A 57671-nucleotide genomic window follows, 5' to 3' on the forward strand; every position below is an offset into this window, starting at 1 on the left:
AACATCGACCCGAACGGATGACCCATGTCAAGGGTGAGGTCTGCACCGTACAGCGTCCAACCGGTGGCTGCGTAGGCAGGGTCCCACCGCTGCACGATGAGCGCCCCGACCCCCATCTTCAGACCGGGGATGAGCGCTTGACCATCCTGGACGTCAGCGTAGAGGGCCGTCAGGTCCGGGGAACTCTGGTCGCGCAGGTCCGACAACGGGATGCGCGCCATGCCGCGCATTGCGGCGAGCTGCCGATGCTGCGTGAAGTTCAGCCCCAACTGGTCGGAGGCCTCGCTCATCTGTTGGCCTTCTTTCGGGCGGCCCCTGTGTTGCAGGAGCGTCGAGCCGAAACGGTGGCAGCACCGTCGGGGTGAAGCGCGGTATGGAGCATGCTTTGCACGCTAGGAGAGCGCTTCACATGAGGGAACCGTTTCACCGGTGCCCGGGTCCAAAAACAGGAAAGTTGGCAAGGACGCGGTTCGGTCGTGTGACTGGCCTCCCTTGCCTTCACGGCGTCCGTACAATTGGTTCGTGAAAGCCGAGGTATTAGTCAAACAGACAAAAACCGGCGCGTTAGGCGCAGTCGCGACGAGACGCGGTGCGTGCCCAGGCTTTGAACTTGTAAGCCCGACCGCGCACGGTCAGCGGGCCCTTGGGATCAACGGCTGGCGGACCGCATGACCCGTAGCGATGACGCAGCGGTGAAGCGAATTGAGAAGTGGCTGGAGCGTCTCGATCGGTTTGTGGACCAGCATGGGCATGCTGCGGTACCGCAGCTCTTCGAAGATGAGTCTGGTCAGCGGCTCGGCCGGTGGGTGAAGCACATGCGGTGGCGGTACCGGTCCGGGCGCCTGGAAGCCTCGTCGATCGCAGCGCTGGAGGCGCGCCCTGGGTGGCTCTGGCACGCGTCAAAGCAGAACCGCGGGACACGCGCGGACGGCAGCATCGCGCCGTCCGAGAATCCGCTTGCGCACATGGCGTCGCTGATCGCGTTCGCTAACTTTCACGGTCACACTGCCGTGCCGTATCACAGCCGAGAGCCAGATGATTCGGGTCTGGGTGACTGGGTTCGAAGGCAACGCGCTCACTATCGCGCGGGGGATCTTTCGTCTCGGCGAATCGCGCTACTCGAAGCGGTGCCGCACTGGTCCTGGGAGCAGACGCCCAGGCCGAGTCCGTGGCACGAGACGTACGAAGTCCTCCTGCAGTGGGTGTCCGATCACGGCACCGCCGACCTCTCCCGCCGAGTTGTCGCCCCCTGCGGCCAGCGCATTGGGGAGTGGGTGCAAGCCCAGCGACAGCGCCAGCGACGTGGCCGACTAGCACCCGAACGTATTCAGCTGCTCGAACAACTGCCGGGCTGGTGCTGGGACGCATCCTGGAAGAACGACACCTTCTCAGCGCGACTGGCAGAGCTCGAAGCGCACGCTCGGGAGCATGGCTTAGACGAGCCCCTCCCACCGCAGCTCCGCAGATGGATCGATCGGCGTGTGCTGGACTACAAGCGCGGGCTGCTGAGCGACGAGCGGTTGGCAGCACTCGAAGCGCAGGAATGGTGGAGATGGGCACGACCCTCTCGAAGGAACAGCGCCTTCCGAGAACAGCAAACCGCGCTCGAGCATTGGCTCGAGTCAGAGCGGTGAGCCGACCGGCTCAGCATGGCGCTAGCGCCACCTCGCTCAGGTATGGACCCTGATCCCAGTGAGGATCTTTGGGTTGGTACTAACGAGCGGGGTCTGGACCGAAATGAGGTACGGCGCGGGGGCGTGATCGCGCTGTCTGCGGACCCGATTCACGTAGAGACGCTCACCTGCCGACTGTTCAGGCCTGCCCGATCCCCCACCATCACCCGGTCGACTTGAGATTCCGGGACGCAGACTTCATGGGCCGAAGCGCAACTCATGCGCCGCTTATCAACCAAATGAAGGAGACACGATGACGAACACCACCAGGACCGCGGCGGCTGACAGCCCACTGGCTGTCACCCTGACGCAACATCTCGCCGACATGCTCTGGCACACCGGGACCACGAGCGCCGAGGCCCTGACGGAGAACCGCGACCGTTTCGAAAGCGACCCCGTCCTGCCCGACCCCGACGACGCCATCTTCGCTGCTGCCTACATGCGGTGGTGCCGCACTGCCGCCGACGCGGTCCTCCTGTTCGCCTACGAGCAGGCCGCCGGACATTCCGCCACCATGCTTTGGGACGTCGACGAGGACGAGCATGTTGTTCTCAGCACTCGGCTCCCGGCGCGCTGATCTCCCCGGTCGCTTTCTTCGCTTCACGTCGTGGAGCGCCGTCCTCGTGTCGCCTTCCACGCTCACCCCGCACGCTCTTCAAAATTGTGCTTGGCGTCCTGGTGGCAGCTTGTCGAACTTGCCTCCTCCTCATCGTCAGCTCCGCAACCCTTGAGCGCCGACGCCCGCTCGATTCGGGGATCACCCTCTCCGACTCGACTCGAGAGACGGCGCTCACCCAAACACACCACGAAGCAATAGGGTCGATGCGCGTTGCGGAGCATCGCTGTCGGTCGTGTGCAGACCGTCGGCCACGGCGCCGACCATGATGGTGAGCGACAGGACGTCGCGGCGGTCGAAGTCGTCCGACACGAGCCCGGCGGCCCTCGCTCGATCGATGACCAGATGGACGTCGGCATCGAAGCGATCGAGCTCGACATCGGAACAGGTCGGGCTGCACCGTGTCATCGCGTCCGTGATCGTCCTGTCGGATTCCCGGAGCTCGAAGAGTCCGAGGAGCAGCGCGCAGAGCGCGGTGCCCGGGTCGGCTTCCCGCGCGGCGCGCGTACTGACGGTGGTGAGATCCCGGGCCTGAGCGGTCGCCACCTCGTTGAGGATCCCGGGCCTCCCACCGAAATGGCGGTGCACCGTTGCTACACCGACGCCTGCTGCACGTGCGATGTCCGCGAGCGGCACCGTCGTACCTCGCTCTGCGAAGCACCTACGCGCCGCCTGGAGTATCAACTGTCGGTTTCGCCGCGCGTCCGCGCGGAGCTCGCCGCCGGGGCCGGTCACCACTGGAAGGTGAGCGGGCTCCACGACTGCACCGGCGAGGGCGTCGCGAGTCCTGCGGTGAACAACGGGTCCTCGTCCCGGAACGCACGCGCGGCCGGTTCGCTCCGGAACACGGCCATCGCGCACGACCACCCCTCCACCGCCGGCAACGTGCCGATCATCCAGAGGCCCCCGTCCCTGCCGAGGCGATCGACGTCGGCTCGGTGGGTCGCGTAGGCGGCCCGGACGTCGGCGTCCCGGCTGAGCGGCCACCGGTACTGCACCACGAAGAGCGCCGGACGGTCAGGAGGCGAAGCGGGCACCGAGCCCTCCGTCCACGTCCCATGTGGCACCGGTGACGAACCCCGCCTCCGACGAAGCGAGGAACGCCACCACGGCGGCGACCTCCTCCGGTTCGCCGATGCGTCCCAGCGGATGGATGCGCTGGAGGTGGTTCCACGCTTCCTCCGGGTCCTCCATCGCCTGGTACTGGGCGATCATCGGCGGTGTGCGCACGTAGCCCGGGCAGACCGCGTTCACGCGGATCCCGTCATCCGCGAGGTCGAGGGCCATCGACCGGGTGAGTCCGAGCATCCCGGCCTTCGCGGCGGCGTACGGGAAGAGCCCCTTCCTCGTCAGGTGAGCGTGGATCGAGGCGATGTTGACGACGGCTCCGCCCCCGCGGGAGCGCATCCCGGGGAGGGCCGCCTGGACGCACAGCCACGCGGCCTTGAGGTCGACGGCCATCAACGCATCCCAGTCGGCGCTGCGGAGGTGCTCGACGGTGGCTGCGCGACCGACGCCGGCGTTGTTCACGAGGACGTCGACGGGTCCCATCTCGCGCTCCACCTCGGCGAAGGCGTCCGGGATGCGTCGCTCGTCGGCGACGTCGCACTGCACGAAGCGGTGCTCCGGGCCGAGCTGCTCGGCAGCGGCCCGGCCCGTGGACTCCGTCCGGCCGAGGATCGCGACGCGCCACCCTTGATCGCGCAGCGTCGTCGCGATCGCGAGACCGATGCCCTGCGAGCCGCCGGTGACGACGGCCGTCCCACGGGGAGCCGCGTCGCGCATGCTCACGCCTCCTTTGGCAGGTCGGTCGACGCGGCGGTCTCCTTCTGCGCCTCGATGTCCGCGAGGCGCTCCCGGAGTGCATCCGCGATGACCTTCTGCGAGTCGCTGCCGGTGACCAGGCGGAGGGGTGCCGGCTCCTGGTCCACGGAGCCGATGATCGCCGCGGCCACCTTCGCGGGGTCGCTGACGGACGGCAGTGCGGGGTTCTGGATGCCGCGGCTCATCGCAGCGGGCGTGCCGTCGTAGGCGGCCATGGGCTCGGGCAGTCGGGAACTCCCGACGCGGAAACCGGTCGCTGCACTGCCCGGCTCGACGATGGTCACCCCGATGCCGAAGGGCGCGAGGTCCTTCGCATTGGCCTCCATGAACCCCTCGACCCCCCACTTGCTGGCGTGGTAGAGCGACGCGCCGGGGTTCGTGGCCTGGCCGCCGTAGGTCGAGATCTGGATGATGCGGCCGCCGCCCTGTGCGCGCAGGTGCGGTACCGCGGCGCGGAGGATCTGGATCGGGCCGACGAGGTTCGTGCCGAGCTGGTGCTCGATGAGTTCGTCCGTGAGTTCCTCGGCAGCACCGAAGAGTCCGTACCCGGCGTTGTTGACGATGACGTCGACGGTGCCGAGGTCCTGGAAGGCCCGCTCGACGACGTCGCGGATCTGGGCAGTGTCGGTGACGTCGAGCTGCGCGAGCCAGATGCGGTCGCCGTACCGCTCCGCGAGGTCGCCGAGCGATGCCGTGTCGCGGGCGGTGGCAGCCACGCGGTCGCCGCGCTCGAGGAGCTGCTCGGTCATGAGTCGTCCGAAACCGCTGGTGGAACCGGTGATGAACCAGGTGCGCTGAGGCATGGAGGTCGTCCTTTCGGGATGGGCACCGACCGGTGTGGCCGGTGCTGAGAGCCATGCTCGATCCGTGGACCGTCGTCAGGAAGGCCGTGCTCACACCAGTAGCGAGAGGGACAGGATGAGCATCCTGCGGCGTCGCCGCGCTGCGTACGCTCGTGGTCGTGGACACGCACAAGCCCCTCGCCGACTTCCTCCGGGCACGTCGAGAGCTGCTCCGTCCCGAGGACGTCGGACTCCAGCGGGGGGAGCGCCGGCGCGTGCCGGGGCTGCGCCGTGAGGAGGTCGCGATGCTCGCGGGCATCAGCAGTGAGTACTACCTCCGTCTCGAACAGGGACGCGACCAGCACCCGTCTGACCAGGTGGTAGACGCGATCGCGTCCGCGTTGCAGCTGGACGAGGAGAGCCGTGCCCACGTCGCAGAACTCGCTCGCTCCCGGCCGGAACGCCGGCCGCTGCGACGTCGCCGGCCGGAGCGGGTGCCGGATGGTGTCCGCATGCTCGTCGACACGGTGAACGTGCCGGCGTTCGTGATGAACCGCTACCGCGACGTCCTCGCGGTGAACCGTCTGGCGAACGTGCTCGAACCGACCCTGATCGTGGGCGCCAACCGGTTGGTGTCGCTCTTCACCGACGAGGAGGCCCGGACGTCGCACCCGGACTGGAACCAGAACACGGCCAGTGTCGTCGCGCAGTTGCGCGCCGACACTGGCGCTGAGGAGGACGATCCGCAGTTCCAGGCGTTGATCGGCGAGCTGTCGATGAAGAGCGAACGCTTCCGGCAGCTTTGGGCCAGACACGACGTCAGCGTCACCGGTAGCCCGAGCGGGGTCGTCCACAATCGCCAGGTCGGTGACCTGACCCTCCACCGTGAGAAGCTCGCGGTCGTCGGCAGCGCCGGGCTGGTCGTCGTGATGTACCACGCTGCACCGGGAACACCCGACGCGGACAAGCTCGCACTGTTGTCGTCACTCACGTGAGCGACGGCTGATCCCGCCCGTCATCGTCCGTCGTCGATGGCAGCCCGGAGTGCTGTGACGACGGCTGGCAGGAAGTCGGGCGACATGTCGTAGCCCGTGGCGACCAGCGCGAGGCGTCCTGCGGTGGTCGCAGCTCCGAGCATCTGTTCTCCGTCGACCTGCGTGAGCACCAGGGGCCCCCAGAAGGCGTCGACCTGCACCTCCCCGCCGACCGGGAAGCGGAGCACGCCGAGGTTGCTCACGACCACGTCGAGACCGAGCGCCCCACGTGCCATGAAGGCCTCGGCTCGGGCAGCGGTCACACCGGCGTCCATGGCAGCGCCGATGGCGGCCACTGATCGTCCGACCCCGGCAGCACTGCGCGCCGGGGCGAGCGCGGCGACGTGATCGCGGGCCTCGGCCCAGAAGGAGTCTCGGGAACCGGTTCGGCCTCCCGTACGGGCGACGGCGATGAACACGCCTGGACCGTCTGCGGTCCCGACGAACGGCAGCAAGCTGATCGGGCTCATCGTCCGCACGAAGTCGATGCCTCGGGTGCGGGTCGCCGCGCGACCAGCTGCGGCGATGAGTGCGCCGTGCAGCGTCGTCCCGTGCCTGTGGGCCGCACCCAGCAGTCCGGCAGTCGTCGTCTCGTCGAGGGTCTGCGCGTACACAGCAGGTCGACGGCCGTCGAACGGTCGGAACACCGGGAGGGCCCGCAGTTCCTCGTGGGCGAGCGGAGGTGGACCGTCGGGGGGACCGAGCCGGACGACGGCGTCGACGGCGGGCACCCGCGTCAGCGCGGTCTCGCGGGACTCCGATGTCGTCCCCGGCCCGAGTTGCTCGCCGCTGAGCGCGCGAGCCAGGTCGCCGAGGAGCAGTGCACCGGAGAGCCCGTCCGCGAGGGAGTGGACGAACGTCAGCAGCACCGTGGCGCCACGATCCGACCCGTCGTCGTCGCTGATCAGCACGGCGCGGACGGTCGGCGCACCTGGTCGCAGGGTGAACGCGTCAGCCAGTTCCCGTGCTGCTTCCGCTTCCCAGGCGGCGCCGGGCGCTGCACTCCGGACCGGGATCGGCTCGTCGGTCGTGGCGATCGCGGGTCCCGACTCTGACTCCACGACTCGAGCGGCGAACGACGGGTGGTGTTGCTGCAGGGTCGCCAGAGCGTCGTGGAGTCCGGTCGCGTCGATGGTGCCGCGGAAGTGCGCCGCGACCACGAACTGCATCGGGTGTAGTTCGGAGAACCGGTGGTACATCCGCTCGAGCGCTCCGAGCGGACGGAGCAGCGCGTCGGGCGGCACCGGTACCTGCTCGTGGCGGCCCTGTCACCGAGGTGTGTGTTGTCGTCCACGTACGCTCCCGTGCGTTCGGTGCGGGGACTCGTTCCCAGCACCAGCACGGTACGAAGCGGCGGACCGAGCGCACGTGTCCCAGCCGGGGACACGATCGAGTGAGTCGTCAGCCGCTCCACGCCGCGACCGCTGCGAGGGACGCGCTCGTTCACCCGTTGATGAAGGTGCGCACCTCGACGACGGCCACGTCGAATTCTTCGCCGACTCCGCTGAAGTCCTTCCGCTCGTAGCAGGTGACAAGCGCACGCTCCCACGCGAGCATCATCACCCCGCACTGCAAGCGGCTAGGGGTCGCACCTCCGCCGTCAACGGCTCGTTGTTCCGCGGCGGCAACCAGTGCGTCGACCCACAGGTCTTGCTGCTGGAGATGTCGTCGGCGGAGAGCGGGTTCCGTCTGCCCCAAGCCGATGATGAGCGCCCATCGATCGGGCTCTGCCCGCACGGAGTCGACAGCCACGTCGAACGCAGCGCGGACCGCTGGCAGGCCGGCCTCGTCCGCTGGCCTACTCGCGAGTGCGTCCGCAACGGCGGACCCAAGGGATTCGGTCGCCTGCAGCACGGCGTCCTCCTTCGACGGGAAGTAGCGGAAGAACGTCCGCTCCGACACCCCGACGGCGGCGGCGATCGCGCTGACCGTGGTCGCGGCGTAGCCGACCTCACGAACGAGGCGTACGGCAGCGTCGGTCAGCTCCGCGCGGATCGTCTCGCGCATCCGCTCTCGGACTCCCTTGGGTCGCGCTTCGTCCTTCTGCATCCGGCCATCGTAGAGTACGGTCACTGACTGCCATATTGGCAGTCACTGCCACCTAGTCATCCGATGCAAGGAGATCCCCATGACCGACACAATCACGATCGGTGAGTACACCGTCTCGGCTCTCGTTGACGGTGAGTCGCATCTACCGCCCTCTGCCTATCCCGGCGCGGACTTCTCGCGGTACCCGGAACTGCTCGACGCTTCGGGGACGCATCGGATCCGCATCGGTGCACACCTCGTGCAAGGACCTACGGGCACATTCCTCATCGACGCCGGCGCCGGTGTGATGTCGATGCCGTTCCCACCCGAACTCGCAATCCTCAACGGGTTGGACGCGCCTCCCACCCACCTGGCTGCAGCCGGGTCGCTCCCCGACTCCCTCGCGGCCGTCGGCGTGACACCGGACGAGATCACGAAGGTGTTCGTCACGCACCTCCACCTCGACCACGTCGGATGGGTCATGCACGACGGTGCGCCCTTCTTCCCCAACGCGGAGATCCACTACGGCGCCGAGGACTGGCCCACACTCGTGGACGGAGCTCCTGAGAACGACCCGATCCGGCCCCTCATGGGCGCGGCGGCTGCAGCCGGGATACTCCGGCCCTTCTCGCCCGCCTCGGAGGAACTCCTGACCGGCGTCACCGCAACCCACACTCCCGGTCACACGCCGGGACACCGGGCGATCGAGATCGAATCCCAGGGGCAGCGGATCGTCTTCACGGGCGACCTCATCGAACTCCCGGTGCAGCTCGCGGACCGTGACGTCCACTTCATGACAGATGTGGACCGGACCGGGGCCAGCGCCGCCCGTGCCGCCCTCTTCGCGCGCGCGAAGGCGGAGGACATCGTGATCGCTCCCGCTCACCTCACCGCCCCCACCTTCGGCATGATCGCCGCCGACGACACGTGGGTCGACGCCGTGTCCCGTTGACCGTGTGGTCAAGGCGGCTTCCACCGGTTCGACCAGATCGTCCCGGCGGCGGCCGTCTCGCTTGCGGCCACGGCCGCACGGACCAGCCGGATGCAGCGGACCCTCGGAGAGGACTGAGCGACTGACGGGAGGCGCGTCGCGGCGCCGCCACGCACCTCCCGTCCGACGACCGGCCGATCAGGCGTACGCGGTCTCGCTCGCGATGCGACGACCGAGGTGCGCGAGCGCCTCGGCGCTCACCGATCCCGGGACCGCGTGGTACGCGCAGAGCAGGTAACCGGGGGTGTTCGGCACGACGAAGGTCTGGTGGCGCAGCGGGACCTGCCCGTACCCGTCGACGAACGGACGGACGTCCCCGTCGTAGTAGGGGTCGACCTCGTGGCGCTCCCACAGGTCGCGGAACACCGGGTCCAGTGCGCAGAGCCGGGCCGCCGTCGTGTGGAGACGCTCGTCGTACGGGTCGCCGTAGAAGCGCATCCGGCGCGCTGTGCGGTCGGCGAGGTCCTGCCACGTCGGCAGTGCCCGCACCTCCGGGTAGGTGAAGACCACCTCCGGGATGCTCCGGCCGACCTCGAGACCGAGGGGCACCACCCACCTGGCGAGGGCGTTCGACAGCACGACCTCGTGCCGGGAGTTGATGATGTAGGCGGGGGTGTTCGCCCACGAATCGAGGATCGCGGCCATCGCTTCGGTGGACACCGCTGCCTCGGCCGCGGCGATGCCGGAGGGCTGCGCCGAGCTCAGCCGCGTCATGTGCTGCGCCGCCGCATCGTCGAGGCGGAACGCGCGCGCGAGGGCCTGCAACACCTGGTCCGACGGGGCGCGGTCGCGTCCCTGTTCGAGGCGGAGGTAGTACTCCTGGCTGATGCCGGCGAGCCGGGCGACTTCGTCGCGGCGGAGGCCGGGGACACGGCGCCGCGTCAGCGACCGGACGCCGACGTCCTCGGGGCTGGTGGCAGCGCGGCGTGCACGGAGGTACTCGCCGAGTGGTGACGCTGGTGTACCCACGCCTGGTCCTCTCCTCGTCCGCACCGGTGTGGTGGTGCCCATGACGATCCTCGCGCACGTGCAGGACCGGAACGTGCCGACTGTCCCGAGCAGGGACACCCTCGCGATCACGCGGCCCCGTACCGTCTGGCTAGTCCGGAGGGAGAGCCGTGGACAGTCCACCGGTACGACGCGCGCACGTCACCGTCACCGCTCGCTTCGAGCAGACGCCGAGCGAGGTGTGGTCGCGGTTCGTCGACTTCTCCGACGCACATGTCGGCCCCGGCGGGTGGTCGGAGGTCCTCGTGCCCGACGAGAGCCGTTGGGTCCGCCGTGCGTCGGCGGACCTCGGCGTGGTCGAAGAACGGCGCGGCGACAGCATCGACGGCATCCTGGCGTACCGTGCGCGGGTTCCTGGCGGGTCGGCCCAGGACGACCTCGACGCCGTCGTCCGGGTGTCGCAGGACGGGCACGGCAGCCTCGTCACATGGAGCACCGAGGGCCTCGCGCGCCGATCGGCGGCGGACCGGGAGCAGGTCGGGCGATGGCTCGCGGAACGCCTGCAGTCAGCTGGCGGCCAGGTGCTGCCGCCGCTCACGATGGACGTCTGGCTCGGGAGCTCCCGTCCGATCGCGCGGACCGGTCTCGACGGGACCGGACCTGCCACGTGGTCGCCGACGACCGCGACGCTCATCGCCGGCGAACGCGACGCGGTTCTGGTCGACGCGCTCATGACGGTCGACGAGGCCGACGACCTCGTCGCGTGGATCCGGAGGACCGGCAAGCGCCTCCGCGCGGTCCTCGTGACGCAGGGCCAGGCGGACCACTTCTTCGGGCTCGGGCAGGTGCTCCGGGCGTTCCCGGGAGCCGTCGCGACCGCGGTCGCCGACGTGGCCGAGCAGGCACAGGCGCACACCCGCCCGGCGTTGCGATCGCGCTGGGAGACGTTGTTCCCCGGACGTCTGCCGCCGACGGTCACGGCCCCGACCCCCGCCCCCGCCGGTGTCATCGACCTGGAGGGGCACGCGCTGCAGCTGTTCGACCTCGGCGAGGTCGGCGGACGTCCCGCGAGCGTCGTATCCGTCCGGGACCTCGACACCCTGGTCGGCGGTGACCTGGTGTACAACCGTGTGCACCCGTGGCTCGTCGGTACCGACCGGGCGTCACGTCGTCGGTGGTGGCGGTCGCTCGACGTCGTCGAGGCGTTGCGCCCCTCCTGGGTCGTCGCGGGCCACCGCCACCCCGAGGCGGTGTCGGACGCCGCCGGCCCCCAGGTCGCGGACCTCCGTCGCTACCTCGAGGACGTCGAGATGGCGCTCGGCACGTGCGCGGACCCACAGTCCTTCGTCGCGACCATGACGGACCGGTGGCCGGGCCACGGGAACCGCTCGACGCTGGAGGCGTCGGCGGTCGCGTTGTTCGCGCCCGCTCGGACGATCGTCCCCGCCCAGTTCCCCGACCTGCTCCCCGGTGGGCCGATCCAGGCGGGCGGCGACGAAGACTCCCTCGACTGACTTCGCTCGCCCGCTAGGCTGTCGCCGATCGGGAGGGACGTCGTGGGCGGATCGGAACTCGCAACGCGGCTCCGGACGCTACGGCTCGCGGCCGGCATGACGCTCGAGGCGCTGTCCGAACGGTCCGGCGTGAGCGTCAGGGGCATCAGCGACATCGAGCGCGGCAGGAGCCTCCACCCCCAGCCCCGCACGATCGAGGCGTTGGTGTCGGGCCTCGCCCTCGACGACGCGGCGCGGCGCTGGCTCCGAGCACCACTGATCGCGAGCGGGCCGGACGGCGGGCGGACCGACTTCCGTCCGGCCCGCGTGACGGACTTCACCGGCCGCGGCGCCGAGCTGCACCGACTCGTCGACGCTGCCTCGGCATCCGGCACCGCAGCTCCCGTCCGGGTCGTCGTCGTGTCCGGTCCTCCCGGCATCGGGAAGACCGCGCTCGTGACCGAGGCGCTGGCCCACGTCGCCGGGGAGGGGCGTCGTGTCTTCGTCGACCTCGCGGGGCACGGTCGCCCCGCCTCGACCGCGCTGGAGGTGCTGCAGCGGGTGCTCCGCCAGTGCGAGCCCGGCGACCCGCCAGGGACGCTCGTGGCCGCTCGTGCACGGTGGGCCGAGATCGCCACTGACGAACGCGTGCTCGTCCATCTCGACAACGTGTCGGGGGAGGAGCAGGTGCGACCTGTCCTCGTCGAGGGGCGAGCGACCGTCGTCGCCACCTCCCGCCGATCGCTCGCCGGACTCGACGCCGAACGCGTGGTCCTCGACGTCCTCGACGCCGAGGACGCTCGCGTGCTCCTCGAACGTGTGATCCCGGCGGAACAGCGCGACGATCGTTCGGTGGCGGAACTCCTCGCCCTGTGCGACGGGTTCCCCCTCGCGCTCCGGGTCGCGGCGAACCGCATCGCGAGTCGTCCGGCGACCACTGCTGCGGACCTGGTCGTCCGGCTGCGCTCGGCCGATCGTCGGTTGGCGCTGCTCGTCGCGGGGGACGTGTCGGTGGCAGCCGCGATCGCGGTCTCCCATGACGACCTCGATCCGCAGACGTCCGCGGTGTTCCGCACGACCGCCGCACTCGACGGGGTCACCTTCGACGCGCAGGTGGTCGCGGCAGCGCTCGGGGACGACCCGCTCGAGACCGAGGAACGGCTGGAACAGCTCGTCGACCTCGGTCTCGTCGAACAACGCGGTGCCGACCGGTACCGCGTGCACGACTTGATCCGGCTGTTCGCGTCCGACCGCCTGCGAGATGACGCGGTCGCCGAGGCCTCCGTCCGCGCTCGCCTGGACCGCTGGCTGCTCGACCAGTTGCTCACCGCCGGGTCGGTGTTCGTCGTCCCCGGGCGAGCCCCGGTCTCACTGTCGGGTGCCGACCAGCAGGCGGCGCGGGACTGGATCGTCGCAGAGGTCGACCACTGGTGGCCGGCGTTCCAGCGCGCGGCGGCCGACGGACGACACGAGACCGTGCTCACCCTGACGAGCGTGCTGCAGTGGGTCGCGAACCTCTGGCCCGACTGGGGCAGGTGGTACGAGCTGGACCTCCTCGCGCAGGACGCAGCGAGTGCGACCGGGGACGACGGTGCTGCTTCCGAGATCAGCGGGCACCTCGCGTGGGCGGCTCACATCGAGCGGGCCGATCACCGTCTCGCTGCGCGGCACGCGGTGGATGCCCTGGGTGCGGCCGAGCGTTCCGGCGCAGCGCACCTGGTTGCCTGGGGGCATTACCACGTTGCGTGGGCTGCGCTGGAGCTCGGGGAGGTCGAACGTGCCGAGGCCCACGTGCGGGCTGCAGTCGCGGGCTTCGAGGCCGACCCGGACCCGGTCTTCCTCCACCAGGCGCGCGGCCTCCTCGGCCTTGTGCTCCGGGCGCAGGGGCGGCACGCCGAGTCGGTCGTCGCGCTCCGTGCAACGGTGCAGGGCATCGTCGCCGGTGTCGACCCCGTGGACGAGCGCGTCCGCTACGCCCAGGCCCTCGCACGTGCCGAACTCGCCACGTCGCTCCTCGCGGCGGGAGCCGCCGATGGAGCGCTCGCCGTCCTCGATGCGGGGCTCGGCGCGGTCCCGCTCGACACCGGGACGTCGCTCGGGCTGCTGCTGCGCACACGGGCGGCGGCCCTGACAGAACTCGGGCGACGGCACGAGGCGCTCCGCGACGTCGAACGCGCCCTGGAGGCGATGCCGGCGCGGGTCCGTCCCGCACGCCTGGACGCCCTGCAGCGCGAGCTCGCCATGCTGCGCGACGACCTCACGGGTCCGCCCGGGTGACGGGTGAACGCGAGCGACGAAGCGACGGCGGGGAGTGAGGTCACACCGTCACCGTCCGCCGCACGGTCACGTCGTCCCGTAGCGCCGCGAGCACCTCTGCCGCGGGCGAGCCGACGGGAGCGTGGAAGGCCGTCAGCACCTGCCGCCGAGGACCGGGCACCTCGAGCGTCTGACAACGCAGGGTGACGAGCCCGTGCCCGTGCACCTCCTGGTCGATCGCACCGTTCAGGTAGGGGCGGGCGTCGTGCCGGGCCCAGAGACGTCGGAATTCCGCGTCACGGACCGACAGGGTGCCCACGATCTCCTGCAGGCGGCGGTCCCGCGGGTCGCTCCCGTACCGCAGCGTGGCGGCCGTACGTTCAGCTGCCTGCGGCCAGTCCTGCATCGTGACCCGGGCGGACGGCGAGAACACGGCGAGGGGCAGGTTCACCCCGGGACGCAGGCCGCCACCCGTCATCGCCCGTGCGAGCGGGTTCACGACGAGCACGTCCTGGTTGCCGTCCATGACGTAGGCCGGGGTGCCGGTCCACTGGTCGAGCAGGCCGGCCAACGCTGCGAGGACCGACCCGGGAGGCGCGGGGGCGTCGGTAAGGAGTCCACCGGTCTGGATGCGCACCAGGCGGCGCATGTGGTCGATCGCGGCCGGGTCCAACCGCAGTGCGCGGCCGAGTGCGTGCAGCACCTGGTCCGAGGGCTGGCGGTCCCGCCCCTGCTCGAGGCGCAGGTAGTACTCCTGGCTGATCCCGGCGCGCTGCGCCACCTCGTCGCGACGGAGGCCCAGGACACGACGCGACGTCAGCGAGACGATCCCGACGTCGGTCGGCTGCACGAGGGCTCGGCGAGCACGGAGGTACTCGCCCAGCGGTGTCGCGGTGGTCGGCATGGCGGTGGTCCCTCTCGTCGGCGGTGCGGCACCGGGCCGTGGTGCTGCATGATGACGAGCACCAGCCCACCAGTCAGCCGGCGTCCGCACCATGCAGAACGCAGGCAGGAATCGAGGAGACCGTGTCCGGACGAACCGACGGAGCGGTCCTCCGGCGCCTGCGCGCTGAGGTCGGCCTGACCCTCGCCGACCTCGCGAGCCGGGCCGGGGTCGGCGTCCGGACGATCGGTGACATCGAGCGCGGCGTGGCACGTCGCCCGCAGCGCGCCACGCTCGAGGCGATCGCGACGGCACTGGGAGCCGGTCCCACCGACCGGAACGCACTCCTCGCCATCGGTCGGCGGCAGTCGTCGCCGACGTCCGCCGCGCCGGACGTCGTCGACGACTTCACCGGCCGTGAGCACGAGCTGCGCCGGATCCTCGACCGACTCGGCGACGACCACGCCACGGTCGTCGTCGTGTCGGGCGGCCCCGGCGTGGGGAAGAGCACCCTGGCGGCGGAAGCGCTCCGCGTGCGCGGCAGCAGGTGGCTGCACGTGGACCTCGGCGGGCAGTCCGCGTCGCCCCTGTCCCCGCTCGACGTGGTCCGACGACTCGTCTCGATCGCCACGGACGGAACGGAGGACGCAACGACCGAGTTCGACGCGGCAGCGTCTCGGTGGCGCGCGCTCCGTGACGAGCACGGTCACGCGGTGCTGCTCGACGACGCAGCGGACGAGGCGCAGGTCCGGCCGGTACTGGAGGCGAGCGGCCCAGCGGCCCCGGTCATCATCACCGCACGGAGGTTGCTGGCCGGCCTCGACGCCGGGCTCCGCGTGACGGTGACGCCCTTCGAGCAACAGGACGGCCTCGCCCTGCTCGAGCGCATCGTCCCCGATGCCGCGGGACACCCTTCGCTGTCCGCCCTCGCCGAGCGATGCGCGGGAGTCCCGCTGGCGTTGCGGATCGCCGGCAGTCGAGTGGCCGCCCCGGGAGCGGACCTCGACGATTTCCTCCATGCGATCGTCACCGAGGAGCAGCGGCTCGCGGCGCTCCACCACGGCGACCGCTCGGTCGAGGCGGCCTTCGCCGTCTCCTACCGGGCACTGCCCGCGTCGACCGCGCGCGTGTTCCGGTCCCTCGCGGTGATCGACGGTACGACCTTCGACGCGTGGACCGGCGGTGCAGCGCTCGGACTCGGAGCGGAAACGGCGGAGGACGCACTCGAGGACCTCGTCGACCTCGGTCTCGTCGAGCCCCGCGGCGGGAACCGGTACCGCGTGCACGACCTGCTGCGTGCGTTCGCCGGCGTGCAGCTCGTGACGGAGGACGGAGCGACGGCACGAGACGCCCGTCGCTCCCGGCTGCACAGTGCGGTGCTCGGCAGGTTGGCCGACGCCGCCGGTCGTTTCGCTCCGGGCGCGCCATCGACGAACGGAGCAGACGCGCCGGACGCGGCGCGGAGGTGGATCGTCGGGCAGGTCGACCACTGGTGGCCGGCGTTCCGGGCGCTCGTCGATGCGGGGGACCACACCGCCGTCACTCGCACGGCCAGCGAGCTGCAGTGGTTCTCGAACCTGTGGCCGGCATGGGGTCACTGGTACGAGCTCTTCGGTGACGCGGTGGAGGCCGCCCGACGCCTCGACGACAGGGCAGCCGAGTCCCGCCTCCTCGGCCTCCAGACCTGGGCGGCGCTCATGGAGCGGGGCGATCGGGACGGAGCGCTGGAACTCGCCACCGCCGGGCTCGCCGCAGCGGACACCGTCGATGACGACCTGCTGCGGGCGAACGCCGAGTACCACGTCGCGTGGGCGTACCTCGCACTCCGGCAACCGCTGCTCGCCCTGCCGCACATCGAGTCAGCCATCGACGGGAACACCCGGGCCGGCGACGACGCCGCGCTCGTCCAGTGCCGGTCGATGGCCGGCGCGGCGCTGCACCTGCTCGGCCGCCACGACGAGGCGATCGTCGCGTTCCGTGGGGTCCTCGACGACCTGGACCGGGCGCCGCAGGGCGACCCCGGGATGGCCTTCACCCGCGTGGTGGCGCTCGAGGAGATCGCGAAGTCGGCGAACGCTCTCGGGAGGTGGGCCGAAGCGCGCGACGCCGCGGACACCGGGCTCGCCGTCGCGGCGGGGATGGGTTGGGACACCGGTGCCGCCCGCGCCCTGCGGCAGCGTGCCGAGGCGCTGCTCGGGTCCGGTTCCGTCGCGGAGGCCCTGGCCGACGCCGAGCGGGCGGTCGCGCTGGTCGACGCGGACCGTGCCGACGCGCAGGCGCTCGCCGTCCTCGGTGAGCTCCGTGAGCTGGTCGCGCGAGCACGCAGGACGACGGCCGCCGCACCGGACCCGTCGACGCGTGCAGTCGACGTCGCAGCGCAGGATGTCCCCGGCGGGGGCAGGCAGGGCACGCCCGACGCTGATTAACCTGCCTCGGTGCAGCCAGACCCCGACCAGCAGCCGATCGTGCGAGCTCGCGACATCGAGCACGCCTACCCGACACACGCGGGAGTGGGACGTGCGGTCCTGCGCGGGGTGTCCCTGCAGGTACGGCGTGGGGAGATGCTCGCCATCGTGGGGCCGAGCGGCTCCGGGAAGAGCACGCTCCTCGCCTGCCTGTCCGGGCTCGAGACGCCGGTGCGCGGCGTGGTCGAACTCGACGGCGTCGACCTGCGCGGGCTCTCGCGGCAACGGTCCGCCCGGTACCGCCGTGGACGGGTCGGGTTCGTCTTCCAGACGTACAACCTGTTGCCCGCCTTGACCGCTCGGGAGAACGTCGCGTTGCCGGCACGCCTGGCGAAGCGCCCGGCGGACCGGCGGACGGTCGACGCCGCACTCGATGCCGTGGGACTGCTCGACGTGGCGGACCAGCGGCCGGACGCGATGTCCGGAGGGCAACAGCAGCGGGTCGCCATCGCCCGCACGCTCGTCGCCCGTCCTGAGGTCGTCTTCGCCGACGAACCCACGGGCGCACTCGACACCGTCGCGGGTGCACGGGTGCTCGACCTGCTCCGCCGGACCGCAGCGGGCGAGCGGTCGGTCGTGATGGTGACGCACGACCTCGCCGCAGCGGCCCGCGCGGACCGTGCCCTGGTCCTGCGCGACGGCCTCGTGCACGCAGAGCTGATCCGTCCGGACTTGGACGGCCTGTTCGCCGCCGTCGAGCACGCGGCCCTGACGTGATCGTCGCGCAGCTGGCTGCGGCCGACCTCCGGTCCTCGTGGCGGGTGTGGTGTGGGTTGTTCGCGGTCTGTGCGGTCGCCGCCGTGGCCGGATCCGTCCCGGGCACGCTCGTCGTGGGCGGGCTGCAGACACCGGACGTGCGGGGCCTCGCGATGCTGTCCATCGCGGGCACGACGGCGGCGTTCGCACTCATCGCCGTCCTGGTGGTCGTCTCGGCAGTCGTCCGGCTCACAGCGGCGCTCCTCGTCCGGACGTACGGGCTCTGGCAACTCGCTGGCGTCACGCCTCGCGGCGTCCGGTGGACGATGCTCCTGCAGACGGCCCTGGTGTCGACGACCGGCGCGGTGGCAGGCGCAGCCGCCGCAGCGGTCGTCGTGCCGCCGGCGGTGTCCGCGGCACTCCTCGACTCGAACGGGCTCGCGGACGTCCGAGTGGCGGCGTCCTGGGTCGAAGCAATCGTCGTCGTCGTGGTCACGGCTGGAGCAGCGGTCGTCGCCGGTGCACCAGGGAGCAGGCGTGCAGCAGCCACCTCGCCGTCGGCGGTGCTCCGGAACGCGCCGGTGGGCCGCCGGTCGGTCGCCGTGCGAGCGACGGTCGTCGTCCTGCTCGTGGCGCTCGCCGGGAGCATGCTCGCCGGGCTGCCTGCGTCGGTGCCGGACGGAGCCGCGCCCGCGCTCCTGATCGGCCCGGTGCTGGTCGCGGCGGTCGCCGTGCTGGGCCGGACCGTCGGCGCACCCGCCGTGCGGCTCTGGACCGCGCTCGTGCCTGCCAGCACTTCTGTGGCCTTCGGGCTGGCGCGCGCGGCGGTGCGGTGGTCGGCGTCACGGAGCGACACGACGCTCGCGGCTCTGCTGGTGGCGGTCGGACTGCCCACGGGACTGGTCGGCGGGCAGCGGACCGCGGCGAGTGCCGTGGGTGCGGACGTGCCCGGCGGAGCCGGGGCGACGGTGCTCGTCCTCAGCGGCCCGGTGCTCCTAGCGGCGATCGGAGCGGCGGCCACCGCGGCGATGGCCGCTCGGGACCGTGCCCGGGAACGCGATCAGCTCAAGGCCGTCGGCGCGTCGCCGGGCCTGCCGGTCGGGGTCGCGGCGCTCGAGGGGCTCGTCCTCGGGATCACGGGGACGCTGGTCGCCGCGGCGGTGGTCGGCGTCGCAGTCACCGCAGAGTGGGCGGTGCTCGTCGGCGGGCACCCCGGTGCGCGGCCGGTCTTCCCCGTCGTGCTGCTCGGTGCCGTGGGCGTGTTCTCGACGGCGCTCGTGGTCGTCTCCTCGGTGCTGCCGGCGCTCCCCGCCCGTCGTCGTCGCGTTCCTGTCCGGGCGTGAGCCATCCCGCCCGTCCGGCCGGACCCGACGTAAACTCAGCAGGTGTCGGAACACATCCATCGACTGGTCGGCCGCGACGCCGAGGCCCGGCTGATCGCGAACGCGTTCGACGAGGCGCGTGCCGGTCTGGGCAGCGCGGTCCTCATCGAGGGGGAGCCCGGCATCGGGAAGACCGCCCTCCTGGCGGACACGGCCGCGGTCGTTGGAGACCATGCACGCTTCGTCCTGCGGGCGCGAGGTGTCCGGAGCGCGACCGACGTGGCGTTCGGGGCGCTGCACGAGCTGCTCAACCCCCTCACGGCGTACATCGACGCGCTCCCGGAACGACAGGCGTCCGCCCTCGACGTCGCCTTCGGTCGGCGGACCGGTCCGACGCCGGACCGCCTCGTGCTCGGCGTCGCCGTCCTCGGGCTCCTGGAGGAAGCGTGCACGCACGGCACGGTGGTGCTCCTCCTCGACGACCTGCACTGGATGGACCGGACGTCGGTCCACGCGCTGCTGTTCGCAGCCCCACGGCTGACGGCTCTCCGCGTCCTGCTCGTCGCCACCTCCAGGACAGGTGGGCAGGTGTCCGATCCGGCAGACGCGTTCCCGACCGTGATCCGTCTGGGACCGCTCGACGACGTCGCCGCTGCGCAGCTGCTCTCGGACGTGGCCGGGCACCTGCCGGACCGGGAACGTTTGCGCGTCCGACGCGAGGCGTACGGCAACCCCCTGGCCCTGCTCGAGTTCTCCGCCGCCGACGCAGGTGCGACTCGATCACGGACCACCGACCGGATGTCCGCACGTCTCGAGAGGAGCTTCCTCGACGGCGTCCGCCTCCTCCCGCAGGACGCTCAGGAGGCACTGCTCCTCGTCGCAGCAGGAGAAGGCGCCACGGTCCGGGAACTCGAGGAAGCCGTGGCGGCGGCAGGCCTCGGTGCCGCGGACCTGGCGACCCTGGAACGGGAGGGCTTCGTCCGGCGTGACGGTGACCGCATCGTCCCGCGACACCCCTTGGTCGCCTCGGCACACTACGACGCGGCGGATCCCCTCCGACGCCGCGCTGCCCACGACGTCCTCGCCACCGCGGTCCGTGCCCCGGACCGTCGCGCTCTCCACCGCGCCGCAGCGACCGTCGGCCTCGACGAATCCGTCGCCGCGGACCTCGACCGCGTCGCGGAGACTGCCCTCCGGCACGGCGCGCCGGCAGAAGCCGCGACCGCGTGGCAACGCGCCGCGGACCTCTCGCCCGACCCCACGCACCAGGCGAACCGACTCGTGGAGGCCGCGGAGGCGGCCCGGCGTGCGGGCGCCTCCGATGACGCGTCCGTGCTCCTGCGCCGCGCGGAGCCGCTCGCGGAGCTCTCGGATGCCCGGACGCAACACCGCTTCGCGCGGGCGGAGTGGATGCTGAGCATGACCGCGGACCACCGAGGTCGGGGGGCCGCCGAGCTGGTGGCCTTCGCCGGCACCCGGTCCGAGGCCAGCGAGCGTGCCGAGGTCCTGTTGTGGGCAGCCGCCAAGTGCTACATCCACCAGGAACCGGACGGTGTCCGGGAGCTGGTCGCCTCGACCGTCGAACGCGCTGCTCAGGAGCACGAGGACCGGGACACGGCGGTCCTCGCAGACGTCACCCTGGCGCTCGTGCGGACCGGGCGGCCGCTGGACGACGCGACCGTCGACCGCTTCCTGGACCGCGCCCAGGCGACCGACGGCGTCATCATCAACTGTCTTGCTTTCGCTGCCGAGGAAGCCGGCGACATGGCGCTCTCGGACCGGTGCTGGACAGCAGGCGCCCGCCTGTTCCACAACGCCGCGCGGACGAGCGACGAGGCTACCGCGCTCTGCGGCCGGGCGAGCCCGCGGATCACAGCGGGACACCTGACGGACGGATTGGCCGATGCCGACCGATCGGCACGGCTGAGCGAGGAGTTGGAGCTTCCCGTGGTCACCGGGATGGCGCTCGCCGAGGCGGCTCGAGCGCTCGCACGAGCAGGCGACCGTGAGGGAGCCCGCGCGCGTCTGGACGCGCTGACGCGCATCCCCGTCGCGCAGGGGTTCGCTCGCATCGTCGCCACTGCGGCGTGGGCAGCGGCGCTGATCGCGGCGGACGAGGGGCGCCACGACGACGCACTCGCGCACCTCGCCCGGACCTCCGTCAACCGGCCGGTCGCGATGTGGTCCGGAGCGGACCTCGTCGAGGCAGCGATCCGCACCGGGGACGCATCACCTGTGCTCGAGTGGCTCGACGAGGCGGAACAGGTCGCGGAGGTCACCGGTTCCTCGCACCTGCGGCTGCTCGTGGCGCGATCCAGGGGATTGCTGGCGGTCGACGACGCCGAGGCGCTCGAGCACCTCTCGTCAGCGGTCGAGCTCGGATCACCGAGCACGATGCCGTTCGACCTGGCCGTGGCACGGCTCCACCTAGGCGAACGGCTCCGACGCGTCCGGCGGATCGTCGACGCCCGTGAGCAGCTCGCGCAGGCAGTCCGGCTGTTCGACGGTGTCGGCGCCCGCTCGTGGGCGGCACGCGCGCGCACCGAGCTCCGCGCGGCCGGTGGTGTCGCGGAACGCGATGTGGCGCGCGAGACGGCGGACGACCTGCTCACGCCACAGGAACTCCTCGTCTCCCGCATGGCCTCGACCGGCCGGACCAACAAGCAGATCGCCGACGAGGTGTACCTGTCCCACCGGACGGTCGCCGCCCATCTGTCTCGCGCGTTCACGAAACTCGGGATCAGCCGCCGCTCCCAGCTCGTCGGCGTCCTCGCACCCGCGGACGCACCGGACTGAGTCCCGTCCCCGGTCACCGCCGGGTCACGCGACGGCGGCGGCAGGGCCCGGCGCCGCCGCCGAGCGCCTCCGGGCGTGCTGCAGGAGTCGGGCGCCCGCGCTGCCGGCCTTCGCGGTCAGCGTGACGAGCGACTGCCCGCTGGGACCCGGCACGGCGAGTGAGTGGCACACGAAGTCGACGGCACCGAGTGTGCCGACCCGGATCTGCGCGGGCCAGACGACCTGTCGCTCGACGTCGTGGCGGGCCCACAGGGTGCGGAACGTGTCGTCGCGGATCGCGAGCGTGCCGACGACCTCCTGGTAGCGCGTGCTCCTCGGGTCGCCGTGGAAGCGCAGGTTGGCGACCGCGCGGCGGGCGTCGTCTGCCCAGGCGACGGCGTCCGCGCGCCCGTGCGACGAGAAGAGCTCGAACAGGACGTTGCTCCCGGGCTGGAGCCGGGGGCGGACCAGCCGTGCGAGCGGGTTCGCTGCGAGGACGTCCTGGTCGGCGCTGATGACGAGCGCCGGCAGGTCGGTCAGCCCGTCGACCAGATCGGTCAGCCCGTCGACCACCGCGGCCTTCGCGGGCACGGCGTACGGGGCGTCCTGCTCGTCAAGCTCCGCGAGTCGGTGCATGTGCTCGACCGCCACGGGGTCGAGGAGGAGGGCCCGTCCGATCGCGGCGAGCACCTGGTGGGACGGTCGGCGGTCGCGCCCCTGTTCGAGGCGGAGGTAGTACTCCTGGCTGATGCCCGCGAGCTGCGCGACCTCGCTGCGACGGAGACCCGGTACCCGTCGGGTCCGGGAGGAGATGATGGCGACGTCGGCGGGCCGGACGAGCGCGCGCCGGGCCCGGAGGTAGTCGCCGAGGTGTGCAGACGGAGCGGTCACGGTACCTCCCGGGTCGGAGCAGGCCGTCCCGGGAATGTGCCGGGATCGTGTCTCCACGATGGCGTCCCCACGACGTCCGCAGCATCCGTCGAATGACCACATCCCTACCCATCGGATGGTGTCCCCGCCGGGGACACGTTCGCCGTGCGGGCTCGCCCGTACGCTCCGGAAGGTGAGCACGGACGACGAGGTCGACTTCCGGCGGGCACTGCTCGGCAGACTGGTCTTGCCCTGGCGGACCGTCCCGGCAGCCGTCTACGACCGGCACCTGACCGTCCGTGTCGCCAACTCTCTGGTGCACGCCGTCCACCCGTCGTTCCGGCCCGGCGCCAACCTGGCACGTGCGGCCTTCCTGCAACCCGACGGTGCTCCGCTGTTCCGGGCCACGCCGGGTCCAGCCGACGCGACACCGGTCGGGACCAGGCTCGCAACGGAGCTCCGACGGCTGCTCGACGAGCACGAGGAGGACCAGGGCTTCGTCGAGCTGGTCGGTGAGCTCGCCGCACGCAGCGCCAACTTCGCCCGGCTCTGGGCCGAGCCGGGCGACGCCGGACCGAACGGCGTCGTCGGCTTCGACAACCCCCTGGTCGGTCACCTCGTGCTCGCGTACCACCGCTTCGCCGTCCCCGGTCCGGACGGTGACACCCTGCTGCTGTGGCGCGGTGCGGACGAGGAGTCGGCGGGGCGTCTCGGGCGCCTCGCCGACTCGCTGCCCGGCTGAGGCGACCGTCGTCAGCGCGCGACCACGACCTTGCCGATGGCCGTCCCGTCGGCGACCTGGCGGTGCGCCTCGCGCAGGCCTGCGGCGTCGAACCCCTGCACGAGCGAGGTCACGGTGGATCGCACGCGGCCGGCGTCGACGAGGTCCGCGAGCGCATCGAGCAGGCGCCCTTGCTCGGCCATGTCCGGTGTGCTGAACGACGACCGGGTGAACATGAGCTCCCAGTGCCAGGCGATGGACTTCCGCTTGAGCGGGTACAGGTCGAGGCCGCGCGGGTCGTCGATCGCGGTGATCTCGCCGAACGGCTGCACCAGGTCCGCGAAGGCCTGCACGTTCCCGGCCGAGTGCGCGGTGAAGACGTACTGCACACCCTCGGGCGCCACCGCCCGGACGTTCCGCACCAGGTCCCGGTGGTCGACCACGTGGTCCGCGCCCATGGCGGTCACCCACTCGCGGCTTTCAGGACGTCCGGCCGTGCCGACCACCGTCAGTCCGGTGCGCGCCTTCGCCAGCTGCACGAGCACCGAGCCGACTCCTCCGGGGGCTCCGACGACGAGCAGCGTGCCGGTGCTGTGCTCCGTCAGACGGAACCGCTCGAACAGCGTCTCCCATGCCGTGATGCCGGTGAGCGGGAGTGCCGCGGCCTCGGCGTGGTCGAGCGACGCGGGTCGGCGCCCGACGATCCGCGCGTCGACGACGTGGAGTTCGGCGTTGGTCCCGGGGCGGTCGAGTGCTCCGGCGTACCAGACGGCATCGCCGACGGCGAAGCGGGTCACCGCGGGGCCGACCGCCTCGACGACACCGGAGGCGTCCCAGCCGAGCTGCTTCGTGCCCGAGCGGAGGCCGTGGCGGCTCTTCGTGTCGACCGGGTTGACGGACACGGCCTCGACGCGGACGAGGAGGTCGTGCGGACGCAGCGGGGCGAGCGGCACCTCGCGGGTGACGAACGCATCGTCGTCGCGGACGGACCTGCCCGCCTGCGCGAGGAACGCGCGGGTCGTGGTCAGTGCGGTCCGGTGACTCCGGTTGCTCGGGTCGGTGACGGTCATGGGTTCCTCCGTTGGTACGCGGTCGACAGGTGCTCTCCGTGGAGGCGCGGATCGCCTCCACGACGCACGGTAGGACCTCGCACCGCCGGGCAGCGTGGCTCCGTCGGGGACATCCTCGGTTGTGCATGACCCTGGAGGGGATGCTCCTCGCGGGGACACGTGCCGGGGTGGGAACGGCCCGTAGCGTCAGGATCGTCGCCGTCCGGCGGCCACGACCGAGGAGAACCGATGAGGATCCTGCACCCGCCCGTCCCCGCCACGTCGCACGTCGGTGTCGACGTCGCCCCGCCAGTGCTCCAGACGCTCCTGCTGCCCGTCGTCGCCGCGGCTTCGAGCCACTTCGGTGGCCACTCGTGACACCGATGCGCACGGTGCTCGAGGTACTCCGGGCGGACCCGGACCAGTGGCGACGGCGCGGTCTCCGATCGCCTCGGGAGATCGCGGTCATGGCGATGGAGCGCTCGCTGCCCGAAGATCCGGCATACGGTGACTTCTTCGTGCCGTCGCGGTGAGACGCCGACGACGAACGGCCCGGTTCCCTCAGGGGATCGGGCCGTTCGTCTCGTCGGTCGGGTCAGGCTGCGCGGTCGAGCGCCGCCACGTCCACCGGGGAGAGCCGGACCGCGGCGGCGGCGACGTTCTCCTCGAGGTGTGCCGGGCTCGACGTTCCCGGGATGGGCAGCAGGTTCGACGAATGCTGCAGCAGCCACCCGAGCGCGATCTGTGACGGTGAGACACCAGCGCGCGATGCCATCGCCCCGAGTGCACCGGCTCCCCGTGTCAGCCCTCCGGTGGCGAGCGGGAACCACGGGATGAAGCCGATCCCGAGCTCCGCCGTCACGCGCACGAGATCCTCGGACGAACGCTCGACCAGGTTGTAGAGGTTCTGGACTGTCGCGATCGGCACGATCCGCTGCGCCGCGAGGAGCTCCGCGACGCTCACCTCGCTGAGCCCGACGTGCCGGATGAGCCCTTCGTCGCGGAGGGCAGCGAGCGCGCCGAGCTGGTCGTCGAGCGGGACCCGCTGGTCGATCCGGTGCAGCTGGTACAGGTCGATGCGCTCGAGTCGGAGCCGTCGCAGGCTGCCCTGCACGGCAGCGCGCAGGTGCTCGGGCCGTCCGTCGACGATCCACTCGCCCCGCCGCCCGCGGACGAAGCCGCCCTTCGTGGCGATCACGACGTCGTCACGGTACGGAGCCAGGGCCTGCCCGATCAGCTCCTCGGCGACCTCAGGTCCATAGGCGTCCGCCGTGTCGATGAGGGTCACGCCGAGGTCGACGGCGCGACGGAGGACGGCTCTGGCGCCCTCCGGGTCGCGTGCGGGTCCGAAGGCGTTCCGTCCGGGCAACTGCATGGAGCCGAAGCCGAGACGTGCGACGGGGAGGTCCCCGCCGATCCGGAAGGTACCCGCATCCGCGGCGGTGACGGGTCGTGCATCGATGTCGGTCATGGTGGTCCTGTTCATCAGCTGATGTGGTGGAGAAGGGATGAGGAAACGGGCGCTGCTCACACGGCGGGCCGTGCGTTCTCGACGAGCGCGAGCGGTCAGGCCCACTGCGGCGACGGCGGCAGCGACGGCGACGAGCGCTGCGTACGACGCACCGACCGTCACGAGCCCGAGGCCGGCCGTGCAGAAACCCGCGACGAGCACCGGGACGCCGTAGGCCGCGTACGCGATCAGGTACACGGCTGCGAAGAGGCCGCCGCGGGTCGCGTTGTCCGCGAGCGGGCCGAGGATCCGCAACGAGGACGCGAACGCGGCGCCCTGTCCGGCACCGCCGACGAGCGCCGCCCCGACCAGCAGGGGCAGGTCGGCAGTGAGGACGGCGACGCCGGCGCCGACGGCTCCGACGAACAGCAGGCCCGCACCGATCGCCGTTCCGCGCCGGTCTGCGACGCGGGCGAAGAGCATGCCGGCGACCGCCGCGGCGGCGGGTTGCACGGCGATGACGGTAGCGCTCGCCGCTCCGCTGCCGAGTGCGAAGACGCCGTCGTCGAGTCGCGGCCCGAGTCCGAGGAACAGCCCCGAGAACATCCAGCCGGCCACCGTCAGCGGAGCCAACACGATGAACCACGCTCGGGCACGAGTGGGGACCGCGAGCACCGGTCGGAGCGACGCGAGTGCCCCGGTGTGCCTGTCCGCCGTCTCGTCCGCCGCGAGCACCGCGGCGATGCCGACGAGCAACACCACTCCGAGCGTCAGGAACACGGCGGCGGTCGGGTCGGGCGCGAACTGCGCCGCCACGCCTCCACCGAACGCGCCGAGGGCGAGACCCCCGACCGGCGCAGCGCTGGTGAGCACCGTCATCGTGCGCCGGTGCCGTTCGCTCGACAGCTCGATGATCGCCGCCGTGAACGTGCTCGTCGCCGCTCCGGTCGCGACACCCTGCACGGCTCGGGCGGCGATCACCCACCCGATGCCGTCGGCGAAGAGGAACAGGGCGCTGGCGACGAGCATGAGGACGAGGGCCGCCACGAGGACGGGCCGCCGACCGACGTGGTCGGACAGCCGCCCGGCGATCAGGAGCGTCCCGAGGAGCGTCACCGCATAGACCGTGAAGGCCGATGTGAGCTGCCAGTCGGGGAAGCCCCAGGCCGCCTGGTAGACGACGAAGAGCGGACTCCCGGCTCCAGCGCCGAACGCGACGGCGACGGAGGCGACGACGACGCCGATCAGCGCGGTCCTCCGGTACCCGGCGGAGGACCGGCGCGGTCCGTCCTGCTCCGACCGACGCAGCAGACCGAGGGACCTGGTCGCGATGCTGCCGACGACGAGGGTGGCCACCCCGACGACGACCCAGGAGAGGACCGTGCCGGTCGTGCCGAGGTGCGCGAGCGAGAGCAGGCGGATCCCGTACGTCGCGCTCGCCGCGGTGGTGAACGTCATCGCCCAGAACCCGATCGCGAACCCGCTCGTGACGTAGCGGCGCAGGAGGAAGACGTGGGGCAGGAGGAAGGCGACCATCGTCCCGGCGAGCGCGGTGTGCACGACGGATGCCGAACCTCCCGTCATCGTCCACCAGGCGTTCCCGGCCACGGCGGGAGGCGCGGAAAGGATGGCGAGGGTCGGGAGCAGGCCGGCCGGCACGGCCGGACCGGTGGCGAAGCGCGCGACGAGGACGGCGCCGATCAGGAGCCAGAACAGCACGCCGGCGGCGAAGTACCCGATGGCCAGCTCCGGGTGTCCGATCGTGGCGAGTGCCTGCGAGCTGAGCAACGACGCCGCCACGGTCGGGAGGAGATACCCGCCGTGCAGGGCGGCGGGATCACGAGGGAGGGTGAGCAGCGTCGTCACGAACCAGGCACCGAACGCCGTCGTCACCACGAGCATCGTCCACACACCGACCGCGCCCGTGACCGGGAACCGGATCGCGAGGTGGGCGGCGAGCAACGAACCGACGGCCGGGACGAGCGCGGCGAACGGACCGAGGACGGGGTGTCGGAGGTCGGCGGCGATCGCCCGCACACCGCCGGGTCGGTGCAGGTACCGCACGATGGTGACCACCCAGGCGACCGCTGCGGCCGCCCACAGCACCTCACCGATGGCCGGCGGTGCGCCGAGTTCGATGCCGGCAGCCGTCCACGTGCCGGCGATGCCGGCCGTCCCGAACGCGATGCCGAACGTGTTGAGGGGGAGCCGCGGTCGCGGCTGCTCCGACGTGGTGCTCATGGCTGATCTCCTCAGAGGGGTTCGGACGTAACCCTCATAGAGGGTGCGACATTCCGGAGTGCTGACGGACGGGAGGCGCGGTGCGGACCCGCACCGCGCCTCCCGTCCGACTGACGATGCGTCAGCCCCTGATCCAGGCGAGGACGTCCTGCTGAAGCACCTTGCGGTAGTCGCCGTGGATGCCGTGCGGGGCCCCCGGGTAGGTCTTGAGCGTGCCGTCGGCGACGAGGTCGATCGACTTGCGGGCGGCGTCGTCGATCGGGACGATCTGGTCGTCCTCACCGTGAGCGATGAGGATCGGGACCGTCAGTGCCTTGAGGTCCTCGGTCTGGTCCGTCTCGGAGAACGCCTTCACACAGTCGTACGCGGCCGAGAGGTTCACCGACTGGCCCTGCCGCCAGAAGTCGAGCTTCGCGCCGTAGGAGACGTCGCGGCCGTGGTTCGCCCCGAAGAACGACTCGGACAGGTCGAGCCAGAACTGCGATGCGTCCTCGAGGACGCCGGAGCGGATGCCGTCGAAGACGTCGATCGGGGTGCCGTCCGGGTTGCTGTCCGACTTCACCATGATCGGCGGGATCGCACCGGCCGTAATGACCTTCGCGACCCGGCCGTTCGCATACTGCGCGGCGTAACGGACGACCTCGCCGCCGCCGGTGGAGTGGCCCATGACGATCACGTCGTGGAGGTCCAGGTGCTCGATGAGGGCAGCGAGGTCCTTGGCGTACTGGTCGATGGTGTGGCCGACGGCCGTCTTCTCCGAACGGCCGTGTCCGCGGCGGTCATGCGCGATCGTGCGGTAGCCGTTCTCGCTGAAGAACTTCAGCTCCGGCTGCCACGCGTCCGAGCTGAGCGGCCAGCCGTGCGCGAAGACGATGGGCTGCCCCTCGCCCTGCTCGGTGTAGTACATCTCGAGGCCGTCGGGCGTGGTGAACGTGGGCATGGTTGTCTCCTTGCGTCGTGGTCTGAAGCCGAACGATCGTCGTCGGCGATGGCGACGCTACGAGCGCCGCGTCGCGGGGGCGTGTCCCCGTGGGGACCACCCACACCGCGCTCCGTCACCACGCGGGTGACCCGGGCAGGGGCACGCAACCCGTCGAGGACGATCCCTAGCGTCGGTGCCGTCCACCGAACGGAAGGAACCGGACATGACCGACATCACGATCACCCAGGCGCACGCCGCCGTCACCGCAGCCGAGGAGAAGGCCGAGGAACTCGGCGTCCCCTCGACCATCACCGTGCTCGACCGGGGCGCGCGGCTCGTCGCCGTCGCCCGACAGGACGGTGCGCCGCTGGTGTCCGTCGACGCCAGTGCCGCGAAGGCCCGGACCGCGGTGTCGTTCGGGGCCGCATCCGGCGACCTGTCCGGTGCCGTCCAGCCGGGAGCGCCGTTGTACTCGCTCGGGGCAGCGAGCCAGGAGCCACTCACGTTCGTTGCCGGCGGTGTACCTGTGCGGGACGCCGACGGGCGCGTCATCGGGGGGATCGGATCGAGTGGTGGATCGCCCGACCAGGACCTCGAAATCGCGAATGCGGCGGTTGCAGCGCTCTGACCCCCTCCGTTCCCGCCCGTGCTGCCTGGCCCGGGCGGGGACACGCGCGTCGGTTGCGGACCGCCCTAGCGTCACCGCATGTCCTCGCAGAAATCGACGTGCACCGTCGAACACCGAGCTGACCCGCGGCGTACCGACCGTCCGGGATCAGCGCACGAACGACGCGTCGCCGTCCGGCTGGCGTTCCTCGGTCGGCGACGGGGCGACGTCCACCGGGTCGGTGAGGATCCGCGTGAGTGCGATCGAGGCCAGGGTCGGCGTGGACGACCTGACCGCGACGGTGGATCCGGAGCGGTGGATACGCATGCGAGCAGGCTACGAAGCCGTCGGCGCCCGATGCGTGCCTGCGGCACGGACACCCACGGACGGACCCGATGAGCGTCGAGGTGACCCTGGGGTGGGTCGTCGTGTTCCTCGTGGTCACCGTCGCGGTGAGCGCGGCGGCACGACGCGTCGGGTGGTCGGCACCCCTCGCGCTCGTCCTCATCGGGGTGGCCGTCTCGTACGTGCCCGGCGTTCCCCGCGTGGACGTCGAACCGGACTTCGTGCTGTCGGTCCTCCTCCCACCGCTGCTGTTCGCCGCGGCGCTGCAGACATCCCTGGCCGACGTCCGCGCACGGCGTGAACCGCTCCTGCTGCTGTCGGTCGGCCTGGTGGCCTTCACGACGGTGGTCGTCGGCCTCGCCACCTGGGCAGTCGTGCCGACCCTCACCCTCGCCGCCGCGTTCGCCTTCGGTGCGGTCGTCGCTCCGACGGACGCCGTGGCGGTGACCGCGGTGACCCGCCGGGCGCCGCTCCCACGACTGCTGGCATCGATCCTGGACGGGGAGAGCCTGCTCAACGACGCCACCGCGCTCGTCGCGCTCAACACCGCGGTCGTCGCGATCGTCGCGGTCTTCGACCCCGTCCGTGCTGCGGGCGAGTTCGTGCTGGCGGTGGTCGGCGGCGTGGGCGTCGGACTCCTGGTCGCGTTCGTCATGGGAGCCGTGCGGCGACGGATCTCGGTCGCCGTCCTCGACACGAGCCTGTCGCTCGTCACGCCCTACGTCGCCTTCCTGCTCGCGCACGGCATCGGTGCATCGGGCCCGCTCGCGGTGGTGGTCGCCGGGCTGTTCCTCGGCTTCCGCGCTCCGGTGCTGCAGTCGGCGGAGGCCCGCCTCGCTGAGTCGCTGAACTGGCGCACCATCCAGTTCCTGCTCGAGAACGCGGTCTTCCTCCTCATCGGGCTCAGCCTCCCGGCGATCCTCCGCGGCGCGTTGTCGTCCGGCATCGGGGTCGCCCGCGCGGCCGTGGTCATCGGGGTGGTGGTCGTGGTCCTCGTGGCCGCGCGTCTCGGGTGGAGCCTCGCCGTGACGGCCGTCTACCGGTGGGGACCGAGGCGACTCCGGAGACGGAGCTGGCAGTGGCGTCTCGACCTGCCGGTGACCGTCGCCGGCGTCCGCGGGGTCGTCACGCTGGCCGCCGTGTTCCTGCTGCCCGAGCAGACCCCGCACAGGGCGTTCCTGCAGTTCCTCGCCTTCGTCGTGGTCCTGGCGACACTCCTCATCGGGCTGACGCTGCCCTGGGTCATCCGGGAGGTGGCGCTGCCGCCGCCCGACCTCGAGCAGGAGCGGATGGAGACGCAGCTCCTGCTCGCCGAGGCACGGGCCGAGAGCCTCCGACTGGTCGAGGAGCTCGAGGACGGTGCGTACGACGACCGCGTCGTGGAGCGCGTCCGCATCGACGCCGCACTGCTCGGCGAGACGCTCGTGGGCGACGACGGGGTACGGGCCGACCGGTCGGCCGCGTACGGAGAGCTCCGGATGCTCGCCATCGCCGAGGAACGCCGAGCCGTCCTCCGGGCCCGGCGCGAGGGGCGCTACCCCGAGGCCGCGGTACGTGCCGTGCTGACCGTCCTCGACATCGAGGAAGCCGCCGTCCGCGCCACCGTCACCGGGCGGACCGACTGAGGACGCAGGGAGGGTGTCCCGCTCGGGAGCATGTCCCCGACGGGAGCACGCTGCGAAGCCCGCCCCGCTCCTAGCGTCGACACCGCCGCCGACCGACGGGGTCGGCTGACCCGAGGGAGCACCGCAATGACCAGCACGGCCCCGACCACCGGCACCACGACCACCACCACCGCCCGGACGAGCCACGTGACGGCTGCGAACGGCACCAGCTACGCCTACCGCCGCTTCGGCTCGAGCGCGGACGGCGTCCCGCTCGTGTTCCTGATGCACTTCCGCGGCAACCTCGACAACTGGGATCCGGCCCTCGTCGACCCGATCGCCGCCGACCGCGAGGTGATCCTCGTCGACAATGCCGGCGTCGGTGGATCCACCGGCACCGTGCCGTCGACGGTCGCGCAGATGGCCGTCGACCTGCTGGCGTTCACCGACGCGCTCGGGATCCGCCGGTTCGACGTGTTCGGGTTCTCGCTCGGCGGGTTCGTCGCACAGGACCTCGCCCTGCTCCGGCCCTGGGCGGTGCGCAACCTGGTGCTCGCCGGCACCGGCCCCGCGGGCGCACCGACCATGCACGGTTGGCGTGAGGACATCGAGCGCGAGTCGCGCCAGGACGTGCCGTCGGCGGAGAACCTCCTCTACATCTTCTTCGCGCACACGGAGACGAGCCGGACGCTCGGCATCGAGTTCCTCCGCCGGCTCGGTGGTCGTACCGAGGACCGGGACGAGCCGACGACCGCGGCCGTCCGCGACGCGCAGTACGACGCCGTGCTGGCCTGGGGTGTGCCGGACATGTCGAAGCTCGAACGTCTGACCGCGATCCGCCAGCCGACGCTGGTCCTGCAGGGCGACGACGACCTGATGATCCGCACGCCCGGTAGTCACACGCTCGCCGGGCTGATCCCGGATGCGCGCCTGCACGTGTTCCCGGACGCGGCGCACGCGTCGATCTTCCAGTACCCCGCCGAGGCTGCAGCTCTCGTCACCGACTTCCTGACCGCGGCGACCGCCGCCTGAACCCCGGAGCCATCATGACCACCACCACGACCCTGCTCGACCGCATCATCGACGCCCACGGTGGCGCACGATGGGCGGACGTCTCGACCATCTCCGCGAACCGGCACTTCGGTGGCGCCTTCTGGGGCCTCAAGCAGGTGCCCGGCATCGCCGAGGAAGGCCGCTTCACGGTCGACCTCCGCGAGCAGCGCGCCTCGCTCGACCACTTCGGCGCCGCCGACCTCCGGACCGAGTTCACGGGCGACCGCGTCGCCGTCGTCCGCGCGACCGACCACGGCGACGAGCTCGTCGAAGAACTCGTCGAGCCGCGGGCGTCCTTCGCCGGCCACGTGCTGGAGACCCCGTGGACGCCCCTGCAGCTGGCCTACTTCACGGGCTACGCCATGTGGACCTACAACACCGAACCCTGGTCGTTCACGTTCCCCGGCGTGCAGGTCGAGGAAGCCGGCCCGTGGACGGAGCCGGACGGTCAGACCTGGGACCGCCTCCGTGTGACCTACCCCGACTCCATCGCGACCCACACCCCGACGCAGACGCTCTACGCCGACGCCGACGGTGTGCTCCGGCGGCGGGACTACGAGGTCGACATCGCCGGTGCGTCCCCGAGCGTGGAGTACATGACCGGGCAGACCTGGGTGGACGGTCTGCTGCTCGCCACCGAGCGCAACATCTTCGTCCGCGACGGCGAGGGACATGCGCTGCCGGAGCCGCTCATCGTCTCCATCCGCATCGACGACATCGTCGTCTCCTGAAGAAGCACATCGTCACGGAACCCGGACGACACGAACAGGACGAACAGGGAGGACGGACATGACGGACATCGACGGGGCGGTGGTCCTGGTGACCGGAGCGAACGGCGGACTCGGACAGGAGTTCGTGCGCCAGCTGCGCGAGCGTGGCGCTGCACGTGTGTACGCGGCGGCGAGGAGCCCACGGACGTGGGACGACGGGGGCGTCGTGCCGATCCGGCTCGACGTGACCGACGCCGCATCCGTACGGGAGGCCGCCGCCAGCGCCGACGACGTGACGGTCGTGATCAACAACGCGGGTGTGCTGCGCAGCGGCTCCCTCGTGGACGGTGACCTCGACGACGTTCGCGAGCAGATGGAGACGAACTTCTTCGGCCCCCTGCAGGTCACGCGGGCGTTCGCACCGGCGCTCCGCCGCTCGCACGGTGCGATGGTCAATGTCGCATCGGCGCTCAGCTGGTTCGCGATCGGCAACGGGTACAGCGCGTCGAAGGCCGCCCTGTGGTCGGCGACCGACTCCCTCCGGCTGGAGTTCGCGGCGGACGGCGTACAGGTGCTCGGCGCCTACCTGGCGTTCACCGACACCCCAATGACGCCCGGGGACATGCCGAAGAACGACCCGGCGGACGTGGTCGCTGCCGTCCTGGACGGGCTGGAGGCCGGAGCACACGAGGTCCTCGCCGACGAGCTCACACGCGCTGCCCGAGCCGGTCTCTCCGCGCCGGTGCACGAGCGCTACGACGCGCTGCAGGAGGCGCGCAGGCGCTGACAGCGTGCGGATGCGCAAGACGCCCCCTGCCACGGCACGAGCCGCAGCAGGGGGCGTTCGTCGTGCTCAGACCTCGACGGTCTCCAACGGCCGGAGCGCGATCGGGACGGCCAGCCGACCCTCGAGCGCTGCGCTCAGCGCAACGAAGGCCGGCCCGGCGGCGTGCGCGTCCAGCGCAGCCTGGTCGCGCCAACGCTCGACCATGACGAACCCACCGGTCCGCGGGTCGCGGTGCAACTCGTAGCGCTCGCAGCCGTCGTCCTCGGAGCGGACCCGCGTGACGGCGGTGAGGAGCGCCTCCCGGACGGTCGCTGCGTCGCGCGACGACGGTTCGATCTCCGCGATGATGACGATGCTCATGGTGACCCCTTGCTCAGACGAGACGCTGACCACCGTCGAGGTGGACGGTGGTCGCGGTCAGGAACGGACTGGTGAGGGCGAAGACGACCGCGTCGGCGACGTCCCCCGGGGTCCCCACGCGACGGGCGGGGTTCGAAGAGGCGACCTGCGCGAAGAACGCTGCCTTGTCGTCCATGCCGTCCCACGACCCGGAGTCGACGACACCGGGGGAGATCCCCACGACGCGGATCGGTGCCAGGTCCACGGCCAGTGCCGGGACGAGTGCGTCCACCGCACCGTTGGTCGTCGCCATCACCGCGAGTCCGGGCTGCGGCCGGGCGGACACGTACCCGGAGAACAGCACGAACGCGCCGGTGGGCGGCATGATCGGGGCAAGGTGCTTCGCCAGCACCAACGGACCGACGACCTTCGCACGGAAGGCGTCCTCCACGTCGCTCTGTTCGAGTGCGGTGACCGGGCCGTTCGCGTGGTCGGCGGCGACGGTCACCACGTGGTCGACGGACCCGAGCGTCGCCGCGGCGGCGCGGATGCTGTCCTCGTCCCCGAGGTCGAGCCGGACGGCGGACGTACCGCCCCCGACGATCTCGGCGACCTGCTCGGCAGTGTCCTGCCGACGACTGGCGGCGACGACCCGCGCGCCGGCGACGGCGGCCGCGGATGCGACCGCCGTCCCGATGCCGGATCCCGCGCCCACGACCAGGACGGTCCTGCCCGCGAGTCCGGTGCTCATCAGCGTGCCGCGTCGATGCCGGCCTGCGCGATGACGGCGTCCTGGTCCGGCGTGCCGCCGCCGGATCCGACGGCGCCGATCACGACACCGGACTCGTCCGTGATCGGGAGGCCGCCGGCGACGAACGCGAGCGGCTCGTTGCTCGCGGCACCGAGCGTGTACAGCGGAGCGCCGGGCTGGATCGCCGGCGCGAGGTCGCCGGTGGCCGCGCCGCCGAAGTACACCGAAGTGCGTGCCTTCGCGAAGCTGGAGTCGATCGACACGAGCGGGGCACCGTCCTGGCGGACTGAGGCGACCAGCCGGGCGCCGTCGTCGAGGACGGTGATCGACGACGGCACGCCGAGCTCGGTGGCCTTGGCGTCGGCCGCGGCGATGATGCGCTGTGCCTGGGTGAGGGTGATGGACATGGTTGTCTCCTTCTTTGGTGGTGGTCTTGGTGGGTCTGCGGCTCAGGCGGCCGGTTCGTCGGTGAGGACGACCTTGCCGATGACGCGTCCGCTCTCGACGAGGCGGTGGGCTTCGCGCAGCGTCTCGGCGGTGATGGGCCGCAGGACCGTCGTCGCGGTTCCGCGGATGCGTCCGGTGTCGACGAGGTTGGCGACCTCGTCGAGGATCCGGTGCTGTTCGGCCAGGTCAGCGGCCCCGTGGAGGGACCGGGCGAACATGAACTCCCAGTGCCACGTGATCGCCTTGGACTTCAGCAGGACGACGTCGACCTGCTCGGGGTCGTCGATCGCGACGATCTGGCCGAAGGGGCGCAGCACCTGCTCGTAGGCGGGGAGCTGGCCGGCCGAGTTGGTGGTGAGGATCCACTCGATGCCGTCCGGGGCGACGTCGAGGACCTGCGCGGCGAGGTCACCGTGGTGGTTGACGACCTCGTGGGCACCGAGGTCGCGCACCCACGCCTCGCTCTCGGACCGGGAGGCGGTGGCGATCACCCGCACACCGGGCAGCAGCGTCCGGACGAGCTGGATCGCGATCGACCCGACACCGCCCGCGCCCCCGACGACGAGCAGCGTGCCCGTCGCATCCGGCGTGATCCGGAGCTTGTCGAACAGGCTCTCCCACGCGGTGATCGCGGTGAGCGGGAGCGCGGCGGCCTCGGAGTGAGACATCGTCGACGGCTTCCGTCCGACGATCCGCTCGTCGACGAGCTGGAGTTCTGCGTTGCTGCCGGGCCGGTCGATGGCACCGGCGTAGAACACCTCGTCGCTCGGGGCGAAGAGCGTGACGGCGTCACCGACCGCGCGCACCGTGCCGGAGGCGTCGAAGCCGAGCACCCGCACACCGCCGTCCGGTTCCGAGCCGCCGCGGAGCTTAACGTCGACGGGGTTGACCGAGACCGCACGGACCTCGACGAGCAGGTCGTGCGGGCCGGGAACCGGTTCCGGGATGGTCGTCGGCACCAGGCTGCGGGCGCTGGTGACCGGGAGAGCGGCTGTCTGTCCGATCGCTCGGACCTCATTCGTCGTGGTCATGTCAGTACCGTGCACCCGGCCCGGTGGTTACCCGCAAGGACCCCTGGTTACCGTCTGGTAACCGAGAAACCCCAGATCCGCTCCCGTACCCATGGGGAACTAAGGGCTTGCTGCCCGGCCTGTCCGCAGTTACAGTGCCGCTGTGACCACGTCGATGAGCCGTCCCGTCGAAGCCGCCCACGTGCTCGACACCTGCGACCGGAACGACGTCTACGCCGCGGCCTGCCCGTGCCGCGAGATGCTCGACCTGCTCGCGAACAAGTGGACGGCGCTCGCGATCGGGGTGCTCGAGGACGGCCCGCAGCGGTTCGGTGAGCTGCGGCGGCAACTGCAGGGTGTCAGTCCGAAGGTGCTGTCCGCCTCGTTGAAGCGCATGGAGGACGCCGGGCTCGTGACCCGGACCGTGTTCGCCGAGGTGCCACCTCGGGTCGAGTACGCGCTGACGCCGCTCGGCGAGGGGGCAGCGGCACCACTGGCGCACCTTCGGGACTGGGTGAACGAGAACGTGACGCGGCACTGAGGGCTCCCTGGGGTCGATGCACTCAGGTTCGGGGATGGTCCCGGCGTGAGCGTGTCCCCAACCGGGCCAGGTTGTCCCGCCGGACGGCTCGTAGCGTTTGAGATCGTTCGATCGTCAGATCTCGCAGAGGAGTACCCATGTCCCGCACGTGGTTCATTACCGGTTCGTCCCGCGGCTTCGGCCGATCGCTCACCCTCGCCGCCCTCCGCGCTGGCGACCGGGTCGCAGCCACTGCCCGGAAGCCGCAGCAGCTGTCGGACGTCGTCGAGGAGTTCGGGTCGCAGGTGCTCCCGCTCGTACTCGACGTCACGGACGCGGCCGCTGCCGTGGACGCACTCGACGCCACCCGCGACGCGTTCGGCTCGGTGGACGTGGTCGTCAACAACGCCGGATACGCCAACCTCGCACCCGTCGAGACCGCGTCGGAAGACGACTTCCGGCAGCAGTTCGAGACGAACTTCTGGGGTGTCTACAACGTCTCGAAGGCAGCCATCCCGATCCTGCGACAGCAGGGCGGCGGAACCGTCGTCCAGTTCTCGTCAGTCGGAGGACGAGTCGGTGGGAGCCCCGGCCTCGGCTCGTACCAGGCGGCGAAGTTCGGCATCGACGGGCTGACGCGCGTGCTCGCCACCGAGACGGCGCCGTTCGGGATCCGGTACCTCGTCGTCGAGCCGGGCGGGTTCGCCACCGACTGGGCGGGCGCGTCCATGGACGTCCACGGGATCCCGGAGGAGTACAGCGCCACGGTGGGTACCTTCGCGGAGCGTCTCCGCGGAGCGCCGGCGGCGGGAGACCCGGACAGGGCCGCCGAGATCCTCGTGCGCACCGTTGGACGGGACCGGCTGCCGTCCCACCTCGTCATCGGCGCCGGGGCGGCGCGCATGGCGATCGCGTACTCGCAGGAGCAGATCGCTGAGGCTACGGCGTGGGGAGGCGTCTCTGCGTCCGCCGACTTCGGTGCCGACCGGGTCGAGCTCCCGAGCGATGACCAGGATCGGGCCTGAGTAGCGGTTGCCAGTTGAACCCCTCATCACGATGTGCAGTCCTGATCCGGGGCTCGCACAACGACCGGATGTTCGCGGCTTCGAAGGTTGCGCGACTAGAACGGTCAGCGTCGCCGGGACCGCTTGCAGCCAGTTGTGCTCGGACAGAATGAGCGTTATCAGCGCGACGCCGAGCTTGCGTCACCCCAAGTGCAACTTGAAGCGACGCAAGCGGCCTTCTGGGAAGGGCCTCCAACCTGTGCACCTAATTCCAGCGGTACTGCTTCGCTTTTGGATGCGCCGTCATGCACACTGCTGGCAAGCCGTTCCTTCGAACGACCGGCCTTCGTGCTTTGAGGAGAAGTGTTAGTGAGCGGCGTCGTACGCGTCGCGCACAGCTTGACTGATGCGTCCACGCGAAGAGACCTCGTGGCCGTTGGCTGCTGCCCACTCGCGGATCTTACCGAGTTCCTCGGAGTTGCCGCGCTTGGGCGTACTGGCGGATCGTCCGGTGCGGGTGCTCGTTTTTCGAGCGGCTGCGATGTAATCGGAAAGTGCCTCGCGGAGCTGCTCGGCGTTCTCGTCAGTGAGGTCGATTTCGTAGTCGGCGCCGTCAAATCCGAAGGAAATGGTGCGGCCGTTACCGTCCTCGATCGTGTCGCCGGTCAGGTCGTCGACGAGTTGCGTGGTGACTCTCTGCGCCATGGGAACGCTGCCTTTCACTAGGGATAGCACGCCTACTGTCCCACAAATTGAGAGGCCAGGTAACGGCGTTCCGTCTCGGGAAGCTCGGGCTAGCCGTCGGTGGTGAGGCCGAAGAATCGGTCGAAGAACCCGGTGAGCTTGTCGATGACGCGTTGCTTGGTCGCGCCGTGCCCATTGCTCGCGGCGAAGCGGGACACCGGCGGCAGGACGGTGGTGATCGCGGTCCCCGCGGTACGGAGCGCTCCCTCGCGGAGTGCTTGGTCGATGAACGCGTGCGCGGCGTCGGGCCGGAGGCGTTCCTCCTCGATGATCTGGCTTAGCTCCGCGTCGCGCTTCGCCGTGACGTAGCGCTGCCATTCGTCGTCGATGGCGCCATCGACGGAGACAGAGTCGACGAAGTCCTCGATGAGGTCTTTTTTGTTCCGCAGGGTCGGGCTGGCGTCGATGGCGCGGGTGATCTCGGCGCGGAGTTCCCGGTCGTCGCCGTCACCGTGTTCCTGTCGGAACTTGGCGACGAGCATCAGGATGTAGTCGACGTTGATTTCGACCTGTTTGATCAGCTCGATCTCGAACACGACGTCGTCGTTGATGATCTCCTTGTCCGCCGCGGCGGTCTGCCGGTACTGGGCGTGGAGGTCGAGGTAGACGCTGCGGTAGTCCTGCCGTTGCCGGTCGGTGAGGATCTGCGCTCCGGAGAAGTCGTCGAACGAGGTCAAGATGTTTTCCAGCCGGAGCATCTGCCCGAACAGCTGAATGAACGCCTTCTCCGCACTCTCCCCGACGATCGGCTGCCCGAGCGGGAACCCGGCCAGCAGCTCCTGCGTCTGCTCGGCGTACTGGCCGTAGTAGTCCGCGTAGGGCTTGAGGAGCACGACACCGCGGGCGTCCTTATTCCCGAACAGTTCCAACGCTTCGTTGGTGGCGTCTTCGAGGTCCCGGAAGGCGACGACGTTGCCGTACGTCTTCACCGAGTTCAGGATCCGGTTCGTGCGGGAGTACGCCTGGATGAGGCCGTGGGCGCGGAGGTTCTTGTCGACGAAGAGGGTGTTCAGGGTGGTGGCGTCGAAGCCGGTGAGGAACATGTTGACCACGATCACGAGGTCCAGGTCCCGGTTCTTCAACCGTTGGGAGAGGTCCTTGTAGTAGTTCTGGAACTTGTCGGCGCTGGTGTCGTAGCTCGTGCCGAAGAGGCGGTTGTAGTCCCGGATCGCGTCCTCGAGGAACCCCCTCGCGTCACCGGAGAGCGCATCAGTGTCGAACGCCTCATCATCCAGTAGCCCGTCATCAGCGCTGTCGCTGACGGCGTCGTTGGCGCCGTAGGAGTAGATCAGCCCGATCTTCAATCGTTTTGCGGGCGTCAGGTCCTGCTGTTGGCGCTGGAACTCGGCGTAGTAGCTGCGGGCAGCATCGATCGACGCGGTCGCGAACAAGGCGTTGAACCCCCGCACGCGCTTCCGCTGGCGAACCGCTTCGGCTTGCCGGCGGGTGCGGGTCGCGTCAGCGACGTTCGTGACGACGGAGTGCTCGTACCCGGCTTCGCGGCGGGTCTTCTGGTCGAAGTGCTCGAAGGTGTACCCGACGACGTCGGACACGCGTTCCGGGGCGAGGAGGACCCGTTCGGTGTCGATGGAGGAAACCTGCTTGTCGACCACCGAGCCGACGCGGAGGGTGTTGACGTAGTCGATACGGAACGGCAGTACGTTCCGGTCGGTGATCGCGTCGACGATCGTGTACGTGTGCAGCTTCTCCCCGAACGCCTGCTCCGTGGTCTTCAGCAGCGGGTTCCCACCGGAGCCGGAGTTCGCGGCGAAGATCGGGGTGCCGGTGAACCCGAACAGGTTGAACTTCTTGAACGCTTTCGTGATCTGCGTGTGCATGTCCCCGAACTGGGACCGGTGGCACTCGTCGAAGATCAGCACCGTGTGCGAGTCATACACCGGGTGGTTCTTGTTGCCGACGATGAAGTTCGACAGCTTCTGGATCGTGGTGATGATGATCTTCGCGGCCGGGTCCTCGAGCTGGGTCTTCAGGACGGCGGTGGAGGTGTTGGAGTTCGCGGCGCCCTTCTGGAACCGGTCGTACTCCCGCATCGTCTGGTAGTCGAGGTCCTTCCGATCTACCACGAACACCACCCGATCCACCCCCGGCAGCTGCGAGGCGAGCTGCGCGGTCTTGAACGACGTCAACGTCTTCCCCGACCCCGTCGTGTGCCACACGTACCCGCCAGCAGCGGTCGTGCCGAGCTGCTTGTACGTCGTTGCGACGCCGATGCGTTGCAGGATCCGTTCCGTCGCAACGATCTGGTACGGCCGCATCACCAACAGCAGCCGATCAGCCGTCAGGACGCAGTACCGGGTCAGGATGTTCAGCAGGGTGTGCTTGGCGAAGAACGTCCTGGCGAATGAGGTCAGGTCCTGGATGGGTTTGTTCTGCGCGTCGGCCCACCAGGACGTGAACTCGAAACTGTTCGACGTCTTCCGGCTCCGGCCCGGCTTCTGCCCGTCCTTCAGATGCTGACTGCGGGTCGTATTCGAGTAATACTTCGTCAGCGTCCCGTTACTGATCACGAACAGCTGCACGTACTCGAACAGGCCGCTGCCGGCCCAGAAGCTGTCTCGCTGGTACCGGTCGATCTGGTTGAACGCCTCCCGAATGTCGACACCGCGTCGCTTGAGCTCGATGTGCACCATCGGTAGCCCGTTCACCAGCACGGTCACGTCGTACCGGTTGGCGTACCGGCCCCCATCGTCCCCCTCGGCGGACGGATCGGCTTGGTCGACTTCGTACTGGTTGATGACTTGGAGGCGGTTGTTGTGGATGTGCTGCTTGTCCAGCAGCATCACGTTCTTCGTCGAACCGTCATCCCGCCGCAACACCTGCACGTGGTCTTCCTGCACCCGGACCGTCTTCTCGACAATGCCGTCGTTCTTTCCCGCAACACACGTCTCGAAGAACCGCGACCACTCCGCATCCGAGAACAGGACGCCGTTGAGAGTTTCCAACTGGGCACGGAGGTTCGCGACGACGTCCGCTTCGGACGTGACTGACAGGTACTCGTACGCCTGAGACTGGAGCAGGAGAATCAGTTCCGCCTCGAGCGCGGCCTCCGACTGATAGGCAGCCTCCTGCTTCGCATCCGCCACGTACTCAGCGACGACCGTGCTCTCGGCCGAGACCGCGATGGGGTCATATCTCCGAGCCGCAGCATCGCTCATGTCGACGCCTCCTCAAAAGTCAGGAGCCGGTCGCGGTAGTACTCGTACTGCGTCCGACGGGCCGACAGCTCAGCGGGAAGGCCGATGTTTAGGTCATTCACAAGCGCCTCGAACTTGTCGAGGACGGTGACAATACGCGCCTGCACGTTCAGTTCCGGCAAGGGAATCGGCACCTTTCGAAGGGACGCCATGGAGACGCTCGCAACAGTCGATCCGTCGGCAGTGGCCAAGATTCTCGATCTAATCAAGGGTGTCCGGAGGAGATGAATCAAGAAGCGGGCATTGATTCTAGCGGAGATAGGTGTCAGAACATACACACCTTCCTTGATGTTCCAACTGATCTCCGAGTCCGGCACGAGCGCCGTCCGCCCAATCGTTCCTGTTCCCGAGAAGAGGATATCCCCCGCTTTGAGTCTTGACCGATTCTGAATGATAGCTAGCGCATCATCATTCACGCGGTCCGTTTTCTCTGTTGGGACTACATCGAAGCCGCCAAGTTCGCGGACCGTGACGTAGTAGTGCCTAGCATCTGAAGTGTTCAGTTGAAAGTTCTGCCGGGGGTTCAGGCCAGTCCGGAGGTCGGAGATGACTTCCCCCAGCGGAACGTGGGGCACATGAACCAGAGGTGAAGAAACTACAGTCTGGTAGTGAGAATACTGCCGTCGCCGTGCTTCCAGCTCCGCTTCCAGCTCCGCTTCCAGCTCCGTGAACTGGTTCAGGATTCGCACGATCTCCCGCTGCACCTCAACAGGCGGCACCGGAACCCTGATGCTTGAGTAAGTACCGATCCACTGGCGGGCGTGATCCTCGGGCGCGTATCTAATCGTTTGCATCACGTAGAAGGCGTACCGAAGCAGGGTTCCCGTGCCGCGCTTCGGAGTCAACAGTTTCATTGCCGAAGACTTTGCCTTGAACGGAAAGTCAACCCACTTAAATGCGGTCGTGAAGTCATCGAATATGATCACCGGGCTGGCTGTTGAAGCGCCATATATCCCGTTCTCCTCCGACGTGTAGCCTAGTACAAATGTCTTGCCTGCGGTCAGGACCGGCGTTGGATGTTCATCACTGTAATCTTTGGTTGCCACAAGGTACTTACCGGGCTGTTCATAGTCAAGCAAGTGTGAGAGAGGCTCGAACGGGACCCCCTCGGGGCATAGTTCCGAAATGAGCTGTTCGAGGCTGCTCATGGGGCGCCTTCGAGGTCGGCGATGATGGCGTCGATGGAGGTACGGAGTTCGGCTTGATGGGCGACGATGCGTGCGATGTCTGCGTTGAGGGCGGTGATGTCGACGGTTTCGCGGGTGTTTTCGGCTTCGACGTAGGATGACACGGCGATGTTGTACTCGTTCGCCGCGATGGTTCCGTTGGGAACGAGGGCCGCGAAGTGCTTCACGGGGACCCGGTTTTGGAGGGCGGTGAGGAGGTTCTGTTGGTGGTCGGTGGTGAGCTTGTTCTTATTCCCGACGCGGGTGAACTCGGCTGACGCGTTGACAAACAGGACCTGGTTGTCGGTCTTCGACTTCTTGAGGACCATGATGCAGGTCGCGATGGTGGTGCCGAAGAACAGGTCCGGGGGGAGCTGGATGACGGCGTCGACGTAGTTGTTGTCGATCAGGTATTGGCGGATCTTCCGTTCCGCACCGCCTCGATAGAGCACGCCGGGGAACTGGACGATTGCGGCGGTGCCGTTCACGGCGAGCCAGGACAGCATGTGCATCGTGAACGCGAGGTCCGCTTTCGACTTAGGCGCAAGCACGCCGGCGGGCGCATACCGTTCGTCGTTGATCAGCAGCGGGTTCGCGTCGCCCTCCCATTTGATCGAGTAGGGCGGGTTGGAGACGATCGCTTCGAAGGGTTCCTCGTCCCAGAAGAACGGATCGGTGAGGGTGTCACCGTGGGCGATGTCAAACCGCTCGTAGTCAAGTTCGTGAAGGAACATGTTGATCCGGGCGAGGTTGTAGGTGGTCAGGTTGATCTCCTGCCCGTAGAACCCGCCGACGTTGTCCTTCCCGAGGACCTTCGCGAACTTCAGCAGCAGCGACCCCGACCCGGCAGCAGGGTCGTAGACCTTGTTCACCCGGGTCTTGCCCATCACAGTGATGCGGGCGAGGACTTCCGACACTTCCTGCGGGGTGTAGTACTCGCCTCCGGACTTCCCGGCTTGCGAGGCGTACATCTGCATCAGGTACTCGTACGCGTCGCCGAACAGGTCGATCGAGTTGTCCTGGAAATTTCCCAGCGGCAGGTCACCGATTGCGTCGAGGAGCTTGACGAGCTTCTCGTTCCGCTTCGGGACCGTGTTGGCGAGGCGAGTGCTGTTGACGTCGAGATCGTCGAACAGGCCCTTAAGTTGATCTTCGCTCTCGGTACCAAGCGCAGAGCCCTCGATGTTCTTGAACACCCGCTCGAGCGTCTCGTTGAGGTTCGCGTCTCGACCGCCGCGGCGGCGGACGTTGGTGAAGAGCTCGGAGGGGAGGATGAAGAACCCCTTCTCCGACACGGTGTCACCACGGATGGCTTCCGCGTGTTCGTCGGGGAGAGCAGCGTAGGAGAAGGTGGTGTCGCCGGCGTCGTGTTCGCCCTTGTCGATGAACGCGGCGAGGTTCTCGGAGATGAACCGGTAAAACAGCATCCCGAGGACGTAGGACTTGAAGTCCCACCCGTCCACCGACCCGCGCAGATCGTTCGCGATGCGCCAGATCGTCTTGTGCAGCTCATCGCGCTGCGCTTCCTTCGTGGTCGGTGCCATGTGCTTCGGTCTCCTACGCCAGGGGTGGGCCCTTTGAACGGGGCAACACCGCTCATAGTCTCGCAGTTCGTCTCGCCAAGCCGTGTCACCGTCGGACGCACTGCCTCGGCTCGTCTCATGGCTCCTCGGATGACCGCGACATACGGCAGAGTAAGCGGGGTGAGCACTCTCAACGACGATCCGGCCTCAGCCGTCCCCATCTGGCCCGCGTTCGTCATCCCGGTCCTGCGGGTGCTTGAAGACGGGCGGATACTCCACCGCAAGGACGTCTTCGATGCAGCTGCCAGTATTGCCGGACTCACCGAACGGGCTCGCGAGGAGACGCTGCGCTCAGGCGGTTACCGGTACGAGCAGCGCTTGGGTTGGGCGTTGAGTCACTTGGCGAAGGCGAGCTGGATTGACCGCCCAAGCCGCGGTCACTACATGATCACCGACGGCGGCCGTGATGCACTCGTGCAGTATCCCGACGGATTCGACTACGCCCAAGCCCGAGAGGTTTTCACGCCGTTTTGGCCCAACGGGCCCCGTAAGAGCGCCGGTTCTGAAGCGGCGAGAGCCGAGCTCGTACCAGCTGATATCGGGATCCTCGACCCAATCGAGCAGATCGAGGACGGCATTAGCCGCATCGAAGCTGAGGTCGGGGAAGAACTGCTCCGCAGGCTTCGGGAGAGCCACCCCGACTTCTTCGAGCAAGCCGTCGTCGATCTGCTCCTCGCAATGGGCTACGGGGGCGCCGAGCAACGAGGAAAGCGCATCGGTGGCACCGGTGACGAAGGCATCGACGGCGTGATCGACCAGGACGCGCTCGGCCTTGACCGCGTCTACATCCAAGCCAAGCGGTACAAGGCCGGCAACAACATCAGTCGTGAAACCATCCAGGCCTTCGTCGGCGCCCTCCACGGTTTCGGCGCCACCCGGGGTGTGTTCCTCACAACCTCCGCGTTCACGCCCGCCGCAGTCAGTTACACCAGCAACGTGCAGTCTCGCGTCGTCCTCATCGACGGCGAACGGCTCATCGCTCTCATGATCAAGTACCGGGTGGGCGTCCAGGTCCGCAACACTTACACGGCCGTCGAAGTTGACGCCGACTTCTTCGACTGAGCTGCCACAGATAGCCTGCTCTCAACGACGATGACCTTTCACTCTCTGTGAGAGCCCGAAGAGCTGCGAGTGGAGCCCCTGTGTCTGATACCCCTGTCCTGCTGTTTCTGCACGGTGTCGGCAGCGGCGACATGGAAGATGGGTGGAGGACCGTCCTGTCTCAGGCGCTCGAGCAGCTGGGGTATCCCAGCTTGGACGAGGCGCAGGTCATCGCCCCCAAGTACGCGCACGCGTTGAAGGGTACGGATTACACGCAATCGATCCCTGAGCTGACAATCAAGCAGCCGGCGCGTGACGCGGCACGGCAGAACCGCCGTGACTTCGAGCGTCGCATGGGAGCTGTCGAGTTCCGACTCGGCAGACACAACGGCGGACACACGGTCGTTGGCACAGATCTGTACATCGGGGCCGCGGTCGCGACGCCGCCGTTCATGCAGGCCCGCAACTACCTCACAAGGAATGAGATACGCGCCCAGGTATTGCGTCGCGTCTTGGACGCGCTCCCGGAGGCGGGCACGATCGTCATCGTCGCCCACAGCCTCGGCACGGTGATCGCCGCTGACCTTATCCGCCGTCTCCCCGTTGGTCTCACCGTTGCAGGCATGGTGACGATCGGCAGTCCGCTCGCGCACGGGAGCTTCGGCGTGGACGATCTGCGCAGCGCGATGGTGGAGCCGCCCACCAATCTGCAGTGGTGGGTGAACTTCTGGAACGCACCCGATCTGGTGGCGGCGCACCGAGGGGTGTCCTCAGTGTTTCCCTGGATGCTGGATTTCCGGATCGACACGAAGACGGTCCTGCTTCCGGCGCATGCTGCCGTGGGGTACCTCGCCAACGAAGCCGTGGCCGCCGCCATTGGGTATGCGCTGTTCGGGTCCCTCGCAAAAGCTGTGACGCGGGTAGAGACCGCGCTCGATGGCGTGATCGACCCTACGGAGCAGGTAGCGCTTGTCGCGCTGCGATACGCGCACCTGCTGAAAGCGCGATTGAAGGGTGACCAGCAAGACCGGTTCATGGGCGCTCTCCGCCATGTGCAAGCGTCCGTGGTGGACGAGATCACGGCCCGCGCCGCCAGTGAGAAGCGGGGATTGCCCTCCACGGTCACGCGTCTGGCGTTCGATCTGGCCGACCCGATCGCGGTCGTTCCGGAGCCGCTCCCAAGTCAGCATCTGTCCGGTGACGACGCTGTCGTGCTAATGACTGTCCTCGCCGCTGAGAACGTGATCCGGCCGTTCGAGATCGAAGTCGACAGGGACAAGTGGCAGGAGGCTATGGCTGACCTCACCGCCGAAATGGGCCTCACTAGCCGCTACGGCAGTGACGTGTTCGCTGCAGCGAAAGAAGCTCGCCGTGCACTGTCCGGGGGCGTCAGGGTGAACTGGGTGAAGTTCGGTGCCCTGGGAGCGGGAGCGGCCGCGATCGTCGTGGCAACGGGTGGCCTCGCCCTCGCGGCTGGCGCCGGCCTTGCCGGAGCGGCCGTCATCACCAGCGCCCTAGCCGCGTTCGGTCCCGGGGGCATGGTCGGCGGACTCCTCACAGCAGGCACTCTCCTCACTGCAGGGGGCGGCGGAATCGCGTTCGGGCTTGCCGGAGCGACAACCACAGCTGAGACCCTGGAGGCGGTCGTGGAGCGTCGACTGGCAGCAGAGATTTTTCGCAAGAAGCGGGGGTTTGAGCCGGACCCGACTGCATGGACTGTTCTGACCGACATTGAACGAGAAGTCCGCCGGGAACACGAACGCCTCGACGAGTTCTCCGACGAGAGCGCACCAACGTTGAAAGACCTCAAACGCAAGATCACCGCCGTGGAGCGAGCGCTGAAATACCTCCGAGAGAACGACCTCGAGCCAGCCCTCGACGGCAACGAATGAGTGGAACGGGTTGCGGCGCCGCCTCGCACAAGAGCTCCGTATCGAAGAACGCGACAGCCGGCTACCCCTGGGGTAGCCGGAGAGCATCCAACCTGCTGCCCTCACGCTCATACCCTCACGCAACTTGCCTGATCGAGAACGTTCTCGAACGTCGACACTTAGTCACGGGTCGACATTGAGTGAGAGCGGCGAGTTTGCACCTGCACCTGCACCTGCACCTGCACCTGCACTTGTACCTGCACGCGAACGAGGGATAGCTGAACCCCAGCCCTGCCCCTAGGCTGGGTGCATGGCCGACCAAGACCTCCTCTACAGCTTTACGTCGCACATCGCGGGCAAGAATGCCAAGGTTGCCATCTACCGCGACCGCATCGAGTGGGATCGGCCGCGAGGAGTGTCGGGAGTCAAGATGACCGCCGGCCTTCTCACCGGTGGCGCGAGCTTCCTGGCCACCGGATTCAAGGGCGGCAAGGCCGGTAGCGAAATGATCCCGGTGAAGAACGTCTCGTCCGTCGTGACCAGGCGCGACGGGATGTTGAACACGATCGTGTCAGTGATCACTTCCGGCAACTCAATTGACTTCCGCGTCTCCCACGCCGAGGCGAAGCAGATCCGCGAGATACTGAACAGCCTCATCCTGGGAGACGACACCGCGCGTGCCTACGCGGCAGCTTCCGAGCCGGTGACGGCCGCCCCACTGGCAGGGGCTGCCGCGTCCGCGGCGACGGCCCCGGCGGCAACCGAGGACATCTCCACCGCATTGCAGCAACTCGCCGCACTGCACCAAGCGGGCATCCTGACGGACGAAGAATTCGCGACGAAGAAGACTGAGCTTCTCGCCCGCATGTAAACTGGGCGGCGCCTAAAGCTAAGCGCGAATGAGGGTATCTCTCCAATATGCGAGACGGCTTTCGGCTCGCCTATCCCAAGCCACTGTCCGCTCTCGTCACTTGTATATCAAGAGTCTTGATTTTCTCGGACAGGTCAGCCTTAGGTCGATCGCGGATACTCACGTGGCGCTTTCGACGAAGGGCTGTGCGCAGGGCCTGCGGGACCACCCGCCGGTCGTACACGGGACCTCGCCTTCCTTGCCTTCAGGACAGCGAGCCGGGCTGGCCGGGACGACCGCTGGTGTGAGCGCTACGACGGAACTTGCCTCGTAGACGCCATCGCCGTCGAGAGGCCCGTGTGCCCTAGGGTGAAGCCGTCCCGGCGCTGCGGATCTCCCACGCAGTGGGCCCAGCTCCCGGCCCTGTGACTTCTTACGAAAGGCGTGCTTCTTCCGCAGGTCCTGCCCCGTCGCTTCGGAGGCCAGAGGGGGCCCAGGGCATCGCTCGTCGTGAGTGGACGAACGCGGTCCACTGGGGCTGCGGTGTACCCGGAACTGGTGAGTTGTGGAACTGGTTCCGAGTGGGAAAGAATCTGACCGCGGGCTTGCACATGTGCCGCACTCACGAGAGGGAGGGCATGGCGCCACCAGCGAGATCGTTCCGAGAAACTTTGGCGCTCCTGTTCCGCGCGAGGTTCCCCTTGTTGTACGTGGAGACCTTCGAGGAAGCACGCGCACTCGTTGAAATTCGGGCTGTCGCCAGCGACCCCGAACTGATGCGAACTGTCCGTCCGCTCTACGTGTGGAGCAACTCGCGTGGCGTGCAGGGGCCCGACGGCGTAGTGCAGAAAAACACCGCGGACCCACGTGCCGCGATCGACTGGATCGCGAAGCAGGACGCTGCGGGCGTGTACGTCATGCTTGACTTCCACGCCTACCTCGGCGACGACCGACGGCCCGCCGACCCTGGGCTCATCCGCGCGCTGCGAGACGTGGCAGCCTCGTTCCAGACCGGCGCCTCAGCGCGAGCGCTCATCTTTGTCGCGCCGATTCTGCGCATCCCTGACGAGCTCGACAAGGACATCACACTGGTCGACTTCGCCCTGCCCACCGAGCACGAAATCCGGATTGTCCTCGACGACATGATCGCAGCGAACATCGGCGGTCGAATCCGAGTTGAGGTCGATGAAGTCGGGCGCGAGCGGCTTGCGAAGGCGGCGCTTGGGCTGACCCTCAACGAAGCAACGAACGCGTTCGCGCGGGCGATGGTCGATGATGGCGTGCTCCGAAACGACGACGTTCTGGTCGTGATGGAGGAGAAGAAGCAAGCCGTTCGGAAGGCCGGCCTACTCGAGTACGTCGATATTGACTTCACTCTGGACGACGTTGCGGGGTTGCAGAACCTCAAGCGGTGGCTCGGGAAGCGCAACAATTCGTGGCTCGCCGAGGCCGCCGCCTACGGTGTCTCCTCCCCAAAGGGGGTGATGATGACTGGCGTCCCCGGTTGCGGAAAGTCCCTCACCGCGAAAGCCATCGCGGCGGCGTGGGAGCTTCCGTTGCTGCGGCTGGACATCGGGCGAGTCTTCTCCGGGCTGGTCGGATCCAGCGAGCAGAACATGCGAGCCGCAATCCGCACCGCCGTCGCCAGCGCACCCTGTGTGCTCTGGATCGACGAAATCGAAAAGGGTTTCTCTGGCGTCTCCGGCGGCGGAGACTCCGGCACGTCCAGCCGCGTGTTCGGGTCCTTCCTCACCTGGATGCAGGAAAAGACGGAGCCCGTGTTCGTCATCGCCACGTCGAACAGCGTCGACACGCTGCCGCCGGAGTTTCTCCGTAAGGGTCGCTTCGACGAGATCTTCTTCATTGACCTGCCGACCCGCGTCGAACGGCGCGAGATTTGGCGACTGCACCTCGCGAAACGTCTTAAGGGAAGCGCCGCCGGTCGCCTGGACATCACAGAGATGCTCCTCGATGAGCTGGCAGACGCGTCCGACGGCTACTCCGGTGCCGAGATCGAGCAGGCAGTCGTTGCCGCGCTCTTCGACGCGTTCGGTGAGCGTCGGCCACTACAAGCAGATGATGTCGTGCGTGCCGTGGGCAACATGGTGCCTTTAAGCGTTACCCAGGCTGAACAGATCGCGCGGACCCGGTCCTGGGCCGCCAGCCGTGCCGTTGCGGCAACGGCGGAGGAAGATCGCACCTCGGATGAAGCGCTGGTGACGGCCGCGGCCACGACTGCGGCTCCGAGCGAGCCGGCAAGTCCAGCAGGTGAGCGTGGCGGTAGAAGGGTGGACTTCTGATGAGCATCTCACTCGTATTAGTCCCGGCAGCGTTCGCCGCGATCGCTGCCTGGCAGGCGATGCGTCCCGAGGAACAGACGGGGGCGGGCGGACTCGTCGTCCAGCACGTCCAAACTCGGATGCGTGACGAGAACCTGCTCGCGGCCGCGTTGACCGACACTCAGGCGGTGGTGTTTCGCACAGACGACGTGATCGTCGCCGAGTGGGTCAACGTTCGAGCGGAGTTCCACCGGGACGAGATGGGGATCTGGCAGGTGGACTTCACCGGCAATGTCGACGCGGAGCGAGCGTCCGAAATCGTCCTTGCTATCGACCGCGCCTACGGTGGGCAAGTGCAACGCGCAGTGCTTTCCCGTCTGCGGGATCGGGCACCGGAGGCCGGAATGTTCATTGAATCGGAAACGGTCGAAGACGACCAGAGCGTCACGCTTGTGCTGGGGCAAGGAGCCTGATGGCAGACACGGCCAGGATCATCGTGCGCATCGGGCGAGACGGAACCATCTCGGCCGAGACCAAGGGTATGCACGGTCAGCGGTGCCTCGACAGCATTGAAGTACTCGAAGACCTCCTCGAGGCGGAAACGGTTTCGAGTGCATTTACGAACGAGTACTACACAGCGACCGAGTCGCAGGAAGACGAGCTAGGCGATGAACTCGAACAACGCTGACCCGCAAGCGCTTCTGGCAAGCCGAGGATGGCGCCTGCGACACAGCCTCTGGCTGCTCGCACCCATCCTCGGGTTCGGCATCTTCTCGTTCGTCGGTTTTCTGTACATAGCGATACGGGTGCGCAGTCGGAAGTTCTGGATCGTTGCAGCGGCAGCGAGCGCAGGCGGCGTCCTCATCTGGGTACTTCTTGGGAACCCGGACTCCGAAAAGGGCTCAGGGAGCGACAACGTGCTGGGGGCTGTCCTGTTCGGCGTCTGGGCTGCTTCAGTTGCCCTCGGCTGCATCATCAATCGCGACTACCTGCGGTGGCGAGCGACATCCCGAGGGTGGTGGACTCAACAGACACTTCCATCCGCGAAGCCTGAAGCTGCGAGCGGCGGGACCCCGGTGTACTACACCGGCGCCGCTCAAGCGGGGCCGCTGCACCAGCAACCGCAAAGCCAGCCGGACGTGCTCGGCGTCAACACCGCCCAGTACTTCGCGCCTTCACCCCAGTCTGCAGCTCCACCAGCCGCTTCCGCGCCCTGGGCCCCCTCCGCTCCGGCTCCATCTCCCACGGGGACAACCTCCCGAGGCCCAGCCCATCGTGCGGCAGGGCCGGGCTCTCTCGACGTGAATGCAGCATCTGCAGTCGACGTGAACGCAGCTTCCGCGGCCGAGCTCGCCCTGCAATTCCGCATCACGAGCGCCACCGCCAGCCGCATTGTCGCTGCTCGTCAGGCCCAGGGCCCGTACCGCGACTTGCAGGACGTCGTCCTGCGCGCACGGCTGGAGCCGCACGAGATGACCCGCCTGCGAACCGGTGTGCTCTTTGGCCACGGGCCGAGCACTTCTCAGCCGGCGCCTCCCGCCCCGCAAGCTAATGGACGAGTCCTTGACATCTAAGCCGCCGACGATCCAGGTCGCCCGGATCGTGCCGGAGACAAGAGCGGAAGGGCCGGGAGCTCGGTTCGCGGTCTGGGTACAGGGCTGCACAATTCGCTGCGACGGATGCTTCAACCCACAGCTGTGGGGCTCTATTGGTGGCACGGCCACAGCCCCTCTCGAGCTCGCCACCCAAGCTGTGGCCGCAGGAGTGGACGGCGTCACGCTGCTAGGCGGCGAGCCGTTCGAACAGGCACCCGCGCTCGCCGAGTTCGCCGCACTGGTGCGTGCGAACGGCCTGTCAGTCATGACGTTCACCGGATACGAGCGAGAGCTGTTGGAATCGGCGGACGCACCGAACGGTGCTCAGGATCTGCTAGCGGAAACAGACCTGTTGGTCGATGGCCGGTACCGCGCTGATGCAAAGGACTTCACACGTCCGTGGGTCGGATCGACGAATCAGCGCTTCCATTTCCTCACTCAGCGGTACCGACACCTCGAACCGCAACTGACAGCGCTGCCCGATCGTCTCGAAGTCCGCGTATCCGCTGCGGGGGAGGTCGCCGTGAATGGATGGGCAAGCGTGGATCAGCTCGACGCCCTGCTCGCCGGCACTGGTCCCACCGTCGGTCGAGGCGGCGTCCGCTGAGCAGTAGGACGCGTCCAGTCCCGGCTGCTTGATCTCTTACGCTGCCTAGCTCGGATTCGTTGGGTCTGCACCGCGACCTGACGGGTCCGTGGCCTGCCTACGCGGGGGCATCGAGATTACATTTTCTCGCTCAGCACCGGCCAGCGGAGCAGAGACGGTGGTGTTGACCATCCCTGACGCGAGCCATTTCCTCCTCAGCCTGCGCGCTAATGGCGTCGCTACCACGGCAGTGCCGGCGTCAACTCGTAGTCTCGAATCCACCGTTGCGGACCCGGACGGCCGAACAGTCGAGCTTCGTGGACACGTCTTGTCCTGAGTCTTGTGATGCATTCTCAGGCAGCAGTGTTCTCGAATTCCGGCGCCGCCGCGGTGGCCATCCGAATTTGCAGCGCCGCGTAGCCTGCCCGGTCGGTATGGTAGTGGACGACGTGAGGAGATGCGGTGTTCGAAGGCTTGCAAGCAGAACCCGACGAGGCGAACAACCGAGCCTGGTCGGACTATCTGAACCTCATGCGGGAGGTCCGGGGAGACGATGCAGCGAGAAGAACTGCGGCGGACGAAGACATTCGGTTTCTCTTCCGGGTGCGAGCGGAGGAGCTCTCCAAGCGTCTTCGAAGGGAAGGCGAATGGGCTGACGCGCGCGGCGGTCCGTCGACAGAGCCGGACCAACCAACTGTTGGAACAGCAGCTGATCGGTGGGAAGGAGCTCTGGATGATCTCAACACAGTGAAGCACGCGATTGATGAGGACGATGCTGACTTCGTGACGATTTGGGCAGTCTCAGGTGCTGCAGGTGATGCGATCGACTACCTCATCGAGCACGTTGCCGACAGCGAAGCCGGTCTACTCGGCCTAGTGAACCTCGCCGGCAATCCGAACTTGACCGAGACCCGGATCAGGCGAATCGTGGAGCTAGACCTTGATGCGCTAGGGCGGGGAGCGCAGGGTTTTGGTCCCAGTCTCACGTACGAGCAAAACGTGCTCTTGAATCTTGCCTCGAACGAAGCAACTCCACCAGAAGTCCTCCGTGCCCTCGCCGCACATCCCCATCGAGACATAGGGGAAGAAGCACAGGACACCCTGCGCCACATCGCGTCCCTCTGAGAAATCGGTCGGCTGACCGCGGTCTGGCCTTCACTAGCCGAGGTCGTTGGTCGGTGGTCGGCGGTGAGTCGCCAACTGTCTCCAGCGGGAGAGTCGCGTCGACCACCGTGCGGCAGGAACGGTCGTTCATACCCCAGCGCGAAAATCGGCGATAGAAGTTGCAGGCGGGGCATGACAGTCGTCCCGGTCGGCGAGGACCTCCTACCCTCCCAACCGGGGGTAGGCGAGGCTCTTGGCGCAGAGACGCCCTCGTGGGATGCTCATTTTTGGCCAGGCACGCTCTTCCGGACGTGCTTGGCCGAAGCCGACCCGACGGCAGAGGACTACGAAATGACCGAGTACACGAGCAAGTGGAAGCCAGTCAAGGCGGAGAAGAAGGCGGCTACCGCACGCACAACACTCCTTCCCGGTGAAGAGATGTGGTTTCTCGGCGTCTGCAACAACCTCCGCCTTTTCATCTCGGACGTTGCGCTGACCTCGCTCCGCGTCGTCGGCCTCCAAGACCGCGCCATCAACTTCCAGATGCGGTACGCCGACATCGCAAACGTGGTCTTCGATGCCAAGAAGGACACCGTCGAGATCACGTCGCGAGAGGGCGCTCGAACCGTACTGAAGATGGTGCCCAGGGCAGACCACGAGGTCATGTCGCGCCTCCTGGAGGCGGGTCGCTCTTCGACGCCTCCCGACGAATTACTCCATGCTGCTGACGACGCTGCTGCCGAAGCCGCTGCATCATCGGCTCGCGTCGAAGCGGCGAAGGGCGCAGAGTGGCCGGACTCGATCGTCAGGGGGAAGCTCGGACGGAAGGCGAGCGAGGCAATCCTGCGCCAGTGCCACAAGGATGAGCAGCCTTGGCTCATCCTCACGTCGTCAGCCGGCGCCGGCACACTCGCGGCCTTCGGCGACAGAGTGATCATCATCAAGACTGGCGCTTTGACCAGCTTCATGGCCGGCTCGTTGGGCGGCGAACGCTCGGCGACCTTCCACTTCACGGACATCACGGGCATCGAGTACAACTCGGGCTTCGTGAACGGCGTTCTGGAGGTCCTCACGCCCAGCTACAGCGGCACTGCGAATCACGACTTTTGGAGTGGCGCCAGCAAATCGCGTAACTCCGCAGCGTCCGATCCGTACACCCTGAGCAACACTCTGCCCCTGTCAAAGCCGGAGTACAACGCCTGCCTTCCTGAGATCAACGAGCTGAAAGCTCGCATCAGCCGTGCAAAGGCTCCCACCATGTTCGTTGCGCCGGCCCCAGCGCCGGTTGCTGACGGGCTGGCCGAGCAAATCCAGAAACTTGCTGATCTCAGGACGTCCGGGGTGCTCTCTGACGACGAGTTCGCCAGCGCGAAGGCTCGTCTGATCGCCCAGTGACGGGCCCGCGACGGTGCCGATCGTCGTGCGTGTAGGAGAAGCAATTGGTCGTGAGCAGGGGGACCGTGTTGGAAGACGAGCACGTGCGGTACGAAACGAAGACCGTGAGTTCGATCCGCGGTCTAATTGATGCAACTTGAGTTGCCCATAACTGTAGCCGCGGCGATGCGGTCAGATATCATCGACGTGCTGCCTGGCCCGAATGTCAATAAGGTGAAATCGAAAGCCATCTACCTCGACTGGCACGCTCGTGGCATTGGTGCTAACAATCATCTTTGGCAACTGCTCAGCAACAAAGCAGCCGTCGCCCGTCCGGTCGTGCTAAACATAGTGAATCAATACCTCAAAACGCCTGTCTCTATCGGGCCGCACACGGATCTTGCCGAGTACTTCCTGGACAACACCCGACTCCTCCCAGGAGACGCAGTAGCGCTGATGGGCTACGACCAGCGTTTCTATAAAGGCAACAAGGGCGTGACCGAGCATGCAGCGAAAAACGCGGTACGCGCCCATGCTGAGGAGTACTTCGTCGGTGAGATTTTCGACAACCTTGCGGGCATCCTTCCTTCAGCCCGAGCTAGGGAAATTGCTTTCTTCAAGGAGGCGTTGCGGACCGCACCGTCGCGTTTCTTCACATTTGACTATCTCAAGGAGGAGCTGTCGGGCGAGCTTGACCCCGCGGATATCAAAAAGCTGCTTAAGCAAATGTTCGAAGTCGGCGGTATTGCAGTACGTAATGGTGCGTATACCGACTTCGTCTTTAGGCGAGTGTCAGGAGCGGGTTTCAGTACTGGGTACGAGTTTCTACTTCATGACGCCCTGACTCGGGTGTGGAATCGTCCGTGGCGCTGACTGTGCTATTCGGGCAGCTCGAGGCAAGGGCGAGGTCGGCTGCACGACCTCCCACTCCGCGGTCGTGGTCGCGGCCAAAAGTAATCCAGCTGAACACTGCTCCCCGCTGCCATTGACGGCACTAGAGCTGCATTTTCTCGGGCACCTGCGGTCCTGCCCGAAGCGCGGATCGTGAACTTTGCCGCGTCCAATGCAATTCGACGATGCTTCTCTCTCGAACAGCCGCGATTAGGGGTGAGAACTGGGTAGGCCTCGCCTTTATGCTGCAGTGGTGATTCCCAGGGCCCGAAGCAGCTGGCGCAGAGAATCGTTACTTCTTGCAAGGTTACGGACATCCGTGGTCCGCAGTCTTTGAATAACCTCATCCGGTGATGACTGCCGGAGCGACTTGCGGGCTTCCCAGGGAACGTCTGGCCCGGACAGTCCCAGAGCAACTTCCAGCTCGGGCTCAACCCAGATCAATTCTATAGCGGTCCCGCGAGACTCAGCTTGGGTTTGGAGTGACCGCAACGCTTCATGTAGCGGCGAACTTTCTAGGTCCTGGTCAATCACGAGAACGATTGAGGGCGTTTCTCCCATGGTGAGTAGGCTTTGAACCAAGGAAGGCATAGCGGAAGGCCCACCGGCCGATACAATTCGCGGCGCCGCGGAAGTGCCGAGGAGCGTCTGTACGGACTGAAGGTAAAGAACATCCGCCTGGCCCTCAGCGATCACGATTCGCCTACCAGGAAGTGCCGGAGAGTCTTGCACGATGCTACTCAATGGGAACGAAGGAACTCCGTGCTCTCCCGCTTCGCGGAGTTTCCTTCGCAAAGCTTCGGAGACCGTCAGTTTAGTATTGACGAGGGTGCGAATGTCGTCACCATCTGCGAGTATAAGGTTCAACTCTTTTCCGGCGACGAGGGCATCGACCGCGTCCGGGCTGAACCCGTTCATGCTGATGAATAGGCCGAGCGTGCCTGAAAGCTTCCCGTCGACTTTACCCTTGAATTGATAGATACTAGAAGCTGGATGGAAGCCCTGGGTCCACTTTGCCTCAATGAGGATGGTGCGGCCCTCGAACCAGATCGCTCCGTCAATTTCCTCACCCTTGGGGCGGTAAGACAGCCTTGGTTCCAGGCCGGCGTCTGCGAACATGGCACGAAGGATCTTTTCGAACTTTCGGCCGCGGTCT

At 68.3% G+C, this 57671-nt stretch carries 53 protein-coding genes (1 of these 53 running past the window's edge); 30 read left to right on the forward strand and 23 right to left on the reverse strand.

Going from position 1 to position 57671, the window contains the following annotated elements; genetic code table 11:
* The coding region (locus DEI89_RS11675) for a hypothetical protein (protein ID WP_146236771.1) at positions 1-290 on the reverse strand (290 nt) is incomplete at its 3' end.
* A 378-nt stretch (positions 291-668) separates the two neighbouring features.
* Between DEI89_RS11675 and DEI89_RS11680 the strand changes: the two genes are divergently transcribed.
* Entirely contained in the window at positions 669-1634 is a 966-nt protein-coding gene (locus tag DEI89_RS11680) for a helicase associated domain-containing protein (RefSeq protein ID WP_110904231.1), read from the forward strand.
* A gap of 292 nt (positions 1635-1926) precedes the next feature.
* A complete protein-coding gene (locus DEI89_RS11685; RefSeq protein ID WP_110904232.1) occupies positions 1927-2250 on the forward strand; it encodes a hypothetical protein in 324 nt (107 codons plus the stop codon).
* Between the two features lie 213 nt (positions 2251-2463).
* On the opposite strand, the gene DEI89_RS11690 is transcribed toward DEI89_RS11685, so the two are convergent.
* The 4 genes from DEI89_RS11690 to DEI89_RS11700 are packed head-to-tail and all read right to left on the reverse strand — an operon-like array spanning position 2464 to position 4916.
* Positions 2464-3048, reverse strand: coding sequence for a helix-turn-helix domain-containing protein (locus DEI89_RS11690; RefSeq protein WP_309146525.1), 585 nt, complete (start codon positions 3046-3048; stop codon positions 2464-2466).
* Positions 3021-3326, reverse strand: coding sequence for a hypothetical protein (locus DEI89_RS17725; protein WP_181421616.1), 306 nt, complete (start codon positions 3324-3326; stop codon positions 3021-3023). The genes DEI89_RS11690 and DEI89_RS17725 overlap by 28 nt, the downstream gene beginning before the upstream one ends.
* Positions 3307-4074, reverse strand: coding sequence for an SDR family NAD(P)-dependent oxidoreductase (locus DEI89_RS11695; protein ID WP_110904234.1), 768 nt, complete (start codon positions 4072-4074; stop codon positions 3307-3309). Before DEI89_RS11695 ends, DEI89_RS17725 begins: the two co-directional genes overlap by 20 nt.
* Positions 4075-4076: 2 nt before the next feature.
* The gene (locus DEI89_RS11700) at positions 4077-4916 is read right to left on the reverse strand and encodes an SDR family oxidoreductase (RefSeq protein WP_110904235.1); all 840 of its coding nucleotides are present in this window, start codon (positions 4914-4916) and stop codon (positions 4077-4079) included.
* Between the two features lie 158 nt (positions 4917-5074).
* Between DEI89_RS11700 and DEI89_RS11705 the strand changes: the two genes are divergently transcribed.
* On the forward strand, positions 5075-5890 hold the full coding sequence (locus tag DEI89_RS11705; RefSeq protein WP_110904308.1) for a helix-turn-helix transcriptional regulator: 816 nt from the start codon (positions 5075-5077) through the stop codon (positions 5888-5890).
* 20 nt (positions 5891-5910) lie between these two features.
* Here the strand turns inward: DEI89_RS11705 and DEI89_RS11710 are convergent, their stop codons facing one another.
* Together DEI89_RS11710 and DEI89_RS11715 are read right to left on the reverse strand one after the other, a co-directional pair.
* A complete protein-coding gene (locus tag DEI89_RS11710; RefSeq protein ID WP_110904236.1) occupies positions 5911-7173 on the reverse strand; it encodes a hypothetical protein in 1263 nt (420 codons plus the stop codon).
* Between the two features lie 199 nt (positions 7174-7372).
* Positions 7373-7978: a TetR/AcrR family transcriptional regulator gene (locus DEI89_RS11715; RefSeq protein ID WP_110904237.1), complete on the reverse strand. Its 606-nt coding sequence runs from the start codon at positions 7976-7978 to the stop codon at positions 7373-7375.
* Positions 7979-8057: 79 nt separating this feature from the next.
* On the opposite strand from DEI89_RS11715, the gene DEI89_RS11720 reads away from it, so the two are divergent.
* Positions 8058-8909: an MBL fold metallo-hydrolase gene (locus DEI89_RS11720; protein WP_110904238.1), complete on the forward strand. Its 852-nt coding sequence runs from the start codon at positions 8058-8060 to the stop codon at positions 8907-8909.
* Positions 8910-9086: 177 nt separating this feature from the next.
* On the opposite strand, the gene DEI89_RS11725 is transcribed toward DEI89_RS11720, so the two are convergent.
* Entirely contained in the window at positions 9087-9917 is an 831-nt protein-coding gene (locus tag DEI89_RS11725) for a helix-turn-helix domain-containing protein (RefSeq protein ID WP_181421617.1), read from the reverse strand.
* 149 nt (positions 9918-10066) lie between these two features.
* On the opposite strand from DEI89_RS11725, the gene DEI89_RS11730 reads away from it, so the two are divergent.
* Positions 10067-11410 (forward strand): MBL fold metallo-hydrolase, encoded by a 1344-nt coding sequence (locus tag DEI89_RS11730; RefSeq protein WP_110904240.1) that lies wholly within the window; start codon positions 10067-10069, stop codon positions 11408-11410.
* A 42-nt stretch (positions 11411-11452) separates the two neighbouring features.
* The gene (locus DEI89_RS11735) at positions 11453-13666 is read left to right on the forward strand and encodes a helix-turn-helix domain-containing protein (protein WP_146236772.1); all 2214 of its coding nucleotides are present in this window, start codon (positions 11453-11455) and stop codon (positions 13664-13666) included.
* A gap of 40 nt (positions 13667-13706) precedes the next feature.
* Here the strand turns inward: DEI89_RS11735 and DEI89_RS11740 are convergent, their stop codons facing one another.
* Positions 13707-14549: a helix-turn-helix domain-containing protein gene (locus tag DEI89_RS11740; RefSeq protein ID WP_181421618.1), complete on the reverse strand. Its 843-nt coding sequence runs from the start codon at positions 14547-14549 to the stop codon at positions 13707-13709.
* A gap of 122 nt (positions 14550-14671) precedes the next feature.
* Here DEI89_RS11740 and DEI89_RS11745 point away from each other — a divergent pair, with 122 nt between their 5' ends.
* The 4 genes from DEI89_RS11745 to DEI89_RS11760 are packed head-to-tail and all read left to right on the forward strand — an operon-like array spanning position 14672 to position 21807.
* On the forward strand, positions 14672-16954 hold the full coding sequence (locus DEI89_RS11745; protein WP_181421619.1) for a helix-turn-helix transcriptional regulator: 2283 nt from the start codon (positions 14672-14674) through the stop codon (positions 16952-16954).
* 9 nt (positions 16955-16963) lie between these two features.
* Positions 16964-17710, forward strand: coding sequence for an ABC transporter ATP-binding protein (locus DEI89_RS11750; protein ID WP_110904243.1), 747 nt, complete (start codon positions 16964-16966; stop codon positions 17708-17710).
* Positions 17707-19032, forward strand: a complete 1326-nt coding sequence (locus DEI89_RS11755; RefSeq protein WP_110904244.1) for an FtsX-like permease family protein — start codon at positions 17707-17709, stop codon at positions 19030-19032. Before DEI89_RS11750 ends, DEI89_RS11755 begins: the two co-directional genes overlap by 4 nt.
* A gap of 42 nt (positions 19033-19074) precedes the next feature.
* Entirely contained in the window at positions 19075-21807 is a 2733-nt protein-coding gene (locus tag DEI89_RS11760; RefSeq protein ID WP_110904245.1) for an AAA family ATPase, read from the forward strand.
* Between the two features lie 24 nt (positions 21808-21831).
* On the opposite strand, the gene DEI89_RS11765 is transcribed toward DEI89_RS11760, so the two are convergent.
* Positions 21832-22677: a helix-turn-helix domain-containing protein gene (locus tag DEI89_RS11765; RefSeq protein ID WP_181421620.1), complete on the reverse strand. Its 846-nt coding sequence runs from the start codon at positions 22675-22677 to the stop codon at positions 21832-21834.
* A gap of 172 nt (positions 22678-22849) precedes the next feature.
* On the opposite strand from DEI89_RS11765, the gene DEI89_RS11770 reads away from it, so the two are divergent.
* Complete coding sequence (locus tag DEI89_RS11770; RefSeq protein ID WP_110904247.1) at positions 22850-23398, forward strand: hypothetical protein; 549 nt, start codon at positions 22850-22852, stop codon at positions 23396-23398.
* 11 nt (positions 23399-23409) lie between these two features.
* On the opposite strand, the gene DEI89_RS11775 is transcribed toward DEI89_RS11770, so the two are convergent.
* Positions 23410-24447: a zinc-binding alcohol dehydrogenase family protein gene (locus DEI89_RS11775; protein WP_110904248.1), complete on the reverse strand. Its 1038-nt coding sequence runs from the start codon at positions 24445-24447 to the stop codon at positions 23410-23412.
* 228 nt (positions 24448-24675) lie between these two features.
* Here DEI89_RS11775 and DEI89_RS18115 point away from each other — a divergent pair, with 228 nt between their 5' ends.
* Positions 24676-24804 (forward strand): hypothetical protein, encoded by a 129-nt coding sequence (locus DEI89_RS18115; protein WP_258368871.1) that lies wholly within the window; start codon positions 24676-24678, stop codon positions 24802-24804.
* 217 nt (positions 24805-25021) lie between these two features.
* Here the strand turns inward: DEI89_RS18115 and DEI89_RS17950 are convergent, their stop codons facing one another.
* Entirely contained in the window at positions 25022-28117 is a 3096-nt protein-coding gene (locus tag DEI89_RS17950) for an aldo/keto reductase (protein ID WP_220034532.1), read from the reverse strand.
* 121 nt (positions 28118-28238) lie between these two features.
* Complete coding sequence (locus DEI89_RS11790; protein WP_110904249.1) at positions 28239-29057, reverse strand: alpha/beta fold hydrolase; 819 nt, start codon at positions 29055-29057, stop codon at positions 28239-28241.
* 205 nt (positions 29058-29262) lie between these two features.
* Between DEI89_RS11790 and DEI89_RS11795 the strand changes: the two genes are divergently transcribed.
* Positions 29263-29667 carry a heme-binding protein gene (locus DEI89_RS11795; protein ID WP_110904311.1) on the forward strand — a complete coding sequence of 135 codons (405 nt, stop codon included), beginning with the start codon at positions 29263-29265 and terminating at the stop codon, positions 29665-29667.
* 147 nt (positions 29668-29814) lie between these two features.
* On the opposite strand, the gene DEI89_RS17735 is transcribed toward DEI89_RS11795, so the two are convergent.
* On the reverse strand, positions 29815-29973 hold the full coding sequence (locus DEI89_RS17735; protein ID WP_181421621.1) for a hypothetical protein: 159 nt from the start codon (positions 29971-29973) through the stop codon (positions 29815-29817).
* Positions 29974-30041: 68 nt separating this feature from the next.
* On the opposite strand from DEI89_RS17735, the gene DEI89_RS11800 reads away from it, so the two are divergent.
* The 4 genes from DEI89_RS11800 (at position 30042) to DEI89_RS11815 (ending at position 34145) form a co-directional block, all read left to right on the forward strand.
* Positions 30042-31616: a sodium:proton antiporter gene (locus DEI89_RS11800; RefSeq protein WP_110904250.1), complete on the forward strand. Its 1575-nt coding sequence runs from the start codon at positions 30042-30044 to the stop codon at positions 31614-31616.
* A 126-nt stretch (positions 31617-31742) separates the two neighbouring features.
* Positions 31743-32627 carry an alpha/beta fold hydrolase gene (locus DEI89_RS11805; protein WP_110904251.1) on the forward strand — a complete coding sequence of 295 codons (885 nt, stop codon included), beginning with the start codon at positions 31743-31745 and terminating at the stop codon, positions 32625-32627.
* Between the two features lie 14 nt (positions 32628-32641).
* On the forward strand, positions 32642-33379 hold the full coding sequence (locus tag DEI89_RS11810) for a hypothetical protein (RefSeq protein WP_110904252.1): 738 nt from the start codon (positions 32642-32644) through the stop codon (positions 33377-33379).
* 58 nt (positions 33380-33437) lie between these two features.
* On the forward strand, positions 33438-34145 hold the full coding sequence (locus tag DEI89_RS11815) for an SDR family oxidoreductase (protein WP_110904253.1): 708 nt from the start codon (positions 33438-33440) through the stop codon (positions 34143-34145).
* A 66-nt stretch (positions 34146-34211) separates the two neighbouring features.
* Here the strand turns inward: DEI89_RS11815 and DEI89_RS11820 are convergent, their stop codons facing one another.
* The 4 genes from DEI89_RS11820 to DEI89_RS11835 are packed head-to-tail and all read right to left on the reverse strand — an operon-like array spanning position 34212 to position 36713.
* Positions 34212-34505, reverse strand: a complete 294-nt coding sequence (locus tag DEI89_RS11820; protein WP_110904254.1) for a putative quinol monooxygenase — start codon at positions 34503-34505, stop codon at positions 34212-34214.
* Between the two features lie 13 nt (positions 34506-34518).
* Complete coding sequence (locus tag DEI89_RS11825) at positions 34519-35235, reverse strand: SDR family oxidoreductase (RefSeq protein ID WP_110904255.1); 717 nt, start codon at positions 35233-35235, stop codon at positions 34519-34521.
* Positions 35235-35642 carry a heme-binding protein gene (locus tag DEI89_RS11830; RefSeq protein WP_110904256.1) on the reverse strand — a complete coding sequence of 136 codons (408 nt, stop codon included), beginning with the start codon at positions 35640-35642 and terminating at the stop codon, positions 35235-35237. Before DEI89_RS11830 ends, DEI89_RS11825 begins: the two co-directional genes overlap by 1 nt.
* Before the next feature lie 42 nt (positions 35643-35684).
* Positions 35685-36713 (reverse strand): zinc-binding alcohol dehydrogenase family protein, encoded by a 1029-nt coding sequence (locus DEI89_RS11835; RefSeq protein WP_110904257.1) that lies wholly within the window; start codon positions 36711-36713, stop codon positions 35685-35687.
* Positions 36714-36855: 142 nt separating this feature from the next.
* Here DEI89_RS11835 and DEI89_RS11840 point away from each other — a divergent pair, with 142 nt between their 5' ends.
* Complete coding sequence (locus DEI89_RS11840) at positions 36856-37233, forward strand: helix-turn-helix domain-containing protein (protein WP_258368876.1); 378 nt, start codon at positions 36856-36858, stop codon at positions 37231-37233.
* A 137-nt stretch (positions 37234-37370) separates the two neighbouring features.
* Positions 37371-38237 carry an SDR family NAD(P)-dependent oxidoreductase gene (locus DEI89_RS11845; protein WP_110904258.1) on the forward strand — a complete coding sequence of 289 codons (867 nt, stop codon included), beginning with the start codon at positions 37371-37373 and terminating at the stop codon, positions 38235-38237.
* 345 nt (positions 38238-38582) lie between these two features.
* Here DEI89_RS11845 and DEI89_RS11850 read toward each other — a convergent pair whose 3' ends face one another.
* The 4 genes from DEI89_RS11850 to DEI89_RS11865 all read right to left on the reverse strand — a co-directional run bounded on the left by DEI89_RS11850 (position 38583) and on the right by DEI89_RS11865 (position 44885).
* On the reverse strand, positions 38583-38921 hold the full coding sequence (locus tag DEI89_RS11850) for an Lsr2 family protein (RefSeq protein ID WP_110904259.1): 339 nt from the start codon (positions 38919-38921) through the stop codon (positions 38583-38585).
* A gap of 89 nt (positions 38922-39010) precedes the next feature.
* On the reverse strand, positions 39011-42136 hold the full coding sequence (locus tag DEI89_RS11855; protein WP_110904260.1) for a type I restriction endonuclease subunit R: 3126 nt from the start codon (positions 42134-42136) through the stop codon (positions 39011-39013).
* Complete coding sequence (locus DEI89_RS11860; protein ID WP_110904261.1) at positions 42133-43323, reverse strand: restriction endonuclease subunit S; 1191 nt, start codon at positions 43321-43323, stop codon at positions 42133-42135. Before DEI89_RS11860 ends, DEI89_RS11855 begins: the two co-directional genes overlap by 4 nt.
* Positions 43320-44885 (reverse strand): type I restriction-modification system subunit M, encoded by a 1566-nt coding sequence (locus DEI89_RS11865; protein WP_110904262.1) that lies wholly within the window; start codon positions 44883-44885, stop codon positions 43320-43322. The genes DEI89_RS11860 and DEI89_RS11865 overlap by 4 nt, the downstream gene beginning before the upstream one ends.
* Positions 44886-45044: 159 nt before the next feature.
* Between DEI89_RS11865 and DEI89_RS11870 the strand changes: the two genes are divergently transcribed.
* From DEI89_RS11870 to DEI89_RS17380, 11 genes are all read left to right on the forward strand, one after another.
* Positions 45045-45986: a restriction endonuclease gene (locus DEI89_RS11870; protein WP_258368877.1), complete on the forward strand. Its 942-nt coding sequence runs from the start codon at positions 45045-45047 to the stop codon at positions 45984-45986.
* Positions 45987-46066: 80 nt separating this feature from the next.
* Positions 46067-47857: a hypothetical protein gene (locus DEI89_RS11875; protein ID WP_110904264.1), complete on the forward strand. Its 1791-nt coding sequence runs from the start codon at positions 46067-46069 to the stop codon at positions 47855-47857.
* Between the two features lie 289 nt (positions 47858-48146).
* Entirely contained in the window at positions 48147-48707 is a 561-nt protein-coding gene (locus tag DEI89_RS11880; RefSeq protein WP_110904265.1) for an SHOCT domain-containing protein, read from the forward strand.
* Positions 48708-49396: 689 nt separating this feature from the next.
* The gene (locus DEI89_RS11885; RefSeq protein ID WP_258368879.1) at positions 49397-50986 is read left to right on the forward strand and encodes an AAA family ATPase; all 1590 of its coding nucleotides are present in this window, start codon (positions 49397-49399) and stop codon (positions 50984-50986) included.
* Positions 50986-51438 (forward strand): hypothetical protein, encoded by a 453-nt coding sequence (locus DEI89_RS11890; protein ID WP_110904266.1) that lies wholly within the window; start codon positions 50986-50988, stop codon positions 51436-51438. Before DEI89_RS11885 ends, DEI89_RS11890 begins: the two co-directional genes overlap by 1 nt.
* Positions 51438-51653 (forward strand): DUF2997 domain-containing protein, encoded by a 216-nt coding sequence (locus tag DEI89_RS11895; RefSeq protein WP_110904267.1) that lies wholly within the window; start codon positions 51438-51440, stop codon positions 51651-51653. The genes DEI89_RS11890 and DEI89_RS11895 overlap by 1 nt, the downstream gene beginning before the upstream one ends.
* Positions 51634-52539: a helix-hairpin-helix domain-containing protein gene (locus DEI89_RS11900; RefSeq protein ID WP_110904268.1), complete on the forward strand. Its 906-nt coding sequence runs from the start codon at positions 51634-51636 to the stop codon at positions 52537-52539. The genes DEI89_RS11895 and DEI89_RS11900 overlap by 20 nt, the downstream gene beginning before the upstream one ends.
* The gene (locus tag DEI89_RS11905) at positions 52517-53167 is read left to right on the forward strand and encodes a 4Fe-4S single cluster domain-containing protein (RefSeq protein WP_110904269.1); all 651 of its coding nucleotides are present in this window, start codon (positions 52517-52519) and stop codon (positions 53165-53167) included. Before DEI89_RS11900 ends, DEI89_RS11905 begins: the two co-directional genes overlap by 23 nt.
* Positions 53168-53608: 441 nt before the next feature.
* Positions 53609-54271 carry a hypothetical protein gene (locus DEI89_RS17375; RefSeq protein WP_146236773.1) on the forward strand — a complete coding sequence of 221 codons (663 nt, stop codon included), beginning with the start codon at positions 53609-53611 and terminating at the stop codon, positions 54269-54271.
* Between the two features lie 330 nt (positions 54272-54601).
* Positions 54602-55645, forward strand: a complete 1044-nt coding sequence (locus tag DEI89_RS11910) for an SHOCT domain-containing protein (RefSeq protein ID WP_110904270.1) — start codon at positions 54602-54604, stop codon at positions 55643-55645.
* 129 nt (positions 55646-55774) lie between these two features.
* Positions 55775-56497 carry a P-loop ATPase, Sll1717 family gene (locus tag DEI89_RS17380; protein WP_146236774.1) on the forward strand — a complete coding sequence of 241 codons (723 nt, stop codon included), beginning with the start codon at positions 55775-55777 and terminating at the stop codon, positions 56495-56497.
* A 258-nt stretch (positions 56498-56755) separates the two neighbouring features.
* On the opposite strand, the gene DEI89_RS11915 is transcribed toward DEI89_RS17380, so the two are convergent.
* A protein-coding gene (locus DEI89_RS11915; protein ID WP_110904271.1) for a restriction endonuclease crosses the window boundary here: on the reverse strand, positions 56756-57671 show its 3' portion. 320 nt of this gene lie beyond the right edge of the window; the window shows 916 of its 1236 coding nt (coding positions 321-1236); the start codon falls outside the window, past its right edge; it ends in the stop codon at positions 56756-56758.

Origin of the sequence: Curtobacterium sp. MCBD17_030 (genome assembly GCF_003224255.1) — a bacterium.
Taxonomy (GTDB): domain Bacteria; phylum Actinomycetota; class Actinomycetes; order Actinomycetales; family Microbacteriaceae; genus Curtobacterium.

Coding starts and splice junctions, on each gene's coding strand:
- DEI89_RS11680 (WP_110904231.1), top strand. CDS start 669: ATGACCCGTAGCGATGACGCAGCGGTGAAGCGAATTGAGAAGTGGCTG.
- DEI89_RS11685 (WP_110904232.1), top strand. CDS start 1,927: ATGACGAACACCACCAGGACCGCGGCGGCTGACAGCCCACTGGCTGTC.
- DEI89_RS11695 (WP_110904234.1), bottom strand. CDS start 4,074: ATGCGCGACGCGGCTCCCCGTGGGACGGCCGTCGTCACCGGCGGCTCG.
- DEI89_RS11700 (WP_110904235.1), bottom strand. CDS start 4,916: ATGCCTCAGCGCACCTGGTTCATCACCGGTTCCACCAGCGGTTTCGGA.
- DEI89_RS11715 (WP_110904237.1), bottom strand. CDS start 7,978: ATGCAGAAGGACGAAGCGCGACCCAAGGGAGTCCGAGAGCGGATGCGC.
- DEI89_RS11720 (WP_110904238.1), top strand. CDS start 8,058: ATGACCGACACAATCACGATCGGTGAGTACACCGTCTCGGCTCTCGTT.
- DEI89_RS11740 (WP_181421618.1), bottom strand. CDS start 14,549: ATGCCGACCACCGCGACACCGCTGGGCGAGTACCTCCGTGCTCGCCGA.
- DEI89_RS11775 (WP_110904248.1), bottom strand. CDS start 24,447: ATGACCGTCACCGACCCGAGCAACCGGAGTCACCGGACCGCACTGACC.
- DEI89_RS18115 (WP_258368871.1), top strand. CDS start 24,676: ATGAGGATCCTGCACCCGCCCGTCCCCGCCACGTCGCACGTCGGTGTC.
- DEI89_RS17950 (WP_220034532.1), bottom strand. CDS start 28,117: ATGAGCACCACGTCGGAGCAGCCGCGACCGCGGCTCCCCCTCAACACG.
- DEI89_RS11790 (WP_110904249.1), bottom strand. CDS start 29,057: ATGCCCACGTTCACCACGCCCGACGGCCTCGAGATGTACTACACCGAG.
- DEI89_RS11795 (WP_110904311.1), top strand. CDS start 29,263: ATGACCGACATCACGATCACCCAGGCGCACGCCGCCGTCACCGCAGCC.
- DEI89_RS17735 (WP_181421621.1), bottom strand. CDS start 29,973: ATGCGTATCCACCGCTCCGGATCCACCGTCGCGGTCAGGTCGTCCACG.
- DEI89_RS11800 (WP_110904250.1), top strand. CDS start 30,042: ATGAGCGTCGAGGTGACCCTGGGGTGGGTCGTCGTGTTCCTCGTGGTC.
- DEI89_RS11805 (WP_110904251.1), top strand. CDS start 31,743: ATGACCAGCACGGCCCCGACCACCGGCACCACGACCACCACCACCGCC.
- DEI89_RS11810 (WP_110904252.1), top strand. CDS start 32,642: ATGACCACCACCACGACCCTGCTCGACCGCATCATCGACGCCCACGGT.
- DEI89_RS11815 (WP_110904253.1), top strand. CDS start 33,438: ATGACGGACATCGACGGGGCGGTGGTCCTGGTGACCGGAGCGAACGGC.
- DEI89_RS11820 (WP_110904254.1), bottom strand. CDS start 34,505: ATGAGCATCGTCATCATCGCGGAGATCGAACCGTCGTCGCGCGACGCA.
- DEI89_RS11825 (WP_110904255.1), bottom strand. CDS start 35,235: ATGAGCACCGGACTCGCGGGCAGGACCGTCCTGGTCGTGGGCGCGGGA.
- DEI89_RS11830 (WP_110904256.1), bottom strand. CDS start 35,642: ATGTCCATCACCCTCACCCAGGCACAGCGCATCATCGCCGCGGCCGAC.
- DEI89_RS11835 (WP_110904257.1), bottom strand. CDS start 36,713: ATGACCACGACGAATGAGGTCCGAGCGATCGGACAGACAGCCGCTCTC.
- DEI89_RS11845 (WP_110904258.1), top strand. CDS start 37,371: ATGTCCCGCACGTGGTTCATTACCGGTTCGTCCCGCGGCTTCGGCCGA.
- DEI89_RS11850 (WP_110904259.1), bottom strand. CDS start 38,921: ATGGCGCAGAGAGTCACCACGCAACTCGTCGACGACCTGACCGGCGAC.
- DEI89_RS11855 (WP_110904260.1), bottom strand. CDS start 42,136: ATGAGCGATGCTGCGGCTCGGAGATATGACCCCATCGCGGTCTCGGCC.
- DEI89_RS11860 (WP_110904261.1), bottom strand. CDS start 43,323: ATGAGCAGCCTCGAACAGCTCATTTCGGAACTATGCCCCGAGGGGGTC.
- DEI89_RS11865 (WP_110904262.1), bottom strand. CDS start 44,885: ATGGCACCGACCACGAAGGAAGCGCAGCGCGATGAGCTGCACAAGACG.
- DEI89_RS11880 (WP_110904265.1), top strand. CDS start 48,147: ATGGCCGACCAAGACCTCCTCTACAGCTTTACGTCGCACATCGCGGGC.
- DEI89_RS11890 (WP_110904266.1), top strand. CDS start 50,986: ATGAGCATCTCACTCGTATTAGTCCCGGCAGCGTTCGCCGCGATCGCT.
- DEI89_RS11895 (WP_110904267.1), top strand. CDS start 51,438: ATGGCAGACACGGCCAGGATCATCGTGCGCATCGGGCGAGACGGAACC.
- DEI89_RS11900 (WP_110904268.1), top strand. CDS start 51,634: ATGAACTCGAACAACGCTGACCCGCAAGCGCTTCTGGCAAGCCGAGGA.
- DEI89_RS11905 (WP_110904269.1), top strand. CDS start 52,517: ATGGACGAGTCCTTGACATCTAAGCCGCCGACGATCCAGGTCGCCCGG.
- DEI89_RS11910 (WP_110904270.1), top strand. CDS start 54,602: ATGACCGAGTACACGAGCAAGTGGAAGCCAGTCAAGGCGGAGAAGAAG.
- DEI89_RS17380 (WP_146236774.1), top strand. CDS start 55,775: ATGCAACTTGAGTTGCCCATAACTGTAGCCGCGGCGATGCGGTCAGAT.